The sequence below is a fragment of the Sphingomonas sp. CFBP 13728 genome, from assembly GCF_014841895.1.
In the GTDB taxonomy this organism is placed as follows: Bacteria; Pseudomonadota; Alphaproteobacteria; order Sphingomonadales; family Sphingomonadaceae; genus Sphingomonas.
In genome coordinates this window covers 173,015-229,946 of sequence record NZ_JACYUS010000001.1, presented here as the reverse complement: position 1 = coordinate 229,946, position 56,932 = coordinate 173,015, and the positions used below count along the sequence as shown (strand labels likewise).

The following is a 56,932-nucleotide window of genomic DNA, read 5'->3' as shown; positions in this document are numbered from 1 at the left end:
GTCGTGCGGGTCGGCATAGGCGCCGGCCTGTTCGGCGAGTTGCTCGGCGTAGATGCCCCAACCTTCGACGAACGCCGAGGCGTAGTCGATACGGAGCGAATGGGGCGGGGTGGCGCCTTCCAGACCAAGCTGGATCATGTGGCCGGGGAGCAATTCGTGCGCGACGACGCTGGGCAGCGTCCAGCGGGGGCGACGGCGGATGTCCTTCAGGTCGGCGACATAGGCGCCGGGGTGGGCTGGCGTCGGAACTTCGCGGTAGCCACCTCGGCCGGCAGCGATCTCTTGCGGGGACAGCGCGCGGGCGCTGGCGTTCAGACACCAGGGAGCGAGTGTACCGAATGCTGCCGGGATATGGGTTCGCGCCGTGGCGAGCATGCGGTTCATGTCGGTAATGGCTTCGGTCCGGCCCGCGTCGGTGTCCGGGTAAAGGAAGTGCTCGTCTCGCCAGAGTTCGGCGTAGCGTTCTGCGACCGTGCCGTTCGGCGCGCCGATTTGGTCGAACAGGTGCGTTGCGCGGGCGTGAAGGCGGTTCAGTTCGCTGAAGAGTCGGCGTTCGGCATAGGCCAGAGTCATGGTGCCGAGCGAGCGTTGGAGTTGCAGCGCGTACCAGTCCGCGCCGCCCCGGAACCGGCCGACGCCGGGGACGGAAGGGGCGGTGTCGCGCAGACTTTCGAGCGCGGCGATCTGTCGGTCGATCGCGGGGTTCGCAGGCGCGGATCGAAGCGCATCGACTGTGCGGTCGAGAGATAGGCGAGGAAGGATGATGCCGGCTTCGGCGTCGGCGAGGATCGCAGCGGTGTCCGCGTCGATCTTCGCTGGATCCGGACGCGGGGCCTTCCAGGCGCCGGTCGTCGGTGTGACGCGGTAAGGGCTGCGTCCGATGCGGCCGAAGGCGGACTGGGCGATAGCGGCGTCGATCTTGAGGCCGGCACGGGCGGTGGTCAGGTCTAGGCGGTCACCGGGTTGTAGGATGCTCGCGTCGAAGGAGGCTAGCACGCGGAGCGCTTCGTCTGGGTGGGTCGCGGCGGCGTCGTCGAGGGCTTGGCGTAGGGACGGGGTGGGTTGGGCACGCACGTTCGTAGCAAGGAAGGCTGATGCTCCCAGTCCAACGAGTACGCTTCTGCGGTCCGGAGTCATTCCCGATACCTACGTTCGCCCTGAGCGAAGTCGAAGGGTGTGCCCCAAGAAAAGGTGCTTCGACTTCGCTCAGCACGAACGGACTGGGGAGGGGGTGTAAGAATTACTGGTGTACGCGGGTTCATCATCGGAGCGGGACGCGGTTGTTGGCTTGGGTGATCTCCGGTTCGTCTCCGGCGAGCGCGACCTGCACGGTCAGCGTCGAGAGATCGACGCCGGATGGGATCGACAGCTTCACGATCACTGTCTTCGGCCGAAGATCGAGCGGGGCGGCTAGCGGGGAAATGCTCGCAGTGGCGACGATCCTCCCCGCCGCGTCGACCAGTTCCGCACGGCCGCCTTTCGCGTCCTTCGCACCGAGGCTGTGGACGGTGACCCTTACGCTCCGGCCGTTCACGACCACGTCGTCCGTGCCGATGCCAAGGTCGGCGCGCTCGTCGACCGGTGCGCCGGCCTCGATCAATGCGAAGTCGAACACCGTCGTCCCGGGTGCGAAGGAGACGTCGGTGCTTGCGCTGCGTTCGAGTGTCATGGCCCGCGCAGCCCCGATCGGCGCGAGCGTCTTGCCGCCGTCGGTGCTGCTCGAAGCCTGCATCGACCAGCGGCCTGCGGTGACGGTCCAGGTCGACATCGTCGCTTGCTGGGCGTGGTCGCTTGCGTTGTACGCGATCACGCGGAACTTCGTCGGCGTGGCGCCCGGCAGCAGGATTGCGACGCGCTCGGCCGCGCCCGGCTCGGCGAAGCGCCAGCTTACGGTATTGCCGGGCCAGCTCTGGTTGCGGCGGAGTGCGACGCCACCGAGGCGTTCGCGTTGCAGGATCTCGCTCGGCTGATCGACGCGGTCGCTCCACCAATGGCCCTCGGTGTACATGTCCATGTGCTGCGACTTGTCGGCGATGGCGTCGGCGTGGAGCGCTTCCAACAGCGTGGTGTCGCCCGTTGCGGCCCAGGCGGTGTAGCGGGCGAACGGGTCCTCAGACTTGCTAGCTGCCAGCTTGGCGCGCGCCGCGGCACCTTCGGGAAGCGCGTCGAACGCGTTCTCGTTGAACTCGGCCAGCGCGCCGGGACCGGCCTTCGCGAGCCGTGCCTTGATCGGTCGCAGGTATTTCTCGTCGCCGGTGTAGCGCCATGCTGCCCAACTCGCCTGCAACGACGTGGTGATGCCGCCGCCGTCGCCGGCGCGCTCGGCGTCGGTGCGCCAGTTGATCTCGTTGGGATAGCTCCAGCTGCCGTCCGGGCCCAGCTTGCCGTGCGCCATCCAGCCGTCGATCACGCCGGTGACGAGGCCGCGCGCGAGCGGGTTGGCATTGTAGAGGCCGACCAGCATCGGGCCGTGCATGACGGTGAAGGCATAGGGTTTCTGCCATTCCCACGCGCCTTCGCGGTACATTTTCCGCCCGCCATACCAGTTGCTGGCGAAGTGCATATGGCCGGCGGGGTTCCTGAGGATTACGGTTTGCAGAGCGCGCGTGTTATCCATCAGGCGCTCCACGGCCTTGGGTTCGCCCCAGTTGAGGTACAGCCGTTCGGCGTTGCTGTTCAGGCCCTCCTCGTACGCGTGCAGTTCGTCGGCTGTGATGTAGCCGAGCCCGTTCACGATCATACCGTTCTTGTAGACCGCGTCGGACAACGCCCGGAGCGAAGCGTTGATCTTGTCGGGCTCGACACCCATCAGCGCTAGGCCGGGCCATTGCTGCGTCAGGTCGGTATCGTCGGAAAGGCCGCCGCCGAAATCGCCATACGGAACCTGGCGTTCGTCGATCCACCACATGACGAACTGGCGGACTCGTTTCAGGTCCTCGAGTTGGCGGAAAGCCCATAGGGGGATGCCGGCGGGGGCGACAGGCTGGACGAAGTTTGGGAGGTTCTCAGGGCGATAATTGATGTCGGCCCAATAGGCGCGGGCGCGAGCCTTGTCGGGATCGACGCGGAGCAGGTCGGAGATGTCGGCGAAGAGGCGCTGGTAGAGGCCAGCGCGCTTCGACGCGGTGTGTTCCTCGACGAGAAAGCCCCAATTATCCTTCACCTGCGCCATGCGGTCGGCGACGTGTTCGGTGAGGGCGGCGGTGCGGGGTTTGAAGACGAGGCGGATCTTGGCACCGTTCAGCGCGGCGGCGTCGAAGTCGGGGGCGGCGCTGGCGATCGTCAAGTACAGGCTGTCGTTCGGCAGGATGCGGTCTCGCAGGTCGAGCCAGAGCGTGCGCGCTTCGTTCGGGCGGACCGAGACGGAGAGGTCGATCATGTCGCGGCCGGGCCAGATCGGGTCCTTAACACGAACGTTGAGCGCGATCAGGCCGGCGGCGTTGGGCTTGGCTGTCAGTGCGGGGATATCGATCGCGATGCCGTCGAGGCCGTCGTTGAGGTTCTGCCAGCCGTAGTCGAACGCGCGGGCAAGGGGGCGGTCGGGGAGTGCGTCGCCGAAGCTTGCCGGGATCAGGATGTGGACGATCGGGGCTGAGTCCGTGCGGCGGACGGGGGCGCCCGATGCGCCGCCTGTGCCTGCACCGACCGCGGCTTTGAGGCCGGCGGAGGGCATCGCGACGACGGTGCTGCGCTCGTCGGGGGCGAACCGGCCGGTGATGTAGGCGTTCAGGGGCGCGAGTGCTGCGAGGTTCGGCGATGCAGCCGCGTCGACGGTGTAGGAGAGCGTGAAGCTGCCGACGGGTTCCGCGCCCGCGCCGATGTCGTAGGCCCAGAGCTCCTGGATCGGCTGCTCCTGCATCGTGTTCGTAAAGCTGAGCACGCCGCCCGTGCGCAAGGCGAACTGGTCGACGCTGCGGACTACGCCTTGCGCGCGGGTGGCGATCTGGACGGGCTTTGTTCCGTCGCTCCAGTCTAGGCGGCCATATGCTGCGCCGCGGATCTCGACGCGATTGACGCGCTCGCCAGGGGGGATCGTCAGGTCATAGCGCTTGCCGCCTTCGACATAGGTGTTCCAGTCGGGCAGCTCGAAATAATCGTCGCGGCCAGGCAGGCGGGAGCGGTTGTAGACGCCGGGCCAGGTCGTCTCGGCGATCCCGTCGACGCCTTTCCACATCCATTGCTTCTGGTCCTTAGCGTCGGCGAACTCGACTTTTCGGACTCGGGTGACGGGGGTGTCGAGCACCGGTGGCGTGGACTTGTCCCAGCCGTAGCGGTGGAGCCATGCGGCGCGTCTGGCGGTCGGGTCGGTCGCGGAGGCGGGGGACGGTTCGCGTTTTTCCGCGAGCGATGCGACGTCGGTAGCGGCGAGCATGAGGTCATAGACGCGGATCTCGTCGAGGTCCGATCCGCGCATGAAATTGTAGCGGCTCTGCACTTGGTGCGGGGACATGACGCGGCCGGCTAGGCCGAACTGGTCGAGACCGCTGTCGAGGTCCGCCTTCTGGTCCTTCCGCGCGACCAGTTTGCCGTCGACGAAGAGTTGGACGCCGACGGTCTCGTCCCAAGCGAAGGCGATGTGTGACCATGCGTCAGCGGCTGGCGCTTGTGGGATCGTCCACGAGACGCGGATGCGCGAGAGGTTCGCGTCGGTCACGAAGGCGTCGAAACCGTGGCCGTTCCAGTCGACACGCAGGAATGCCATGTCCCAGCTCGAATGGTCGGCGAACCCGGTGCGAAAGATCACGAACGGGGCTTCGCCGACGGGTGTGCGGGCGCGCCAGAAGAAGGCGAGCGTGCCACGGTCCGCGCGAATGTTGCCGGGGGCTTTCCAGGCAACGTAGCCATCGTCCGCCCAGCGCGCTGCGCCGCCGATCGCACCGTCCGGGGTGATATCGACGCCGCTGCGGAAATTGGGGACGGGGTCGCCGGTGGCGTAGTCGGCGGTGAGGCTTTTGTCGGCGGAGGCGCGGAAGAGGAGGCCGGTCGCGTCCTGTGCGGCGGCGGGCGCGATACTGGCGACAGCCAGTGCGAGGACGGACGCCGTGGTGAAACGCTTCACTGCTCTCTCCTTAAGGCCAATCGGCATTGAGCGATTTGGCCAAGTGTTCGTCGTCCTAAACTTGTCCTCCCGCGAAGGCGGGGACCCAGTCTGGGCTCCCACCGTCGCGGGAGAACAAGGGCAGGCCTCAGTCCGCGTCCACTCTCGCCAACCTTGGCGACAGCAGATGAACGACGGTGATCGCGATCAGATACGTGCTGCCCGCGACTGCGAAGATCAGCGTGTAACTCCCCGTAGTCTGCAGGACATAGCCGGTGAACTTGGCCATCATCATGCCACCGATCGCGCCGACCGTCCCGCCGATCCCGACCACCGAACCGACCGCCCCCCGCGGGAACATATCCGACGGGATCGTGTAGAGGTTCGCCGAAAACGCCTGGTGCGCGGCCGTCGCCAGCCCGACGATCCCGACCGCGAGCCAGAGATTGTCGACATATTGCGCAAAGAAGATCGGCATCACCAGGAACGCGCACGCCAGCATCGTGATCTTCCGTGCGAAATTGGCGGAATAGCCACGCTTCATCAGTTTCGACGACGACCAGCCGCCCGCAACGCTGCCCACGTCGGAGAGGAGGTAGATCGCGACGAGCGGCGGTCCAAAGCTCTTGAGATCGAGATGATAGGTCTTGGCTAGGAAATCCGGCGTCCAGAACAGGAACAGCCACCAGATCGGGTCGATCAGGAATTTGCCCAGCGCGTACGCCCAGGTCTCGCGGTAACCGAGCAGCTTGAGCCAGCCGATCTTCTTCGCCGGGTCCGCCGGATCGCTCTCGATATGCGCAAGCTCGGCAGGCGAGAGCTTCGCCACTTCGCGCGGACGGCGATAGATCGCGATCCAGGCGACGAGCCAGATCAGGCTGATCGCGCCGGTGATGATGAACGCCATCCGCCAGCCGAATGCGATCGTGATGATCGGCACGATCAGCGGCGTGATCACCGCGCCGATGTTGGCGCCCGCGTTGAACACGCCGGTCGCAAACGCGCGCTCCTTGGCGGGGAACCATTCGGAGACGGCCTTGATGCCGGCTGGGAAATTGCCTGCCTCGCCGAGGCCGAGCACGACGCGTGCCGCCGAGAACTGGAACGCGTTGCCCGCAAACCCGCACAGCGTATGCCCGAGCGTCCAGATCACGAACGCCACCGAATAGCCGATCCGCGCTCCAAGCACGTCGACGATCCGGCCAAAACTCAGATAGCCGATCGCATAGGCCGCCTGAAACCAGAAGATCACGTCGGCATAAGTCGTCTCGTTCCAGCCGAGTTCGGCGGAAATCGTCGGCTTCAACACGCCGATCATCTGGCGATCGACATAGTTTATCGCAGTCGCGGCAAACAACAGGCTGCAGATCAGCCAGCGATACCGGCCGATATTGCCGCCGATGCCATTTACGTTCGTTTCATTTGCTCCGGCCCCATTCGCGCCTGCCGTGCCTTCCGGCATGTCCATCGTTGCCATTGGACTCTCTCCTAAAAGCAGCCTCTAGCGGGCCTTGATGGTGCAATGGACGGCGAACCGTCCGTCAAAGCGCGCCTCGACCCGGTCGCCTATCGCGACCGGATGGACGCCGGTAACGGCCCCGGTCGAGACCCACTGCCCGGATGACAACGCGATCCCACGCGCGGCCATGTGCTCGAGCAGATACCGAACCGCACCAAATGGCCCGTCGAGCATCGTCGCACTCGTCGCGGCCCCGATCAAGGCATCGTTGATCCAGAGCTCGACCGGCCAGCCGTTGATATCGCCATCGCGCCATCCCGCAGCATCCGCGCCGATCACTAGCCCGTTGTTGTTACCGAAATCGGACACCGTGACGGTAGGGCCAAGCGCGTTGATGCCGGGGAAGGGCGAACTGGCGATCTCGATCCCGACATGAACCGCGTCGACCATCGCGCGTGCCTCGGCCATCGTATAGTGCGTCTTGGCGGGATCAGGCGCGGTGCCGATCCGCAGCAGGAACTCAGCCTCCGCCGCGGCGAACCCGTCCGCAAACACCGGCATCGCCACGGGATCGCCCGCCGCTGGATCATCAGTTGGCGTGACGATCTGATCGGCGAAGATCGGGCCGGTGAGGCGGTCGACCCCGTCGAGTGGCGGGTTGATGCGCCCGACCTTCCACCCCGCGACGATGCCATCGGCCAGGAGAAGCGCGGCGTCCTGCACCGCATACCCCTCGCGCAACGTAGCAGGCACGGCGCCCGGAAATTCCGGAACGGCGGCGCCGCTACGCCGTGCATCGACGAAAGTACGGGCGATATGCCGGATATTGTCGGTCGTGTCGGGCTGTGCCGCCAAGAACCCCTCCTGTAATAGCGTTAATCTGCTTTGTCCCGAGCGTATGGGAAACCGGTGTCATTGACAAGCAGCCGTCCTTTTTATTGCAAGAACAGGGTTTGCCGACGGTGAGACTGGTCGATCCGATGTCTCGCGGCTATGCCGAGCCAATGCAGAAAACCGGCCAGCCTACGATCAACGACGTGGCGCGGATCGCCGGCGTCTCGAAGAAGACGGTGAGCCGGGTGATCAACCGATCGCCATTGCTCAACGACGATACGCGCAAGCGAGTCGAGGATGTCATCGGCGAGCTCGGCTATATTCCCAACCCGCAGGCACGCGCGCTGGCGCTCAGGCGTAATTTCCTGATCGGGCTGGTGCACGACAATCCCAATGCACAGACCGTGCTGAACGTGCAGCAGGGCATGCTCGAGGCACTTCACGGGACCGAATTCGAGATGGTCGTCCGTCCGCTCGATCGCGGCTCTGCGACGATGCTCGATGATCTGCGGCACTTCCTGGAGCGCCAAAGGCTGTTCGGGGTGCTGCTGATGCCGCCGGTGAGCGAGAACGACTCGGTGGCGGCGCTGTGCGACGTGATCGGCTGTCGCTACGTGCGGATGGGCTCGGCCGTGATCGACGACAACGATCACATGGTTGCGTCGAACGACCGGGAGGCGGTGCGGATCGCGACGGAGTATCTGATCGCACAAGGGCATCGCCGGATCGGCCTGGTCGCAGGCCCGCACGGCTTCCGGTCGGCACGCGAACGGCGTCTCGGGTTCGAGGACGCCTTGGCCGCAGCCGGGATCGCGCTGCCCCGCAGCATGATCGCGGATGGCAACTACACGTTCGAGTCGGGGCTGGCCGCCGCCGAACGCCTGCTCGACCTGATGCCACGGCCGACCGCGATCTTCTCGTCCAACGACGAGATGGCCGCGGGCATCATTCACGCCGCCCGCCAGCGTGGTCTGGATATCCCGCATGATCTGTCGATCGTCGGCTTCGACGATACGCCGATCGCCGCGCATGTCTGGCCACCCTTGACGACGGTGCGCTGGCCGATCGCCTCGATGGCACGGTCCGCCGCGTTGAAGCTGATCGCCGGTGTCGACGATGGTAACGATCTCGTCGAGGAGCCGTCCTTGTTCCTGTCGACGCTCATCCGACGTGGTTCGGTGGCACCGCCGGCGGAGCCCGACGCGGCATGATCGCACCGCCGCTTTGCGGTTGCGTCGAAAACTGACACCGGTTACCAGATGGTCGACAGGCCGCGCAAAAGCGGTTCGAACCTTGGGAAGTGGGAGAGTGGAATGGCCCGTGCGTTGAAACTGCATCCCGATCGCCTGCTTCCTGCCGACCCGGTGACGCGCGACATCGCGCGGGCGCTCTACGCCGAAGTCGCGGGGCTCCCGATCATCAGTCCGCATGGCCATACCGATCCGATCTGGTTCGCCGAGAATGCACACTGGACCGACGCGACGACGTTGCTACTGGCGCCCGACCATTATCTGTACCGGATGCTGTACAGCCAGGGCGTCGATCTGGATGCGCTGGCGATCCCGCGGATCGACGGCGTTCCGGCGACCGATCCGCGTGCGGCGTGGCGCGTGTTCGCCGATCACTACACGCTGTTTCGCGGTACGCCGTCGCGGCTGTGGCTGGATCACGTCTTTTCGGACGTGTTCGGGATCGATGTCGCACTGGAGCCATCGACCGCGGACTGGTATTTCGACCTGATCGGCGAGATGCTCGCGTCGGAGGCCTTCCGCCCCCGCGCGCTGTTCGATCGTTTCGGGATCGAGTTCCTGGCGACCACCGAAGGCGCGCATGACGACCTTGCCGCGCACAAGCGTATCCGCCAGTCGGGCTGGAACGGGCGCGTCGTCACCACCTATCGCCCCGACGGCGTGATCGACGTCGAGCATGAGGCGTTCAAGCCGGCGATGGCGCGCTTTGCCGAGCTGACCGGTGAAGACGTGTACGACTGGAAGGGCTATCTTTCCGCGCACCGCAAGCGCCGCGCCGATTTCCGTGCGGCGGGTGCCACCGCGACCGATCATGGCAACCCGACCGCCGCGACCGCGAACCTCTCCGCGGCCGAGGCCGAGGCACTGTTCGCCAAGGTGACGCGGGGCGCTTGGACGCCGGCCGACGCGGAGCTCTTCCGTGCGCAGATGCTGACCGAGATGGCGGCGATGTCGGTCGAGGATGGCATGGTGATGCAGATCCATCCGGGATCGTCGCGCAACCACAATGCGGGCCTCTTCGCGAGCCATGGCCGCGACAAGGGCGCCGATATCCCGATGCGGACCGATTACGTCCATGCGCTGAAGCCGCTGCTCGACCGGTTCGGAACCAGCACGCGGCTGTCGATCATCCTCTTCACGCTCGACGAAAGTTCCTACGCGCGCGAGCTGGCACCGCTGGCGGGGCATTATCCGTGCCTCAAGCTCGGGCCGTCCTGGTGGTTCCACGACAGTCCCGAGGGGATGCGCCGGTTCCGCGAGATGACGACCGAGACCGCGGGCTTCTACAACACCGTCGGCTTCAACGACGATACGCGCGCGTTTCTCTCGATCCCGGCGCGGCACGATGTCGCGCGGCGGATCGACTGCGGGTTCCTCGCACGGCTGGTGGCGGAACATCGTCTCGCCGACTGGGAAGCCGCGGATCTCGCACACGAGCTGACCAACGGACTCGTCCGCCGCGCCTACCGTATCGACGAACCCTTTTCCGTCGCAAAAGCGGCCTGACCGGAGCCTTTATGTACGATCGCACCTATTACGCCACGCACCCCGACATGATGGAGTGCGTCTCCAACGACGAACTGCGCGACCGCTATCTGATCCAGGATCTGTTCCGCGACGGCGAATGCGTGCTGAACTACACGCACGCCGAGCGCTTCGTGATCGGCGGCGTCGCCGTCGCGAGCGGATCGGTGAAGCTGCCCGACCAGGCCGAGCCGGCGTCGGCGGCAGGGCATCCGTTCCTGGAGCGTCGTGAGCTTGCGGTCGTCAACGTCGGCAAGGTCACCGGCACCGTCACGGTCGACGGCGAGACGTTCACGCTCGGCAACAAGGATTGCCTGTACGTGACAATGGGCGCCAAGGACGTGCAGTTCTCCGGCGACGGCGCGCGTTTTTATCTGGCGTCGTGCCCGGCGCACAAGGCGTTCACGACGCGGGTGATCTCGGTCGGCGATGCGACGACGCTGGAGCGCGGCAGCCTCGAGGAGTCGAACGAGCGGACGATCTACCAGATGGTCATCCCGGGCATCTGCGACAGCGCGCAGCTCGTCATGGGCCTTACCGTCCTGAAGCCCGGCTCGGTCTGGAACACGATGCCGCCGCACATCCATGAGCGTCGCAGCGAAATCTATTTCTACTTCGAACTCGACGATCTCGGGAAGGATCGCGTGTTCCACTACATGGGCGAAGGCGAGGCGACCCGTCACATCGTCATGGCGAACGAGGAAGCGGTGATCAGCCCGCCTTGGTCGATCCACATGGGTTCGGGGACGAAGGCTTACGCGTTCATCTGGGCGATGGCCGGCGAGAACCAGGATTATACCGACATGAATGTCCTGGATATCTGCCAGCTCGCGTAACTTCTGCTCCCCTCCCGTTAACGGGAGGGGTCGGGGGAGGGCGTGTCCACGAGCGTTGGTCCGCATTTCCCCTCCCCTAGCCCCTCCCGCAAGCGGGAGGGGAACGAGAGAGAAAGTATGACAAACCCCTTCGACCTGACTGGCAAGGTCGCCATCGTCACCGGCGCGAACACCGGCATCGGCCAAGCCATCGCCGTCGCGCTCGCGACCGCCGGCGCGGACGTCGCATGCGTCGGCCGCACGCCTGCCGAGGACACCGTCGCGCAGATCCGCGCGCTTGGGCGGAAAGCGGAGATCGTCTCGGCCGACCTCTCGACGATCGAACCCGTCCAGCGCGTCGTCGACGAGACGGTCGCCAAGCTTGGCAGGCTCGACATCTTGATCAACAACGCCGGTATCATCCGCCGCGCCGATGCGGTCGACTTCACCGAGGGGGACTGGGATGCGGTGATCGACACTAACCTCAAGTCGGTGTTCTTCCTCTGTCAGGCGGCGGGGCGGCACATGATCGCGCGCATCGAAAAGGAGGGGGGCTCCGGCAAGATCGTCAACATCGCGTCGATGCTGACCTTCCAGGGTGGCATCCGCGTGCCGAGCTACACCGCATCGAAGTCCGGGATCGGCGGGCTGACCAAGCTGCTCGCGAACGAATGGGCGGCCAAGGGCATCAACGTCAACGCGATCGCACCCGGCTACATCGCGACCAACAATACGGCGGCGCTGCAGGCCGACGAGGTGCGCAACAAGTCGATCATGGACCGGATTCCGGCTGGCGCTTGGGGCGACGCCTCCGATCTCGGCGGTGCGGCGGTGTTCCTGTCGTCGGCGGCGGCGAAGTATGTCCAGGGGCATATCCTGGCGGTCGACGGCGGCTGGCTGGCACGATAACCCTGCCCGTCGGGACGGCGATTTGAAATAGGGGCGACATGGCTAAATTCCTGGCATTCGGCGAGATCATGCTGCGGCTTTCCCCGCCGGGGCGCGAGCTGCTGTTGCAGACGCCAAAGCTCGACGTGTGGGTCGCAGGTGCGGAGGCCAATGTCGTCACGCAGCTCGCGCGGCTCGGCCACGACGTCGGCATGGCGACGATGGTGCCGGACAACGACCTGGGCCGTGCTGCCGTGACGACGTTGCGCGGGCACGGTGTCGACACGTCGACGATCACGCTGGGCGGCGACCGGATGGGGCTGTATTTCGTCACGTCGGGTGCCGGCTTGCGCGCGACCGAAGTCATCTACGATCGCGCCGGGTCGTCGTTCGCGGAGGCGGCATCGGGCGCCTGGGATTGGGACGCGTTGCTCGACGGCGTCGATCGGCTCCATCTGTCAGGGATCACGCCGGCACTCGGTCCCGTTCCCGCCGAGGCAGCACTGGCCGCCGTTCGCGCGGCGACGGAGCGCGGGATCGCCGTCTCGTTCGACGGTAACTGGCGTGGTAAATTATGGGAGCGGTGGGACTCGGATCCGCGTACGATCCTGACCCAACTCGTCGAGCATGCCGACCTGATGTTCGGCAACCACCGCGATATCGCGCTGCTGCTCGACCGGGATTTTTCCGGCGAGGCAGAAGATCGTCGGCGCGAGGCGACGGAGGCGGCATTCGCGGCGTTTCCGAGGCTACAGACGATCGCCTCGACCGCGCGGCATGTCGAGCATGTCGATCTCCACCGTCTGTCGGCGCGGATCGATACGCGCGACGCGCACGTCCAGACGGACGAGGTCGTGCTGGCCGGGATCGTCGACCGGATAGGCGGCGGCGATGCCTTCGCGGCCGGGGTGCTGCACGGCCTGCGTTCGGGCAAGGCCATCGAGGACACGGCACGCATCGGCCTCGCGCTCGCCGCGTTGAAGCACTCGCTGCCGGGCGACGCGAGCCTGTTCCGGCAGGCGGACATCGACGCCTATCTCGCGGGCGGGCTGGATGTCCGGCGCTGACGGCTGGACACGCCGCGGCACCCTCGGCGGCGCGGCGGCACTGATCCTGGCTGGGGGTGCGCGAGCTTCGGGCGTGCCGATAGTACACTCGCCTGCGGGTAATTTCGTCGGGCACGCGGACGGGCACGTCTTCGCCTTCAAGGGCATTCGCTATGGCCGTGCGGACCGGTTTCGGGCGCCTTTACCGGTATCGATGCCGGGCCAGAGGCGACCGGCGCAGGACTTCGGACCGGTGTGCCCGCAATCGGGACCATACACCCCGCAATCCGAGGACTGCCTGTTCCTGAACGTCTGGACCGCGGAACCAGACGCGCGCGCGAAAAAGCCGGTGATGGTCTATATTCACGGCGGCGCATATTCGAACGGGAGCGTCACCGATCCGCTGAACAATGGGCAGGCACTCGCAGCGCGCGGCGACTGCGTCGTCGTCACCGTCAACCACCGCCTGAACGCGCTCGGCTATCTGTATCTTGCGAGGCTTGATCCGCGGTTTCCCGATAGCGGCAATGCTGGACAACTCGATCTGATCCTCGCGCTGCAATGGGTGCGGGACAACATCGCGGCGTTCGGCGGGGATTCGTCGCGCGTGTTGGTCTTCGGTCAATCGGGCGGCGGTGCGAAGATCGCGTCGATGATGGGGATGCCCGCCGCAGCAGGCCTGTTCCACCGGGCCGCGACGATGAGCGGGCAGCAGGTCACTGCGTCGGGCCCGATGAACGCGACGGCGCGCGCACGAGCGTATCTGGCGAAGCTGGGCGTGACGGAACGCGATCTGTCGCCGCTGCTCGCGATGCCCATCGAGAAACTGGTCGAGGCGTTGGATGCGACCGATCCGATCATGGGAGGCGGCGTGTATTTCGGACCCGTGCTCGACATGAAATGGCTGACCCGGCACCCGTTCTGGCCCGATGCGAACCCGCTCGGAAACCGCATTCCGATGATGCTCGGCAACACGCATGATGAGACGCGCGCGTTCATCGGCCACGATTCGCCGAAGGTGAGGGGGCTCGACTGGGGCAATCTCGCGACACGCATGGCGCCCGAACTCAAGATCGACATCCTGCCCGGATGGGTGGTCGCGCAGTATCGCGAGCGCTATCCGACATGGGCGCCGATCGACGTCTTCTATGACGCCACCACCGCGGGGCGAAGCTGGCGCGGGCAGGTGATCGAGGCTGAAGCGCGTGCGCAGGCGGACGCCCCCTGCTGGGTCTATCAGGTCGATTTCGCCTCTCGGACGGATCCGCGTCGTGGCGCGTTCCACACAATGGATATCCCGCTGGTGTTCGGAACCCTGGGTGCCACGGGATCGCAGACCGGGACGGCAGCGGATGCGCGCGCGGCGTCCAAAGCGATGCAGGACGCGTTCGTCGCCTTCGCCACGACGGGGGACCCAAACCATCAGGGCACGCCAAATTGGCCACACTATGACCTGTCGAGCCGCGCGACGATGATCTTCGACGCACGCTCGCGGATCGAGAACGACCCGCGCGCATGGCAACGCGAACTCTTCGCGCGCGTACCCTATATCCAGCCTGGAACCTGACTCGTTACTTCGCAATCGGATAGGCGATGATCAGCACCAATGGTGCCTTGCCCGTCTGTTCGATGCCGACGGTTTCCCCGTCGAACAGATAGGCGGCGATACCCGCACGGACCGGCCGTCTTGCGCCGCCGGATGAGACGATACCCGTGCCGGAGAGGACGTAATACACCTCGTCATGCGCGATCTGGTGCAGGCCGATCGCACTCCGGGGGTGCAGTATCCGCTTGCGAAACTCCATCGTTCTGCCCGGTACCGCGTCGCTGATCCGGTAGGCCGTGCTGGAGCCAATCGCCCCGTGGGGCGGGGGTTCTCGCCGCATCGTCGTGGCTTCGTCGACGATCACCATTGGTCGCGACGTGGCGGCCTGCGCATACGCGCCGGCAGCCAGACCTAGCATCCCGAAAAGCGCCGATAGCATCGATCGCAGCATTCTCGCTTCTCCTGCATGGCACGATGCATTCCGCGGCATGTTGACACGCAACCGATCGTGCGACATTGTTCTGACACCGGTTACCTAAGCATGCAAGGAACCGGGGGGCGGACCAGCAACAACTGGCAGCACGGGAGAGGATAAGATGCACCCGTTCGAAGCAACGGGTCTTATTCCCCAAGAATTTCAGGGCGGTGGCCGAGCGGTGTCCAGCCGATCGCGCAACCGGTGTCATCGGCGTAGACCGAACGGGGAGTGAAGCAATGGACGTGCAAACAACGGCAGCGAATTTGCGGATGAATTGGCGCACAGGCATCTCGGCCAGCACCCTCGTCCTGGCGCTCGCCATGCCCGCAGCCGCCTTCGCGCAGGCGGCACAGATTCCAAACAGCGAGACGCCGGGAACGCCGGCACAGGTCGATCCATCGCCCGCGCAGACCGCCGTCGTGCCGCAGGGCCAACCGGTCGACCCCGCCGCAACGACGGCATCGCAGTCGGCGCCCGAGATCGTATCGCCCGATAGCGAGACCGCCGAGATCATCGTCACCGGCTTTCGCCGCTCGCTCGATGCGGCGCTGAACGTCAAGCGCCAGTCGGTATCGTCGGTCGACGCGATCGTCGCGGAGGATATTGCCAAGTTCCCCGATCAGAACCTCGCGGAATCGCTGCAGCGTATCCCTGGCATCTCGATCCAGCGCGATGCAGGCGAGGGACGCGCGATCACGGTCCGCGGTTTGGGCGCGCAATATACGCGGGTCCGCGTCAACGGCTTGGAGACGGTGGCGACGTCGACCGATGGCGCCAGTTCGAACCGCGATCGCGCGTTCGATTTTAACGTGTTTGCGTCCGAACTCTTCAATTCCATCGTCGTCCACAAGACTGCCGAAGCGTCGCTCGACGAAGGCTCGCTGGGCGCGGTGGTCGATCTCAACACCGGCAACCCGCTCGGCGGCAAGACCGGCTTCACGCTCGTCGGCTCCGCGCAGGCAAGCTACAACGATCTCAGCAAGAACTTCGGCCCGCGTCTCGCCGGCCTGCTTTCGTGGAAGTCCGCGGACGGCACGTTCGGCGTCGCGCTGTCGGGAGCGTACACCAAGACCAACAATTTCGAGCTCGGCAACAACAGCGTCCGCTGGGCGCAGGGCGTGTTCGATTCGGTGAACGGCACCCGCTGTTTCAGCCAGCCTAACCGCGGTGGCACCTACACGAACGCGGCCGGTTGCGATCAGGCCGCGCTCGCCTTCCACCCCCGCATCCCGCGCTACGGCTCGGTACGTCACGATCGCGAACGGCTCGGCCTGACCGGCAGCGTCCAATGGTCGCCGACCGACGCGACCAAGATCTCGATCGATGGACTCTATTCCCGCTTCAAGGAGACCCGCGAGGAGAAATGGGGCGAAGTGCTGCTCCGCTCGAACGAACGCTCGATCGACATCAGCAACTTCACGATCGACGGCAACAACAATCTGGTGAAGGCGACGCTCAACGACGCCTGGGTCCGCACCGAGCATTATTTGCGCAAATCGCAGACCGAATTCTATCAGCTGGGCGGCAGCTGGGATCAGGACGTGACCGACAAGTTCCGCTTCACGCTGCTCGGCGGCTTCTCGAAATCGGATGCGACGATCCCGGTCGAGACGACCTTCGTGTTCGACGATCGCGACGCGCAGGGGTATAGCTACGACTATACCGACATGAAGCGTCCGACGCTGACCTTCGGGACGAGCGTGACCGATCCGGCGAACTTCCAGCTTGCCGAAATCCGCGATCGGCCATCCGAAACGGTCAACACCTTCCGCACTGGGCAGCTTCGTACGGAATGGGACGTCGCCGAAGGGTTCCAGATCAAGACGGGCGCGATGTATCGTCGCTTCTCGTTCGATACCAAGGGCTTCTCGCGCGATGCCGTCGTCTGCCCTAACGCGGGCGGCAAGGATGTCGTGCTCGGCACGCTCACCTGCTCGCCCAACACGCTGTTCGGCCCGACCGCGATCTACGGCTTCCCCGCTGGTAACCTAGGCGAGATCTTCAACCTGGGCAAGGCCGGGCAACCGTCGGGAACGACCACCAGCTTCCTAGTGCCGAACATCGATGCATCGGCTGCCTATACGGGGCTGTACGGCCGCACGCCGACCGTGCTGGTCGGCGATACCCGCAGCGTGATCGAGGAAGTCACCGGCGGTTACATGCAGTTCGACGTCAAGGGCGACATCCTGGGCCTCAACTATGCGGCGAACGCCGGCATGCGCTATGCCCATACCAGCCAGAAATCGACCGGCATCTCGTCGTCGGTGGTCGGTGGCGTCACCGTCAACACGCCGGCGACGGTCGGACGCAGCTATGACGACTGGCTCCCGGCGATCAACGTCGCGTTCTTCCCGACCGACGATATCATCCTGCGCGGTGCGATCTCCAAGGTGCTGACGCGCCCGAGCCTGGGCAGCCTGACGCCGGGTGGATCGGTCGACGGCTTCAACTACCGCGTGACGTTCGGCAACCCGCAGCTCAAGCCGTTCCGCGCAACCGCGCTCGATCTCGCCGCCGAATGGTATTTCGCGCCGCAGTCGATCTTCTCGGTCGCGGTGTTCAAGAAGCTGATCGAGAGCTTCCCCGTCACGCAGCCCCGCAGCGGCACGTTCGCCTCGACCGGCCTCCCGCTCTCGGTGATCCCGGCAAGCTCACCGGCCGCGCTCAACCCCGAGGGCCAGGAATGGCAGATTAACGCGCCCATCAACGGCGTCGGTGCGTCGCTGAAGGGCATGGAAATCTCGCTCCAGTCGAGCTTCCGCTTCCTGCCTGGCTTCCTGAAGAACTTCGGCTTCCTGGCCAACGCGACGTTCATCAGTTCGGACGCGGATTATACGCAGGCCGGTCCGGCGACGACGGTGTCGCGGCCAACCTTCAACCCGACCACCGGGGCGGTACTGACACCGGGTGGCGTGCTGGGCGCGCTGCCCGCCACGACGCGCACCGCGACTCTCTACGGCCTGTCGAAGCGCGCCTATAACGGCACGCTCTATTATGAGGACAAGAAGTTCAGCGCGCGCGGATCGATCAGCTATCGCAGCCCGTACATCGACGGCAGTTCGGCCACCGGCAATTTGTTCGAAGGGTATAATTCGACGATCAACGTCGATGCGTCGCTGCGCTACAAGCTCACGCCGATGGTCGAGGTGTCGCTGGAGGGTACCAACCTCACCGACAATTATCGCAGCCGCTACAATGATCTCGATGCGAACCGGAACTACGAGAACAACCATTTCGGCCGCACGTTCCTGATGGGCGCACGCTTCAAGATGTAAGCGCGCGCCAGTCCAACTCCTCCTCCTCGGCTGCATTCGGTTCTGGAATGCAGCCGCTTTTTTTGCTGAATTCGCAGTCGGGCACCCACACTGACGGGAGAGGACTAGATCTCGTCCGGTGCAAAGCCGAGCGCCGCCGTCAACGCCGCGCGAGCTTTGATGCAGCGGTCCCACAGGTGCGGATCGCCGAGGTTTTCGATCGCGATCGCCTCTGGCCATTCGTGCGCGATGACATCCTCGATCCTGCCGCACGCAGCCTCGTCGAGCAGGAAGCGGGGATCGATTGCACCGAACGCCTCCTCATCGACCTGGACACGCAGCCTCAGGCACGCCGGGCCGCCGCCGTTCCGCATGGATTCGCGGACGTCGACGATCTCCAGCCGCTGGATCGGCCCGCCGCTGGCGATCAACTCGGCCAGCCACGTCCAGACGTCTGCATTCTCGTGCGCTTCGGCGGGAAGGACGAGCGTCATGCTGCCGTCCGGCATCGTGACGAGCTGCGAATTGAACAGATAAGTTCGGATCGCGGTGTCTAGGCTCACGCGATCTGTGGGCACCTCGACGATCGCAACGTCGGGCATCAACGCTTTCAGGGTCTCGTGAAACGCGGAAGGCTCGGCGAACGCCTGCTCGTGCGCGAACAGGACATGGCCGTTCGCCACTGCGACGACGTCGTTATGGAACGCCCCCGCAGCGATCGCGGCATCGCTCTGGCGCACCATCAGCGTGTGCGCAGGGCTCAGCCCGTGCCGACGCGCGACCGCCTCGCTGGCGGTGCGGTGCTGACGTGCAGGGAATCCGCCGGCCTGACCCTCGCCATAGACGAACATCTCCACCGCCGCGCCACCGGCAGGGGGCACCAGCCGCATGAAGTTCGCAGCACCCTCATCGCCGAACGCAGACGGTACCGGGGAATGGACGCGGAAGTGACGCGGGTCGGCGAAGGCGAGGCGGAGTTGCCGTTCGGTCTGTGCGGCTTCGCTCGCACGGTGCGGCATCGTCGACAGATTGGCCACCGAGATGTGACAGAGGCCATCGCGCGTATCGGACGACGGCGAGACCGTTCCCGCATTCGCCGTCCACATCGCCGACGCCGACATCGCGTTGGCGACCAGCGCCCGATCGGCGGTCCAGGCCGAAGCAAGGACCTCCGCATCGTCGCCGACGAACCCGAGTGCTCGAAGCCATCCGACATTGGGTCGGACGTGCGGCAGAAAGATGCCCTGGTTCAGCCCCATCGCCATCAGCCGCCGCATCTTCGCAACGCCTTGCAACGCGGCCAGCCTGGGCGCCGAAATGGCACCGGCGTTGGCGGACGATGCGCGGTTGCCGATCGAAAGGCCGGCGTAATTATGCGTGGGGCCGACGATACCGTCGAAATTGACCTCGATCACCGCATCTCTCCTTCGTTTCACCACCGAGTTGGCGTCAACGCAGTCGTGCCAAGATCGGATAGCCGCAATTCGCGACGACGTAAAAGGCGCCGGCGCGCTCGTGTCTCGAGCGGATTTGCTGATCCGAGATGCGTGAGATGGAGATCGAATTTTTTGGAACGGCCGCGCTCGCAGGCGCCGTGATCGTCCTTGTATCGCCCCGTAAGACGATGGTCGGGGAGACAGGATTCGAACCTGCGACCCCCTGGTCCCAAACCAGGTGCGCTACCAGCCTGCGCCACTCCCCGACGGCGTTGCGGTTAGGCGTACGCGCCGGGATGTGCAAGCGTCATAACGTCACGAGAATGAAATTGCTGGGGATGAAATCCGCTCGCGTCCGTGCGTGCCTGGCGTACGACGGTGCGAGGTTCCGATACGGACGCGTTTGTGGCACATCCTAGGTATGGGTGGGGCATCGACAGCAGCGACTTGGCTGCGCAACGGCGTATTCGGCATACTCGCAATGCTGTCCGGCAACGGATCGGCGATGGCGCAGGATGATCCGGGTTTTCAGTCTTACATGACAGTGCTGCGTCAGCAGGCGCTCGCCGAGGGCGTCAGCGTCCGGACGGCCGACGCGGTGTTTCCCGGCCTGACGCTGAACCCGCGCGTGATCGAACTCGATCGGGGGCAACCCGGAGCGACGAACACCAGCAGCGCAATCCCCGCGTTCGCGCCGTATCGCAGCCAGCATGTCGATGCGGCGCGGATAGCACGCGGCCGCCAGACCTATCTGGCGCAGCGCTCGCGGTTGCAGCGGATCGAACAGCAGACCGGCGTTCCCGAATCGATCATGGTCGCGATCTGGGGGCATGAAACGAATTACGGCAGCTATACCGGCGACTTCGATCTGCTCCGCTCGCTCGCCAGCCTTGCTTACGAGGGTCGGCGCCGGTCGCTATTTGCCGGCGAGTTCATCGCCGGGCTCAAGATGCTCGATCGCGGCGTCACCCGCTCGCAGTTGAAGGGCAGCTGGGCAGGGGCGACTGGCAATCCGCAGTTCCTGCCATCGATCTACCTCCGCCTTGCGCGCGACGGCGACGGCGATGGTCGCGCGGACATCTGGAACAGCCCGGCCGACACGCTGGCCTCGATCGGTAACTACTTTACGGACGCCGGCTGGCGCGCGGGCCAGCCCTGGGGCGTCGCGGTCAACGTGCCTGCGGGTCTCGACCGGTCGCAGGTCCGCAATCGGTTGGTGTCGCCGCGCTGCCCTCGTGTGTTCGAGCGACAGAGCGGCTGGCGGACGATCGCCGAATGGCGTGCGCTTGGCGTGACGCCGCAGGGCCGGAGCCTGCCCGCCGACAGCGTGATGGCGACGTTGCTCGAGCCGGACGGGCAGGGCGCTACCGCCTATCTGCTCACCAGCAACTACCGCGTGATCCTCGATTACAATTGTTCGAACTTTTATGCGCTCTCGGTCGGATTGCTGGCCGATGCGGTCGAGCGCTAGAGCCCTCTGCCTGGCGTTCGCGCTGGGAGCGTGCAGCAACGCACACGATAGCGTCGGTGCGACCTTCCCAGCGGGGGGCGGACTTTACGGCAGCTATCAGGATACCGGCCTCGCGAGTTGGTATGGCGAGGAATTGTTGGGTAACCGCACGGCATCGGGCGAGGCGTTCGATGCCGGCGCGATGACCGCCGCCCACCGAACCTTGCCACTCGGCTCGTTCGTCGAGGTGACGTCGGTCGAGACCGGACGGTCTATCCTGGTACGGATTAACGACCGCGGCCCCGGCCGGAAGGATCGGATGATCGATCTGTCGCGCGCCGCGGCGCATTTGCTCGGTACCGATCGACGGCAAGTTGCCGCGGTAAGGATCCGAGCGATCATACCGACCATGCAGGACGCGTCGCTGTTGCGTGCCGGGAAAGCTGCTTCGGCGCGTATGCCGGCATTCACGCAGGCCGCGAGTTTCGATGCACTGCCCGTGCGCAAGCCGCTGCCTCCGATCATCGCGGGACGGCGATACGTGTTGCAGGTCGCGACCTTCTCGAACGAAGACCGTGCAACCGCGTTGGCGAAGCGCCTCGATGCCGATGTCGTCGAACGCGGCGGCCTGTACCGTGTCCGCATCGGACCGTTCAAAGATGCGGCAAGCCTGCAACGCGCGCGTGACGCGGTCGCCGAGCGCGGCTATGGCGATGCCCAAGTCCTGCCTACGGATTGAGTTCCCTTTTGCTCACGGAATACCGCATGAAGAAGCTGATCGTCGCACCGCTCGTCGCCATCGCGCTGGCGCACCCGTCCATCGCCGCCGCGCCCCAATTCCAGACCGCCGCACCGATCGCCTATATGGAAGACCTGTCGTCGGGCGCAGTCCTGTTCGCGCGTGACGCCGACCGCCGCATGCCGCCGGCCTCGCTCGCCAAGATGATGACCGTCTATGTCGCGTTCGACATGGTCAAGAAGGGCGAACTGAAGCTCGACCAGATGATGCCGGTGCGCCCTGAGACCTGGGCTAAATGGCATGGCCCTTCCGCGGGTTCGACGATGTTCCTGTCCTCGGGTGAGAACGTCAGCGTCGCCAATCTGCTCTACGGGATCGTCACGCTGTCGGGCAACGACGCGTGCATCGTGCTGGCCGAGGGTATCTCCGGGTCGGAGCAGGCGTTCACTGAGCGGATGAACCGCAAGGCGGCCGAACTGGGGCTCAAGGACAGCCATTTCGGTACCGCGAACGGCTGGCCCGACAACGGCGTCACCTATGTCACCGCGCACGATCTCGCCAAGCTCGCCGCGGCGACGATCACCAACTATCCCGATCTCTACAAGCAATTCTATTCGAAGCGCGATTTCACCTGGGGCAAGACGATGGGCGGCAGCGCCATCACCCAGGCGAACCGCGACCCGATCCTCGGCCGCGTCGCTGGCGCCGATGGGCTTAAGACCGGCCACACCGAGGAAGCCGGTTACGGCTTCACCGGCTCCGCGATCCAGGACGGCCGCCGCCTCGTGATGGTCGTCGCCGGCCTGACGAGCGCCGGCCAGCGCGCGGAAGAGTCGGTTCGCTTCATGGAATGGGGCTTCCGTGCTTGGCAGTCGAAGCCGATCGTCGCGAAGGGCAAGAAGATCGAGACCGCCGCGGTTCAGCTCGGCGACGCATCGTCGGTCGGTCTCGTCGCCCCCAAGGCGCTGACGGTTACGCTGCCCGCCGGCACCTCGCCGACCATGACTGCCAAAGTGGTCTATGAAGGTCCGATCAAGGCGCCGATCAAGGCCGGTCAGCATATTGCCGATCTCGTCGTGACTACGTCCGACGGTCTCCAGCAGACGATGCCGCTGGTCGCCGAGAAGGATGTCGCGGTCGCAGGCTTCTTCGGTCGCGCATGGGCAGGACTGACCGGCTTCTTCGGCTGATGACCCCGGCGCCGACGGCGTTGCCGGCATGACGCCGATCATCGGCAACGCCGCCGCGCAGGCTGCCTTCATGGCGGCGATGCGCGGCGGTTCGCTGCATCACGCATGGCTGATCGCCGGACCGCAGGGCGTCGGCAAGGCGAGTTTCGCACGCGCCGCAGCGATGCGCATGCTGGCGGATGCGGCCGACCCGGATGGCGGCTCGACCGATCTTGCGGTTCCCCAGGGAAACAGGACGCGGTCGCTCATGGAGGCCGGGTCGCATCCCGACTTCCGCGTGCTGGCGCGCCTGCCGAAAGATCCCGAGAAGCCCGACCAGGATCTCGCCCGCAGCATCACGATCGCGCAGGTCCGCACGCTGCAACCTTTGTTCGCAACCACGCCGTCGATGAGCCCTCGTCGCGTGGTCGTGATCGATGCGATCGACGATCTGGAGCGGGGCGGGGCGAATGCGTTGCTCAAGAACCTCGAGGAACCGCCGGCCGGGACGATCTTCCTGCTCGTCAGTCATGCGCCGGGCCGGTTGCTCCCCACGATCCGCTCGCGCTGTCGTCTGCTACGGTTCGAGGCGCTCTCGGACGGCGAGGTCGCGACCGCGATCCGGACGTTGCAGCCGGACGCGGACGAGAGCGAGGTCGCGGCACTGGTTCGTGCCAGCGACGGCGCACCCGGTCGCGCGCTCCGCTATGCCGGGCTCGACATCGCCACGATCGACGATGCCATCGCCGCGATCGCGCAGGACGGCGACCGCGACAATGGACGCCGGCTAAAGCTGGCCAAGGCTCTGGGGCTCAAGGCCGCGCAACCCCGCTACGAGGCATTCCTCGATCGTGCCCCCGCGTTCATCGCCGACGCCGCACGGACCCGGTCGGGGCCAGCGCTGCGATCCGCGCTCGACGCGCACGCCGCGGCGCGCGAACTGGCGGGTGCCGCGATCGGTTTGTCGCTCGATGCGCAGGCGACGGTGTTCGAGATGGCCGGGATCGTCGCGACATTGCGCCATTGATCGGGCCGCACAGGCTTCACCTGATCGGGGCGATGCTCTAGGAGCGCGGCATGGCCGATCCTTTCTATATCACCACCGCGATCCACTATCCCAATGGCCGTCCGCATATCGGCCATGCGTACGAGATGATCGCCGCCGATGCGATCGCACGCTTCCAGCGCCAGGCCGGGCGTGACGTCCTGTTCCAGACCGGCACCGACGAACACGGTCTGAAGATGGTCCAGGCCGCGCGTGACCGCGATATGCCGGTGCGCGAACTGGCGAACGAAATGTCGTCGTATTTCCACGAGATGGCCGACCGTCTTGGCATCTCGTATGATCGTTTCATCCGCACCGTCGACGAGGATCACTACGCCGCGAGCGCCGCGATCTGGCAGGCGATGGCAGACGCAGGCGATCTGTATCTCGACCGCTACGAAGGCTGGTATTCGGTCCGCGACGAGGCATTCTACGACGAGTCAGAACTGACCGGGGAGGGCGACGATCGCCGCTCGCCGCAAGGCACGCCGGTCGAATGGACCGCGGAGGAGACCTGGTTCTTCCGCCTGTCGAAATATCAGCAGCCCTTGCTCGATCTCTTCGCCGCAAACCCCGATTTCATCCGCCCCGAAAGCCGCCGCAACGAGGTGATGCGCTTCGTCGAGGGTGGCCTGAAGGATCTGTCCGTCTCGCGGACCAGCTTCGATTGGGGCGTTCCGGTGCCGGGCAGCCCCGGCCACGTCATGTACGTCTGGGTCGATGCGCTTACCAATTACCTGACCGGGATCGGCTATCCCGACATGACCGGCGACAAGGCGAAATACTGGCCGGCGGATATTCATCTGATCGGCAAGGACATCGTCCGCTTCCACGCGGTCTATTGGCCCGCGTTCCTGCTGTCGGCGGGCGTCCCGCTGCCCAAGAGCGTGTTCGGCCACGGCTTCCTTCTCACCCGCGGCGAGAAGATGTCGAAGTCGGTCGGCAACGTCGTCGATCCGATGGCGCTTGCGGATGCCTTCGGCGTCGATGCGCTGCGGTATTTCTTCCTTCGCGACGTGAGCTTCGGCCAGGACGGCAGCTACTCGCCCGAGGCGATCGTGACGCGAGTCAACGCCGAGCTGGCGAACAGCTTCGGCAACCTAGCGCAGCGGACATTATCGTTCATCGCCAAAAACCTGGGCGGCGAGTTTCCCACGGCGGGTACGGTCCAGGATGCCGATGGGATACTGATCGAGGAGGTCGTCGTCGCCTGTGCCGGTTTCAAGTCCGCCTTCACGGATCTCGCGCTGTCGCAAGGTATCGAGGCGTGGATGCGCGGCGTGTTCGCGTGCAACCAGTATATCGACGCGCAGGCACCCTGGGCGCTGCGCAAGACCGATCCCGAGCGGATGAACGCGGTTCTCCGTACGCTGATCCGCGCGATCCGCATGCTCGCGATCGCGATCCTGCCGGTGGTTCCGGATTCCGCTGGGAAGGTGCTCGAGCAGATTGGCGCGACCGAGCGCGACCATGCCGCGATAGACGACGACGGCTGGTATGATCGTGTGGCTGCTTCCGATTTCCGGATCGCACCGCCAGCGCCCGTATTCCCGCGTCTCGAACTGCCTGCGGAGGCCTGATGCTCGCCGACAGCCATTGCCACCTGAACTACAAGGGCCTCGTCGAGGACCAGCAGGCGGTGCTCGCACGGGCTAGGGCGCGCGGCGTCACGGCGATGCTCAACATCTCGACGCGCGAGAGCGAATGGGACGATATCGTCGCCACCGCCGAGCGCGAGCCTGACGTCTGGGCAACGATCGGCATCCACCCGAACGAGGCTGACGTGTATCCCGACGTGGATGCCGCCAAGCTGATCGAGCGCGCACGGCATCCACGCGTGGTAGGGCTCGGCGAAAGCGGCCTTGACTATTTCCGCGACACATCGGACCGCGCCCGCCAGCAGGCGAGCTTCCGCGCGCACATTGCCGCGTCGCGAGAGACTGGCCTGCCGATCGTCGTCCACACCCGCGACGCCGAGGACGATACTGCGGCGATCATGGCCGAGGAGATGGGGAAGGGGGCCTATCCCGGCGTCATCCACTGCTTCACCGCGAGTGGAGCTTTCGCCGACAAGGCGCTGGATATGGGTCTTTATATCTCGATCTCGGGGATCGTGACGTTCAAGAACGCGCGGGACCTTCAGGAGACCGCCGCGCGCCTGCCGATCGAGCGACTGCTGATCGAGACCGACGCGCCGTTTCTCGCGCCGGTGCCGCATCGGGGCAAGACCGGCGAACCTGGGTTCGTGGCCGATACCGCGGCGTTTCTTGCCAACCTTCGCGACGAAAATGTCGAGGAACTGTCGCGCCGTACGGCCGAGAACTTCCACACGCTGTTCGGCAAGACGCGGGTGTCAGGGGCGGCGGCATGAAGATCACGATCCTCGGCTCCGGCACTTCCTCCGGCGTGCCGAGGATCGGCAACGACTGGGGCGAATGCGACCCGACCGAGCCACGCAACCGTCGCACCCGTGCGTCCGCAATCGTCGAACATGACGGCACGCGGATCCTGATCGATACCAGCCCCGACATGCGCGAGCAGTTGCTGGCGGTCGATATCAACCGGGTCGACGCGGTGATCTGGACGCACGATCACGCCGATCATTGCCACGGCATCGACGATCTCCGCCAACTTTTCCACGCAGCCGGAGAGCCCGTTCGCGGCTACGCCCGGCCGTTCACGCTGGCAGCGCTGGATGCGCGCTTCACCTATGCTTTTCACGGTCGCCCCGGCTATCCGCCGACGATCGCCGCCGAAGTTCTGCCTGATCGGTTGACGATCGGCGGGATCGATATCCGTGTTACCGATCAACCGCACGGTAGTATCCACGCCGCTGGCCTTAGGTTCGAAGCGGCTGGGATGTCGATCGGATACGCGACCGACTTCAACCTGATGACCGACGATATGGCCAGCCTGTATCAAGATCTGGACATCTGGGTAGTCGACGCGCTCCGCCGGCGACCGCATCCAACGCACATGGAACTGCCTGCCGTGCTTGCTTGGGTGGAGCGCCTGACGCCGAAGCGGACCGCGTTGATCCATATGGACAACACGATGGATTATGCGACGTTGCGTCATGAGCTGCCGGCCGGCGTCGAGCCTGGCTATGACGGGCTGATCCTGACCGCATGACCGGTGACCGCGCAGCCCAGTTCGCGCTGTATGCAGTCATGCTGATCCTGCCGCTGTCGGCCTTGGTCGCGCGCCGATTACCTTTGAAGCCGGTGCTAAAGATGGCTCTGGCCTGGATCGCGATCTTCGCCGTTGGCCTGCTGATCGCGAGCCAGCGGGATCGGCTGTCTGGCTTGAAGACCATGTTTTCCGATCAGCAGGTGAGCGGAACCGAAACCCGGATTCTCATGGCGGACGACGGGCATTTCTGGGCGGATGTCGATATCGACGGTGTCCGCCGCCGGATGCTGATCGATAGCGGCGCGACGACGACTGCCTTGTCGTCCGCTACGGCCAAGGCCGCCAGCCTAGATAGCGAGGAAAGCCCGTTTCCAGCGATCATCGAGACCGCCAACGGTACGGTATCGGCGCGCACCGCGACTGCAAAAAGCGTGACGATCGGCACTGTCACCGCAACCAACCTCGGCATCGTCACGTCGCCGGCGTTCGGCGAGACCGACGTGATCGGCATGAACTTCCTGTCGAGACTGGCGTCTTGGAGAGTCGAGAATGCCACACTCGTTCTTACGCCAAACAAGCAGTAGATTTTACATAATGTATATTATCGATCTAAAATTATCTTTTGGATCGCGTGCTATCAATCGGAGTTCCTGATGATCGAACGGCTCGTTTCCATCATGGCGCGACTGCGCCATCCGGTCGAAGGTTGCGAATGGGATCGCGTTCAAACCTGGTCGACCATCGCGCCCTACACGATCGAGGAAGCCTATGAGGTCGCGGACGCGGTCGCGCGCGATGACCCGGCGGACCTCAAGGACGAACTCGGCGACCTGTTGCTCCAGGTGGTATTCCACAGCCGTATCGCCGAGGAGTCCGGCGCGTTCACCTTGTCCGATGTCGCCGCCGCTATCAGCGACAAGATGGAGCGTCGTCACCCTCACATATTCGGCGATGCAACCTCCTCGCCAGGTTGGGAAACGATCAAGGCCGCCGAGCGCGCGGAGAAGTCCGATCACAGCGCTCTCGCCGGCGTGGCGATCGGCCTGCCCGCCCTGGCCCGTGCGGAAAAACTACAGAAGCGTGCCGCCCGTGTCGGGTTCGATTGGCCGGATGCGACTGGGCCTCTTGCCAAGATTGTCGAGGAAATAGAAGAGGTTCGCGAGGCCGGCTTAGACACGGTAGAAGAGGAAGTCGGCGATCTGCTGTTTGCCGTGACCAACTGGGCACGGCATCTAGGTGTCGATCCCGAAGCCGCGCTCAGGGCCGGCAACGCCAAGTTCGAAGCACGTTTCCGGGCAATCGAGGCCGATGGCGGCGACGCGTTCGCCGCCATGACACTCGATCAGAAGGAAGCGCTATGGCAAGCGGTCAAGCATCGCGGCGGCTGAATCGGTCGTAGTCGGTCTCGGACAGCCGGACATCGTACGTCGTATCGAGCTCGTCGCTGACGCTGCCCAGCACTTCGCCGTGCGCATGGAGCCACGCCGCCCCCGCTCCGTCGCTAGCCTCGATCGTGATGCTGTAGCGTCGGTGGGCGCCGGTGAGCTTCGCCGCCACCTGCTCGATGAGATGCTGGACCCCTTCCCCGCTCAGCGCGGAGATCGCCACGACGTCGTCACGATGCGCTGCCTGCCCGGCGATCTCGTCGTGCGTGTCGGCATCGAGAAGATCGAGCTTGTTCCATACTTCGAAGCGCGGCGTGTTTTCATCGACGCCGATCTCCGCGAGCACGGTCTCGACATCCACCCGTTGGGCTTCGGAATCAGGGTGTGCGATGTCGCGGATATGGACGAGCAGGTCGGCCGACACCACTTCCTCCAGCGTCGCCTTGAACGCCGCGACAAGCTGCGTCGGCAGGTCCGAGACGAACCCGACCGTATCCGAGAGGATCGCCTTGTCGATGCCGGGTAGCTGGATCTGCCGCAGCGTGGGATCGAGCGTCGCGAACAGCAGGTCCTCCGCCATGACATCGGCGCCGGTCAGCCGATTGAACAGCGTCGACTTGCCAGCATTGGTGTACCCTACCAGAGCAATGACCGGCCAGGGCGCGCGCTGACGGCGTTCGCGGTGCAGGCCACGCGTGCGACTGACCTGCTCCAGCTCGCGCTTGAGCCGGGCCATGCGGTCGCGGATCAGGCGACGATCCGCCTCGATCTGCGTCTCGCCTGGGCCACCGAGGAAGCCGAAGCCACCCCGCTGGCGCTCGAGATGCGTCCAACTGCGGACCAGACGCCCTGCCTGATAGTCGAGATGCGCGAGTTCGACCTGCAACCGACCTTCGGCGGTCGCTGCGCGCTCGCCGAAGATCTCGAGGATCAGTCCGGTCCGGTCGATGACCTTGGTTTCGAGCGCTTTTTCCAGATTGCGCTGCTGGATGGGGGTGAGGCTCGCGTCGAACACGACGAGCCCCGCCTCTTCCATGCGCACCTGCGTCGCGAGCAGTTCGACCTGGCCGCTCCCGATCAGCGTCGCCGGCTTGGCCTGCCGCACGCGATAGGCGATCCGTTCGACGACCTGAACACCGATGGCCGCAGCAAGACCTGCGGTCTCCTCCAGGCGAGCATCAACGTCACGCGTCGCGTCGCCCTGATCGGGAAGCACGACGATCGCTCGCGCGCCGCGTGTGAATTCGTCCCGATCGCGTTCGAACCCGCTACTCAATCGTCACCGTCCGCGTCATCTTCGTCATCCGTGTCGGTGGGCTCTTCGGCGAGGTTCAGCGGGCGGGCCGGCTGAATCGTCGAGACCGCGTGCTTGTAGACGAGCTGCGCCATGCCCTCGCGCTGGAGCAGCATGCAGAACAGGTCGAAGCCTGCGATCTGGCCCTGCAGCATGACACCGTTGATCAGGAACATCGTCACGCTGTCTTCGGATTTCCGCACGGCGTTGAGGAAGATATCCTGCAACAACGGGTGCTTCTTCTGGCTTTCTCCCACCGCGTCGACGATTGCCGACACGTCCATGGGGCCAGCTGGCATGATCGTCGAGATGGCATGCTTGTAGATCAGCTGCGACTGCCCATCGCGGCGGAGCAGAACGGAAAAATTATCGAACCATGTGACGATGCCCTGAAGCTTGACGCCTTTGACAAGGAACATGGTCACGGGCGTCTTGGAGCGCCGGAGTGCGTTCAGGAAAAGATCCTGGAGCGAGCCTGGTTTTTCGGCCAATGGGATAACCCTTTATTTTTGGCGGGACTTTGCCCGCGAGGCGCCGTTTCCCGGCGTCGGAGATGCCCCCGGTTACCGGGAGCGGTACTGATCTATGATCGCCGCCCTGTTATATCCAGAGGGCGGCAAAATTACGGCGTCTATTCTTCGCGCGTTTCGGTGATGCCAAGCAGCTTCAACTTTCGATGAAGCGCCGAACGCTCCATGCCGATGAAGCTGGCGGTCCGCGATATATTTCCCGAAAATCGCCGGATCTGGACCCGAAGATATTCACGCTCGAACGTCTCGCGCGCTTCACGCAGCGGTGATCCCATGATCGCAGTCGATCCGGCCGAACCGATATCGCCTTGATCGCCCATAACCTCGGCCGGCAACAGATCGAGATCGATCCTGCCGATCCGGTCTCCCGGCGCGAGAATGATCGTACGCTCGACGACGTTACGCAGCTGGCGAACATTTCCTGGCCAGTCGTAGGATTGTAACGCGACCATCGCATCGGGAGCGATTTCCGGCGTCGGCACGCGGCGCTCGGACGCGTAATGGGCAATGAAATGCTGGACCAGCGCGGGGATGTCCTCGCGACGATCGGAAAGCGGCGGGATCATCACCGGCACTACGTTAAGGCGGTAATAGAGGTCTTCGCGGAAGCGGCCTTCGGCAATTTCGACGACAAGATCGCGGGCGGTGGCGGAGACGACGCGGACGTCGACCTTCACGACCCGCGTACCACCCACGCGCGTGAAGCTCTGATCGGTCAGCGCGCGGAGGATACGCGCCTGTGTCGTGATCGGCATGTCGGCGATCTCGTCGAGAAACAGCGTGCCGCCATGCGCCTGTTCGAACAGACCCGGACGAACGAGATCGCCCGCCTCCTCGACGCCGAACAACTCCTCGTCGACACGCTCGGGCGTCATCCGGGCCGCGCTGACGATGATGAACGGCGCATCGGTCCGCAAGCTCCAGCCGTGGAGCAGACGCGCTGCGACCTCCTTGCCGACCCCTGCCCCACCCATGATAAGCACGCGGCTACCGGTCGCAGCGACCCGCTTGAGTGTCGCACGCACGCCGTTGATCGATCCCGAACTCCCAGTGAGATCGGTTTCGCGACCGACCGTAGCGCGGAGCGTCGCCACTTCGCGACGAAGTCGCTCGGTCTCGGTCGCGCGGGCGACCATGAGCAGCAGGCGCTCGGCTTCGAACGGCTTTTCGATGAAGTCGGACGCACCACGCCGGATCGCTGCGACGGCCGTATCCAGATTTCCGTGCCCGGAGATCACGAGCACCGGGATCGACGGATCGCGGCGCTTGATCTCATCGAGCAGTTCGAGCCCATCGAGGCGCGACCCCTGAAGCCATACGTCGAGCAGCACCAGCGACGGGCGACGCGCGGCAATCGCCTCCAGCGCGGAATCGCTGTCGCCAGCGTCGCGCGTGTCATAGCCTTCATCCTCCAGGACGCCGGCAACGAGTTCACGGATGTCACGTTCGTCGTCAACGACGAGAATATCGAGCGCCATTAATTCATGTCCGGTTGCGGGTCATCGTATGGAGTTGGCCCTCCCCAGCCAACTCGGGTGCCGATGCCCCTTGGTCGAGCGCGGCCAGCGCCTTGGCGTCGAAGATCATGGTGACGAGCGTGCCCCCACCGGGTCGATCGGAAAAGCCGATCGTTCCGCAATGCTCCTCAATGATCTTCTTGACGATGGCAAGCCCAAGGCCAGTGCCTCGTGCTCGCGTCGTCACATAGGGTTCGACGATCCGGTCTCGGTCGGCGGGAAGGCCGATACCCGTATCCGCGACCGCGATACTCACGGAGTTCCCTGCCTCGGTCAATGTCATCGTCACACTGCCACCGGGTTCGCCGCGTGTTTCAATGGCTTCGACGGCGTTCTTGACGATGTTCGTGAGCGCCTGACCGATCTGGCGGCGATCGCAAACGAGCGTCAGACCGGGATCGTCCTGGACAAGATGGAAACCGATACCCGGATGCGCGACCTCATGCAGGAACAGTGCCTGCCGCGCCGCATCGACCAGCGATTCCTCGCGGAACACGGGCTTGGGCATGCGCGCGAACGATGAAAATTCATCGACCATGCGACGAAGATCGCCAACCTGGCGGATGATCGTATCGGTCAATCGCGAGAACGTCCCGTCCTGCATCTCGGTCTTGGCGCCGTACCGCCGTTGCAGGCGTTCAGCGGCCAACTGGATCGGGGTCAGCGGATTCTTGATCTCATGCGCAATTCGGCGCGCGACATCGGACCAAGCCGCGCGACGCTGATCGAGCAACTGCTGCGTGATGTCGTCGAAGGTCAGGATCGGGCCGGTCGCGGGGCGCGCGATACGCACCGCGAGCGTACGGACGTCACCCGCCTGCCCTACCTCGACGATCGCCTCGCGGTCGCCGCTGTCGAGCATAGCATCGAGTTCGGGGGCAACGTCGACGAGCTTGCGGCCGACGAGGTTCCCACTGCCGACGCCGGTGCCGAGCAATCCCGATGCAGAGTCGTTGGTGATCGTGATGGTCCGATCCCGGCCCGTCGCGATGACGCCGGCGGACACGCCCGCCATCACGGCCTCGATTAGCGCGCGGCGGCTTTCGAGCTGACCGTTCGCGGTAACGAGTTCGGTGTTCTGCTCCTCGAGGCGGCCGGTCATCTGGTTGAACGCCCTGGCGAGCGTGCCGACCTCGTCCCGACTGCGTGGGTCGGGCACGCGCGCAGTAAGATCGCCGCCCTCGACCCGTCGGGCCGCGTCGACGAGTTCGCCAACCGGACGTACCAGGCGATCCGCCACCGCAAGTGCGATCCACACTGCGATGCCGACGATCAGCAACGAGATCAGCAGGAGCGCCGCGTTGAACGTCAATTGCAGTCGACGCGACCGCGCTAGCAGCGAGCGATAACTTTTCAGAACCTCGTTCGCGCGGACCGTCTGCCCGGACAGCAGCTTGGTGTCCTCGACACGCCCCGCGTACAGAAACAGTTCGTCGGACCCCGGCAGCATCGTGATGGTCTGGATACGCTCGCCGGTCACGGTAACGACCGCGGTCTTGCCCGCCCGCAACTCGGCGATCGCAGCAGGCGTCACCTGCCGGGCGAAGTCGATTTCGTACGGATTGACGATCGCGAAGGTCTGGATGTCGCCCTGCGGCGTAACCTTGAACAGCGCGCCTTCGGACAGGCTGCGGTAATAGACCTGCTGGAGGAAGAAACCGGAGAAGTCGGGGCCCTGGAGCGATTTCTCCTGCAGATAGCCGGACATGTCCGCGGCCATCGTCACGGTCGCTTCCTGCCACCGGTTCAGCTGTCGCGCGTACGAGGATTGCGCGAGCGCGGTGGCATTCTCCAGCATCCCGCGCGCCTGATCCGAATACCAGAACTGGACGCCGTACTGGAACAGCAACGACGCGAAGATCGTCACCAACAGCATCGGCACCGCAGCGACGATCGAGAAGAGCGCGACCAGCCGGACGTGCAGTCGGCCACCGCCACCGACCGGCGAGCGGGCCGCACGCCGCATCGCCACGCGTCGCCCAAGCAGCATCAGCAACGCGATACCGGGAACGAGATTGGCGACGAGCAGCAGCGCAACGAGCGGCGGTGCCAGCAGGCGCTGCGGCGCATCCGTGCCGGCGATGATGAAGTAGCTCGCCAACGCGGTGGCGATGGCGACCGCGAGCACCAGCAGCTCCACGGCGGGCGTCACCGCGAACCGGTGCGCGGGTCCGTCTTCATCCATAGGTAGCGCCGCGGAAGCGATCATCGTTGCTTCGGTACAACGTCAACCGTTGCCTTGAAACCACATAATTTTCGTTTCAGGCGCGGCCTGCGTCATTTGGGCGGCTGTCGGCGACTTCGATCCCGAGCGTGTCGAGACGCTTGCGCAGCGTATTGCGATTGATCCCCATCGCGCGTGCCGCACGAAGCTGATTCTGGCCGTGGCGCGCGAGCATCGTCTCGATCAGCGGACGCTCGACCTCGCCGATCACGCGGTCGTATAGCGTGCCGTCGTCGAGTGCGGCGGGGTTCTCGCGGGCGATCCGCTCGATCAGCGCGCGGACGGCGTGAGCTATATCGATGTCGGCGGCCTGGTCGATCGCTGCGGGCGTGCCGATCATCGTCCGGATCGCATCCGCGCCGATCACCTCGTCGCGCGAGAGAACGGCCAGCCGGCGCATCAGATTTTCGAGCTCGCGGACATTGCCCGGCCAGTCATGCGCGCCGAGTGCGGTGAGCGCGTCGCTGGCGAGTTGGCGCCGGGGAAGCCCCTGCGCTGCTGCATGATCGAGGAAATGCCGGGCGAGCAAGGCGATATCCTGGCGACGTTCGCGTAACGGCGGCAGGACGATCGGCACGACGTTGAGGCGATAGAACAGGTCTTCGCGGAACTGGCCGGTGGCGACCTGCGCCGCGAGATCGCGATTGGTCGCGGCGACGATGCGGACGTCGACGCGGATCGTACGCGCGCCACCGACACTGGTGAACTCGCCCGATTGCAGGACGCGGAGCAGCCGGGTCTGCGCCTCCATCGGCATATCGCCGATCTCGTCGAGGAACAACGTGCCGCCCGACGCCTGCTCGAACCGACCGGCGTTGCGCGCGGCCGCGCCGGTAAAGGCGCCGCGCTCATGCCCGAACAGTTCGGCCTCGATCAGTTCACGCGGGATCGCGGCCATGTTGATCGCGACGAACGGCGCCGCGCCGCGAGGGCCGAGATCGTGGATCGCGCGCGCGACGAGTTCCTTGCCGGTGCCCGATTCACCCGAGATGAGGATGGTCAGGTCGTTCGAAACGACGCGTGCGATGATCCGGTAGACGTCCTGCATCGCTGCCGAACGACCGATGAGCGGGAGCGCGCGGTCCGCGTCATGCAGATCGTCTTCGGACGCCATGCCGCCTCGCGCGAGCGCACCGGTCACCGCGCGGGCCAGCACGTCGAGGTCGAAGGGCTTTGGGAGATATTCGTACGCACCGACCTCGGCCGCTCGCACCGCGGTGGTCAGCGTATTCTGCGCGGACAGGACGATGATCGGCAGCAACGGGAAGCGCGCCGCGACGTTGCGGACGTGATCGATCCCGTCGCCGTCGGGCAGGATCACGTCTGTGACGATGACGTCGGGCAAGGCGATCGCGAGCGCGCGTTCGAGTTGGGCGAGGCTGTCGGCGACGGTGACCTCGTGCCCGGCTCGGCGCAACGCCTGTGCGACGACGGTACGGATTGCGGCGTCGTCGTCGACGACCAGCACCGCGCTCATGACGCGGCTCTCGGCAACAGCAGGCGGAGGACGGTCATTTCGGGATTTCCTTCGCGGGCGTATTGGACGATGCCGCCCATGTCTCGCGTGAGTTTGTCGACGAGCGCGAGACCGAGCCCCTGCCCCTCGTGACGGCCGGACACGAACGGATCGAACAGGTGGTCGGCGATGTCGGCAGGCGCGCCCGGACCGTTGTCGAAGATGCAGATCTCGATCGGCAGCGGCACGCGCGGCTTGCCCGGCGCGGCGCTGACGGTGATGCCGTGACGATAGGCGGTGGTCATCACCAGCCGCGGTTCGCGTTCGTTTCGAACGGCTTCGCGCGCGTTCTTCAGCAGGTTTATGACGATCTGGAGTAGCGCGTCGCGATTTATCTGCGCAGGCGGAAGTGACGGATCGAAGCGTTCTTCGATCGCGATGCCGCGCGCAAACCCGGCGAGCGCGAGCCGGCGCGCGTGACCGAGCAGCGGATAGATGTTCTCGCTGGCGAGCGGCAGAGGCCGCGTGTCGCTGAAGTCCTGCATGCGGTCGATCAGCGCGGCGATGCGATCAACCTCGGTCACGATCAGCGTGGTGAGTTCGCCAGCGCCGAGCAGTTGGGCGGCACCGCGGATGCCGGACAGCGGGTTCTTGATCTCGTGCGCCAGCATCGCGGCAGCCCCGACCGCAGCCCTTGCTCCTGCCGCCCGGTCCGCAGAGTGTCCCAGCCGCCGCGAGGTCGCCGCGGCGTGGAGCGTGATCGCCCGCCAGCCGGGATAGTCCGCAATCTGTGTTTCGGCGAAATCGACGCGGATCTTTACGCCGCGTGCGGTCGATATCTCGGTATCGTAGACTGCCAGGCCGTGTCCGTCGCGGTTACGCGGATCGTCGGGCGGCGGGATGATCGCATCGAGTGGTTGGCCGATCATCAGTCGCTCGGACAGGTTCAGCAATTGCTCGGCAAGTGCATTGGCATGCGCAACGCGGTGGCCTGGATCGACGACGACGACCGCAACCGGGAGTGCTGCGAACAGCTCCGCAAAGCCTGGCCGCCCCCGGGATTGCGTATCAGGCCGCTGCAAGTTCGCGCCAGGGAGCGTAGAACTCGGCCAGCATCGCCTTGACCTGCTTGGGATCGGGGACCTGGTTGACCTTGTTGCGGAATTCCGCCGAACCGGGCAGCCCCTTGGTGTACCAGCCGATATGTTTCCGCGCCATGTTGACGCCGGTCTCGATCCCGTAATGTTCGAGCATCGCCTCGTAATGTCCTGCGATCGCGTCATATTGCTCGGTGATCGACGGGTCTTCGATGCGACGGCCGGTGGCGAACCACTCCATCACCTGGCCGAGTACCCAGGGGCGGCCGTAGCTGCCCCGACCGATCATCAGGCCATCGGCGCCGGACTGGTCCATCGCGGCTTCGGCGTCCTCGATGGTGCAGATGTCGCCGTTGACGATCACCGGGACGGTGACCGCGTCCTTGACCTTGCGGACGAAGCCCCAGTCGGCGTTGCCCTTGTACATCTGGTTGCGCGTGCGGCCGTGGACGGTGATCAGCTTGATCCCGAGGTCTTCCGCGATGCGTGCGAGATCGGGCGCGTTCAGGCTGTCGTGGCACCAGCCCATCCGCATCTTGAGTGTCACCGGGACGTCGACCGCCTTGACCGTCGCCTCGATGATCGCGCTGGCGAGCTTGGTGTCGCGCATCAGCGCCGAGCCCGCGTCGCCGTTGACGACTTTGCGCACCGGGCAGCCCATGTTGATGTCGATGATAGCCGCGCCGCGATCCTGGCTGAGCTTGGCGGCCTCACCCATCTCGTAGGGGGTGCAGCCGATCAACTGCATCGACACCGGCTCCTCGAGCCGATCCCACGCCGCCTTCTGCAACGACTGGCGCGTCTCGCGGATCGCCGCCTGGCTCGCCACCATCTCGGTGACGTTGAGGCCCGAGCCATAGCGTCGCACCAGCGTGCGGAACGGCATGTCGGTGACGCCGGTCATCGGTGCGAGCACGACAGGGCTTTCGATCCGGACGGGACCGATCTGGATGGGGGCAAGGTTGCGCATGGATGTGCCTGAAAAAGAGGCATCCTCATACTCTACCCGGCCAATTCAGGCAAGGCTGGCGAGCGCACGAACGACGCGCTAGGTGGCAGGCATGGCATCAGCACAGCGTATCGTCGCGATCATCGTCGCCGCCGGAACTGGCGCGCGCGCGGGTGGATCGGTTCCCAAGCAATTCGCGCTGATCGCTGGGCGGCCGATGATCGCCTATTCCTACGAGGCGTTCGCAACGCATCCGGCTATCGCCGAGACGATCGTTGTCGTTGCCGACGGGCAGCAGGCCATGGCAATCGCAGCGCTGGGGGACGCGTCGATCGTGGTGGGCGGACTGACCCGGCGCGAGTCGGTCACCAACGGCCTCGCGGCGGTCGGTGATGCGACGCATGTGCTGATCCACGACGCCGCCCGCCCCTTCCTGTCGCACGCGGTCATCGTTTCGCTCGTCGCCGCGTTGAAGACCCGGGACGCGGCCATTCCGGTGCTGCCGGTGACCGATACGCTCGCGCGCGGCAGCGTCCTGCTCGGCGACATCGTCCCGCGCGCGGACCTCAACCGGGTGCAGACTCCCCAGGCGTTTGCGGTCGAGGCCCTGCGCGCCGCACATGCCGTCTGGCCGGCAGACGAAGAGGCGACCGACGACGCGCAGATGGTGCGACGGCTTGGCGTCGGCGTCGCGTTGGTGCAGGGCTCGGCGATGCTCGAGAAAGTCACGCACCCAGAAGATTTCGCGGCCGCCGAAGCGCGTGTCGCCTACGAAACCCGCACCGCGATGGGGTTCGACGTCCACCGTCTCGAAACCGGTGAGGAACTGTGGCTCGGCGGCGTCCTGATCCCGCACGACAAGGGTTTGTCGGGGCATAGCGACGCGGACGTCGCGCTCCACGCGCTGACCGATGCGCTGCTCGGGACGATCGCGGCGGGCGATATCGGCACGCATTTCCCGCCGAGCGACCCGCAGTGGAAGGGCGCCGACTCCGCGCAGTTCCTCCAGCATGCCGCCAAGCTGATCGCCGACAAGCGTGGCCGGATCGATTTCGTCGACCTGACGATCATGTGTGAGGCACCGAAGATCGGACCGCACCGAGCGGCGATGACCGCGCGGATCGCCGACCTGCTCGGGCTCACGCTCGACCGGGTCAGCGTCAAGGCGACCACGACCGAACGGCTCGGCTTCACCGGGCGCGGCGAAGGCATTGCTGCGCAGGCGGTCGCGACCATTCGGTTGCCCGGATCGCCGCTTTGAGGATCGCGGCCGCGCTTGCCGCGATCGCGCTTCTTGCCAGCCCGGCTGTCGCGCAACAGCGCTGCATCACCGGGCCCGAGGCCGAATCGCTGACGCTCGTCGCTATGCCCGACATCCTGCGCGAGACCGGACGCGTCTGTGCCGCACAGCTTCCCGCCAGAAGTCTCATCCGGTCGCAGTCGAGTGCGTTGATCGACCGGTATCAGGTCGAGTCCGACCGGGCTTGGCCCGCCGCCCGCGCGGCGATCGTCAAGCTCAGCGACCCCGCCGTGGATGCGATGCTCGATTCGGAGTTTGCGCGACCGTTGCTGACGACGTTGCTGGTGCCGCAGATCGTCGGGCGGATCGCGACGCGTGATTGCGGGACGATCGACCGGATGGTGACGCTGCTCCAGCCCTTGCCACCGCGCAACACCGCGGGCATCGTCGTCGAGACGTTGCGGTACCTCAAATCCCAGAAGTCGCGCAGCGGTGATATCGCCGCGGTGGCGATGCTGCTCTGCCCGGTGGAGACTCGCTGATGGATACGATCCTTCCCGCCGAACTCGTCGACGCCGCGCGCAAGGTGGTCGAGCAGAACCGCGCGATCGGCCGCAGGGTCGCGGTCGCTGAGAGCTGCACCGGCGGGCTCGTTGCCGCTGCACTGACCGAGATCCCAGGCTCGTCAGACGTGTTCGAGGTCGGCTTCGTCACCTATTCGAACGCCGCCAAGCTCGGCGTGCTGAAGATCAGTTCGGACGTGCTCGAAACGTTCGGCGCGGTCTCGATCGCAGTCGCGTGGAGCATGGCGCAGGCTGCGCTCAAGCAGTCGGGCGCCGACATCGCGGTGGCAATAACCGGCGTTGCAGGCCCCAGTGGCGGATCGCTCAAGAAGCCGGTCGGCACCGTCGTGTTCGGTCGCGCCGAGAAGGGACGCGACCCGTCCGATGTCCATGCCGATCGCAAGGACTTCGGCGATCTCGGCCGTGGTGGTATCCGGCTTCAGGCCGCGTTGTGCGCGCTCGAACTCTTGTTGCCGGACGCTTCGGCCCCGTAAAGCTCGGCGGCGCGGGTCTCGAAAGCGCCGATCATCTTGCGCAGTGCAGCGCCGAATACCTGCCCCGCGATCATCTCGAACATCCGGTTCTTGAACGCGAAGTCGACGGTGAAATCGACCGCACAACCCTGCGGCTCGGGACGGAAGTGCCATTCGTTGCGCAGATACTTCAGCGGGCCATCGACGTAATCGACGTTAAGTTCGCTCGGCCGGACCTTCTGCACGCGCGACGTGAACGTCTCGCGCAGGCCCTTGAAACCGACGATCATGTCGGCGAGCGTCTCCGTATCGCTGTTCGAGCGCACCCGCATCGCGCTGACCCAGGGCAGGAACTCGGCATAGCGACCGACATCGGCGACCAGGTCGAACATCTGCTCAGGCGTATAGGGCAAATGGCGCGTTTCCGAATGCTTCGGCATCAGATGCGCGCGACGCCCAGCTTTGCGTCCCGGTTCGCACGCAACCGTTCGAAGTCGTCACCCGCATGATAGCTCGACCGGGTCAGCGGCGACGATGCGACCAGCAGGAAGCCCTTCGCGCGGGCGATCGAGGCATAGGCATCGAACGCCTTCGGCGGCACGAACTCGGCGACCTTGGCATGGCGCGGTGTCGGCTGGAGATACTGGCCCATCGTCAGGAAATCGATGTCGGCGCAGCGCATGTCGTCCATCACCTGATGGATCTCGAGCCGCTCCTCGCCGAGCCCGAGCATCACGCCCGACTTGGTGAAGATCGACGGATCATGCTTCTTCACGCTCTCTAGCAGCCGCAGCGACGCGTAGTAGCGCGCACCTGGGCGGATCGTCGGGTAGAGCCGCGGCACCGTTTCGAGGTTATGGTTGTAGACGTCGGGACGCGCCTCGACGATCGACTCGATCGCGGCCTGCGCCTTGTTGCGGAAGTCCGGGGTCAGGATCTCGATCGTCGTCGTCGGGTTCGACGCGCGGATCGCCTGAATGACCTTCACGAACTGCGACGCGCCACCGTCCGGAAGATCGTCGCGATCGACCGAGGTGATGACGATATGATTGAGCCCCATCTGCGCGGCCGCATCGGCGACGTTCTGCGGCTCCATCCGATCGACCGCGCGCGGCATGCCGGTCTTGACGTTGCAGAACGCGCACGCCCGCGTGCAGGTGTCCCCGAGGATCATGACTGTCGCGTGCTTCTTCGACCAGCATTCGCCGATGTTCGGGCACGCTGCTTCTTCGCACACCGTGGTCAGACTTTTCGATCGCATCAGTTCGCGCGTCTTGGCGAAACCGGCGGAGGTCGGCGCCTTGACGCGGATCCAGTCGGGCTTGCGCGCGCGCGGTACGGCGATCGGGGTCATCTCGTTCATGAGCGCGAGATAGCGATCCCTGCTACCCGAGACAACATACATGCGGTTACGTGGGCGATATCATCGGTTTGTGCGGCGACAGTTTGCGGAGCAGACTTGCCGCATGTCGCGGTGGCGAGGCTCCGATTGTCCGGAACCCCACAGGCACGCGTGATTAGAGACCGAGAGCCTTTTTCGCGACTTTTACGACGGCCGGATCGATCGGCGGCGGCGTCATCGACACGCCGGCTTCGAGGCGGTCGGCGATCAGCGTCAGCGCTGCGATCCGGGCCGCCTTCTTGTCGTTGCCGTCGATAACGGTCCACGGCGCGGTCGCGGTATCGGTGCGGGCGAACATCTCGGCCATCGCCTCGAGATAGTCCTTCCGTCGCGACCGGTTGTGGAAATCATCGAGTCCGGTCTTCCAGTGCTTCCACGGATCGTCGAGCCGCGCCTTCAAACGCCGGTCCTGCTCCTTCTGCGTGGTGTGGATGAACAGCTTGATCAACGTCGTGCCGCTCTCGACCTGCTGTGCCTCGAACGCGTTGATCTCGTCGTAACCGTGGCGCCATTCGGTCTCGCTGGCGAACCCCTCGACACGCTCGACCAGCACGCGGCCGTACCAGCTGCGATCGAACACCGCGATGTTGCCGTTGGCGGGCAGACGGTTCCAGAAGCGCCAGAGGAAATGGTGCGCCTTCTCATCCGTGGTCGGCGCCGAGATCGGCCAGACCTTGTAGTTGCGCGGGTCCCATTCGGCCGACAGGCGCTGGATGATGCCGCCCTTCCCCGCCGCGTCCCATCCCTCAAACATCACGATCGCGCGCGTACCGCCGACGATGTGCGCGACTTGGATGTGTTCGAGACGCTTTTGCAGCGCGGCGAGGTCGTGCTTGTACTTGCCGTCGTATTCGTCGCCAGCTTCGTAATCGGCCAAGTGAATCGTCATGCATCACGCTCCGTCGCAAGGGTCGGGATCTGAACGTTCCAGGCGCCGCGACGACGCAGGACGAACCAATAATAGACGATCGACAGCAGGATCTGCGCGGCCGTCATGATCAGGCCGGGGCGCCCCTCCTCCAGATCGGACCAGCTCGTCCAGCAGACATAGCCGAGCGCGAGCAGCGTCACCACCGGAGCGATTGGGTAGAACGGCATTTGATAGGGTGCGTGGGCGGTCATGCCCGTACGCCTGCCCACCATCGCCGCGACGCAGATGCCCGCGTAGATCGCGACGAGGCCGGTGCCGCTAAGCACGAGCAGCAACTGGAGCGGCAGGAAGCACGCGACGATGCCGAACCCGCCGACCAGCAGCGTGCCGACCCAGGGGGAGCCGAACTTCGGGTGAACCTGTGTCATCCACCGGTCGAGCGGACGCCCCCAGCTCCCGTCGCGCGCGGTGCCGTAGAAGAAGCGCGCGCAGGCGAGGATGCAGGCGATCACCGCGTTGACGATCGCGACGACGACGCCGATCGAGATCCAGTTCGCCGTCGTGGTGCCGCTGCGGAGGGCGACGAGCAGGCCGAACGGGTCGTCGGCGGTAAGCGTAGCGTGGAGGTCCGGTGCACCGACGAGGACCGCTACGATCGGTATGCCTTCGAACAGCAGCGTCAACGCGAGCGACGCCATGATCGCACGCCCGATCAGCCGGGGGGCGTCGAGCATCTCCTCGCCGAAGTAGACCGCCGCGCCATAGCCGTTGAGCGCGAAGATCGCGATCGAGGTGGCGAGGCCGATCGAGGCGGCGGACGCGGGGACGAGAGTGGCGCCTTGCGGCATCAACGGGTGGAGCAGGAGGTCGCCGATCGGGCGGACGGTATCGGCGAACCCGAGCCAGACGACCGCGCCGACCGCCAGCATCTCGACCAGCAGGAAGAGGCCGGTGAGCCAGGCGTTGACGCGGATCTGAAGGATCGCGACGAGCGTCGATCCGGCAACCACGGCGATCGCGACGGGGATCTGCGGCAGTCCGGGGACCAAAGTGCCGAGCACCGCGCTGACGCCGAGACCTGCGACGGGCGGGAAGAGCAGGTTGTTGAAGACGTTGACGCCCAGCATGACGAACCCCGCCATCGGCCCGAGCGTATGCGCGACCGCAACGTACTCGCCACCTGCGACCGGCCAGGCGGAGGATAGCTCGGCGTAGACGAACGCGGTCGCGACGCAGACGAAACCGGCGATCAGCGTTGCCCAGACTGCCCCGGTGCCGGCAACCTGGAGCATTCCGGGGACGATGACGAACACCGACGATGCCGGAGTCGCGACGGAGAGGGTGAGGAACAGGACGCCCATGACGCCGAGGCTGCGGACGAGGCTTGGCGCCGGTGTCATCTGATCGTCGCGCATGCCAACCCCTTATCGTCCAGGGGTATTTGCATGGTTGAGGGGGTTGAGGAAGCAGTGGAGGAGATAACGTCTGTCTCTCGCCCCTACGGGGAGAGGGAGGGGCCCGGCCACGCTTGCGGGTGGGAGGGTGAGGGGCGGTTGGCGCGCACCAACCGCCCCTCACCCTCACGTCGCCAAGCGGCTCCTCCTTCCCTCTCCCCGTAGGGGCGAGGGACAGAGAGAAATTACCCTGCGTTCGGCGCGACCACCTTCGTCGCGTCCTTCGGACCATCGACCGTCAGGCGGATGTTGAGTTCCTTCAGCTGCTTGGCGCTGACCGGGCTCGGCGCGCCCATCATCAAATCCTCGGCCTTTTGGTTCATCGGGAACAGCACGACCTCGCGGATGTTCGGCTCGCCCGCGAGCAGCATCACCATCCGGTCGATCCCCGGTGCCGAGCCACCATGCGGCGGCGCGCCGACCTTGAACGCATTGATCATGCCGGCGAAGTTCGTGTCGACATCAGCCTGCGTGTAGCCGGCGATCTCGAATGCCTTGTACATGATCTCGGGACGATGGTTTCGGATCGCGCCCGACGACAGTTCGACACCGTTGCAGACGATATCGTACTGATACGCCAGGATATCGAGCGGATCCTTGGTCTCCAGCGCGTCCATCTCGCCCTGCGGCATCGAGAACGGGTTGTGGCTGAAATCGACCTTCTTCGCATCCTCGTCATATTCGAACATCGGGAAGTCGACGATCCAGCAGAACTCGAACCGGTTCTCGTCGATCAGGCCGAGGTCGGCACCGATCCGCGCACGCGCGGCGCCGGCCAGCTTCGAGGCGGGCAGTTCCTTGCCGGCGGCGAAGAAGATGCCGTCGTTGGGGCCGAGGCCCATCTCCGCGATCAGCTTCCGCGTCGCTTCCTCGCCATGGTTCTTGGCGATCGGGCCGCCGAGTTCACCGTTCTTCTGCGTGATGTAGCCGAGCCCGGCATGACCTTCGGCGCGTGCCCAGTCGTTCATGTCGGTAAAGAACTTGCGGCTCTTGTCGGCAGTGTTCGGCGCGGGGATCGCGCGGACCACGTCACCGCCGGCGACGATCCCGGCGAACAGGCCGAAGCCCGAATCGACGAAGTGATGGCCGACGTCGTGGATCAGGATCGGGTTGCGCAGGTCGGGCTTGTCGCTGCCGTATTTCAGCATCGATTCGCGGTAGGGGATGCGCTTGAACGGGAGCGCGGAGACCTGACGACCCCCCTTTGCTCCAGAATGGCCCTGCCAGTCGGCGAACTCCTCGAACACGCCGTGCAGGACGGGCTCGATCGCATTGAACACGTCGTCCTGCGTGACGAAGCTCATCTCGAAATCGAGCTGGTAGAACTCGCCCGGTGAACGATCGGCGCGTGCGTCCTCGTCGCGGAAGCACGGCGCGATCTGGAAATAACGGTCGAATCCCGCCACCATCAGCAGCTGCTTGAACATCTGCGGCGCCTGCGGGAGCGCGTAGAACTTGCCCGGATGGACGCGGCTTGGCACCAGGTAATCGCGCGCGCCTTCGGGCGACGATGCGGTCAGGATCGGCGTCTGGAATTCGGTGAAGCCCTGCCCGTTCATGCGGTTGCGGAGCGACGTGATCACCTGGCTGCGGAGCATGATGTTCGCGTGGAGACGCTCGCGACGCAGGTCGAGATAGCGATAGCGCAGGCGGATATCCTCGGGATACTCGGCCTCGCCGGCGACCGGCATCGGCAGTTCGCCAGCCATCGACTGAACGGTCGCGGCGGTCGCGCGGATTTCGATCCCGCCGGTTGGCAGATTGGGGTTCACGGCTTCCGGCGCCCGGGCCGTAACCTTGCCGGTGATCGTGACGACGCTCTCGCTCTTCAGGCCTTCGATGACCTTGAAGACCGGGCCCGACACGTCAGTGACGATCTGCGTGATGCCGTAGTGATCGCGCAGATCGATGAAGACGAGGTCGCCGTGATCGCGCTTCTTGTGGACCCAGCCGGAGACGCGGACCTCTTCGCCGACCTGTTCGGGGCGGAGGGCGGCGCAGTTGTGGGTGCGATAGGCGTGCATGATGGGTCTTCTCGGACGATAAACAGGTGGTCCGCGCTTCCCTTCCCTACCGGCCTTTGTCAACCCGGACGAGGCTCGCTATGGACAGGCGATGCATATCCACCCGCTTATCTCCGACAGTGCCACGCTCGCCAATTTGTGCGCCCGAATGGCCGACGCCGACTATGTGTGCGTCGACACCGAATTCATGCGCGAGAGCACCTATTACCCGGAGCTCTGCCTGATCCAGATCGCCGACGACAAGGAAGCCGCCGCGATCGATCCGATGGCGCCGGGCATCGACGTCAAGCCGCTGCTCGACCTGCTCGTCGAGAATCACGATGTGCTGAAGGTCGTCCATGCCGGCGGGCAGGACATCGAGATCGTCTACAACCTCACCGGCAAGACCCCCTTCCCGCTGTTCGACACGCAGGTCGCGGCGATGGCGCTCGGGCAAGGCGAGCAGATCGGCTATTCGAACTTGGTCGACAGCTGGCTCGGGATCGCGGTCGACAAGGGTGCTCGGTTCACCGATTGGGCGCGCCGGCCGCTCGACGCGCGACAGATCGAGTACGCGATCGGCGACGTCACGCATCTTTCGAAAATTTTCCCGAAGATGCTGGAGCGGTTGCGCAAGACCGGGCGCGGGGTGTGGCTCGATCAGGAGATGGAGCGGCTTGGCGATACCGCCAACTACGCGAACGATCCCGATCTAGCGTGGAAGCGGGTACGGATTTCCGGGCGCAAGCCTGATGTGCTGGGGCGGTTGAAGGCACTCGCGCGGTGGCGTGAGCTGGAGGCGCAGGCGAAGGATCTGCCGCGCGGCCGGATCGTCAAGGACGAGGCGCTGGGCGACATGGCGGGGCATCCGCCGAAGAAGCAGGCGGACTTGGCACGGGTGCGCGGGCTGTCGGCGACCTGGGCCGGCAACGACATCGGCGGCCGCTTGATGGCGGCGATCGAGGGCGCGCAACCGCTTGGCGACGACGAACTGCCGCCCCGCGACGATCGCAAACCGGGACTTGGCAAGGAAGGTTCGCTGGTCGCGGACCTGCTCAAGCTGTTGCTGAAGATCCGCTCGCGAGACATTGACGTCGCATCGAAATTGCTCGCCCGCACCGACGAACTCGAGGCTCTGGCGGCGGGTGTTCGGACCGGGCTGCCAATGCTTGAAGGCTGGCGGTTCGATCAGTTCGGCCGCGACGCGCTTGACCTGGTCGAGGGGCGGCTGGCGTTTGCGGTAATCGGCGGAAAGCTGAAGATGACGCGTACGGAGGATGCCGCATGAGGATCGTTCTGGTTGCAGCCCTGCTCGGTTCGGCCGCGTGTACGCCGGTAGAGATGCGCGGCGAGACGCCCGCCGCTTCGCCGGTCGCAGCCGCCTGCAATGCCGACTCGCTCGGCGATCTGGTCGGCAAGCGCGCGAGCGATGCTCGGGCCGACGTGATGCAGACCCGGTCGGGTGCACGCACGCTCCGCTGGATCGCGCCGAACACGGCCGTGACGATGGATTTCCGCGCCGATCGGCTGAATGTCTATGTCGATGCGAAGGGTCGGATCGAACGCTTCACCTGCGCCTGATAACTTAGCTCCTCCCCTGGAAGGGGTGGAGCTAAGCAATAGCGAGTAACGGTTTGCGACCTAACGCGGTCGCCAGGGCGGTATGGCGACGCTCTACCGCCTCGCCGTACAGTCCACGATCGTCCGAACGCAGTGTCAACGTTAGCGATCCGCCATCGTCCGCGAGTTGCGAGCGCTTCAATGGCCCGGCTAGGCCGCCGCTCATCCTCTGGCCTAGTCGCATCGCCATGCCCCAGGCCGTAGCGCTCTTCAGCGCGGGAGGCGTCGCCAGCCGCCCTACGGGGTCTGCCGCCGCCAAATCGCCGCCAAGGCTCGTGTATAGCGCCTGCGCCAGCATCCCGCGGCCCGCAGCGTCGATCGCGACCCAGTTGCCGTGTAGTGCGACCTCGACGCCGCGTTCTGCACGGAACTCGGGGTTCGCGCGCCAGCCGACGTCGGCGAGCAGACACGCCGTGTGGCGAATGCGGGCCATTGCGGGCGGCTCGGTGGTGAACAGCGGTGCGATCCAGCGGTCGAGGAGATCGCCGTGCTCCGGGAAGCGGCCGAGTAGGCGACCCTCTTCGCGTGCTGCGACGATCAGCGGATCGAGCGTTCGGTCTGCGGGCTTCAGGTCTTCGTAGAGAAGGCCTTCGCGCAGGCCATAGGCGGATACGATCGTCGTCCGGCTGCCGAGCTGGCGCATCAGTACGCCGAGCAATGCCGCGGCGTCCGCGAGCGTTGCCGTGCGGCCCGACGACAGCCCCGGAATCGCCTTAAGGCGCGGCTTGGAAAGCTGTGGGATGGTTCGGCTGAGGCGGGTGATCGTCGCCGCGGTCATTGAATATTGGTGGATGATCGGCAGCGGATAGTCCGACAGCTCCATGTCTAGCCGTGCCAACGCACGCCACGATCCGCCGACCAGATACAGCGGAAGCCCCTGCCCCTTCGCGGTCCAGCCGGCCTCGCGCACCAGACGCGCCACGTAGCGGGCGAGCACCTTGCCGCGCTTGGCCCGGATCGGGCCGATGCGGAGGACGCCGAGCGGGAACGAGACGCGGTCTTCGATTCTGCCGCGACGAACGCGGACGAGTTCGAGACTGCCGCCGCCGAGATCGCCGACGATGCCATCTGCTTCGGGGATGGCGGACAAGACACCGTAGCCAGCCGCGCTGGCTTCCTGTTCGCCTGACAGCGTCTCGACGGTCAGGCCAAGTTGTTCAGCCGCGGCTATGAGTTCGCCGCCATTCTTCGCATCGCGTACCGCCGCGGTCGCGACCGTGCGGAGCGTCGAGCATTCCATTTCCTTCGCCACCGCCGCGAACCGCGCCAGCGCGACGCGTGCCGTTTTCAGCGCGGACTTCTCGATCGCGCCGGTAGCAGCAAGCCCTCGCCCGAGCCCCGCCAACACCTTCTCGTTGAACCGGATCGCAGGGAGCCGCGGCGGCCCCTGATACACAACCAGCCGGATCGAGTTCGAGCCGATATCGATGATCCCGGTGCGCGGGTGATCGTCGGTCTCGGCCCTGGGCGGGGAATTGCCGAACAGGATGTTCGTGACGCTCATCGTTTTCGACGGAGCGATAGCGTCGGCACGGCATTGCTGGTCGCGAGCGAAGCGCCGCGGCCGGAGAGCGAAGGATTCGTCATGAAATACCGATGCAGGTTGAACGGGCGGTCGCCGGGATCGACGCGGCTATATTCGCCGTCGGGGCCTAGCTCCCAACTCTGCTCGTTGTCGATCAGGTTCGCGACCATGACCTGATCGAGGATCTGGTCGTGGACGGTCGGGTTGAGGATCGGCAGCATATATTCGACGCGGCGGTCGAAGTTGCGCGGCATCCAGTCGGCCGACGAGATGAACAGCTTGGCACCGTCGTTGGGGAGCGCCTTGCCGTTGCCGAACGCCCAGATCCGGCTGTGCTCCAGAAAGCGCCCGATGACCGACTTCACCCGGATCGTCTCGGACAACCCAGGTACGCCGGGTCGCAGGCAGCAGATGCCGCGGATGATGAGGTCGATCTCGACCCCCGCCCCGCTCGCCTCGTACAGCTTTTCGATCACCGCGGGGTCGACCAGCGAGTTCATCTTGGCCCAGACGCCGGCGGGCTTGCCGGCGCGCGCGTTGGCGATTTCGACGTCGATCAGGTTCATCAAGTTCTGGCGGAGATCGCGCGGGCTAAGGCTGACGCGCGCCATGTCGGTCGGTTCGACATACCCGGTGATGTAGTTGAACATCTGCGCCGCATCGCGTCCGACCGCGGCGTCGGCGGTGAAGAAGCTGAGGTCGGTGTAGATCTTGGCCGTTACCGGGTGATAATTGCCCGTGCCGAAGTGGCAGTAGGTGCGGAACGCCTGGCCTTCGCGGCGGACGACCAGCGAGACCTTCGCGTGCGTCTTCCAGTCGATGAAGCCGTAGACGACCTGCACGCCCGCACGCTCCAGTGCGGAGGCCCAGACCATGTTCTGCTCCTCGTCGAAGCGTGCCTTCAGTTCGACGACCGCGGTGACCGACTTGCCGGCCTCGGCGGCGGTGATCAGCGCGTTGATGACCGCGGGCTGCTTGCCGGCGCGGTAGAGCGTTTGCTTGATCGCGACGACGTCGGGGTCGTTCGCCGCCTGTTTCAGGAAGGCGAGCACCACCTCGAACGTCTCGTACGGGTGGTGGACGACGATGTCCTTCGCCTTGATCGCCGCAAAGCAATCGCCGCCGAATTCGCGGATCCGCTCCGGGAAGCGTGGCGTGAAGGGCGGGAACTTCAGGTCCGGGCGGTCCTCGTCAACGAGGCCGTCAAGATCGACGATGCCGAGGAGATTACCGCTCTCGGTGATGATCGCGTCCGCACCGCCCAGCTCGTCCTTGAGGACCGCGGCGAGGACGTCGGGGATACCGGTTTCGAGTTCCAGACGGATCACGCGGCCACGGCGGCGGCGCTTGATCGCGTTGGCGAAGTAGCGGACGAGGTCCTCGGCTTCCTCCTCGATCTCCATGTCGCTGTCGCGCAGCACGCGGAAGCTGGCGGCGGCGAGGACTTCGTATCCAGGAAACAGGACCGGCGCGAACCGCTTCAGGATCGACTCGATCGAGATGTAGCGTGCGGGCTCGCCAGGCAGGCGGACGAAACGCGTCATCGTGTGTGGGAGCATGACCAGTTCGCGAACCGGCTCGTTGTCCGAGCGGCGAACGAGGTCGAAGATCACCGACAGGCCGCGGTTGGGGATGAACGGGAACGGATGCGCGGGGTCGAGAGCCTGCGGGGTCAGGATCGGGAAGATCTGATCGCGGAAATGCGTTTCGAGCCACTCGTCGGCCTCGCCTTCGACGGCCTCACGTCGCAGGACGAACAGCCCCGCCTCGTCGAGCAGCACGCGCAGGTCGCCCCATACCGCCTGCTGGCTGGCCATAAGTTCGTCGGCCTCGCGGACGATCGCGGTCAACTGCTGGCCGGCGGTCAGCCCATCAGCCGATCGCCGATCGACATCCTGCGTCTGCTGTCCCTTCAGACCGGCGACGCGGACCATGAAGAATTCGTCGAGGTTCGACCCCGAGATCGACAGGAAGCGGAGCCGCTCGAGCAGGGGATGCGCAGGGTTGCACGCCTCCTCCAACACACGCCGGTTGAACGCCAGCCAGGACAGCTCGCGGTTGAAAAACCGGTCGTTCGGCTCTGCGCCGATGGGATCGTCGTCGTCTTCCGATTGGCGGACGATATGGGCTGGACGGTTCATCGGGCCTCTTGGGGGCTTATGGTGGCGTGAAGAGCGGAAGGTCGAGAGCGAGTTGAGGCCGGAGGATCAGCCCGGCCTCCGTGAGTGTGGTTCGTGCAAGAGGAATGGACAAGCGCTTGCGACGTTCCATCGCCTCCTGATCCAGCGCATCGACGGTTCGCGTTACGGTAATATGACTGCGCTCGATTCGGGTCGCGAGCCAGTCGATCAGATCGGGGCGGGCATCGAGGCTGCGGCGCTCGAACAGATGCGCGAGCAACAGCCGCATGAGTTCGTCGTCGGGCGCGCCAATCGCCGCGATCGGGCTGGCGGCGAGGCGCGAACGAAGATCGGGGAGTTTCACCTTCCATTCGGGCGGGGCGGCGTCGGCGACGATCAGCAGCGGCCTGTGCTCCTCCTGCGCGCGGTTCCAGGCGTGGAACAGTTGCGCCTCGGGCACGCGCTCGGCATCGTCGATGATCGTGCCCCCGCTCTTCGCTGCGAAGATCCGCGCAAGCAGGCTGCGGCCCGATTTGCGCGGGCCGGTCAGGATGGCAGTCATGACGGGCCAGGTGGCCGTATGCTCCAGCGTGTGGACCGCCCGCGAGTTGGAGGGGGTAACCAGGAAGGCATCGTCGCGAGGGTCCGCCGGCCACCCGAGTGGCAGCGCAATTTGAGTCATCTTGGTCGCGCTCACCCTGTCGTCGCATTGTCCGCGGGCAAGTCCGGCGGAAGAAGTTGGGCGACCCGGCGAATGCGGATCGTCTGGCCGGAGCCGAATACCTGATAGCCGCGGGCTTCCAGCGCGGTCTTCAGCGCCGCGGGGTCGCCGTCGTACGCGACGCGCATCAGTGACACGCCACCAAGCGCGAGGCTGGTGGTGGCCGCCGAGCGGACGCCGGGGATCGCGCGGAGTGCGGCTTCGGTCGAAGAGACGTTTGCTGCGGCCGGGGTATCGAACTGGACGATGACCGAGATGCCCTCGCCGCCTGTCAGCACCGCGATGTTGGCATCGGCGGTCTCGTCGGTCGGCAGGTCGTCTATCGTTGCGGCTTCGGGCGGCGGTGGTGGCGAGAGGCTGTAGTCGACGCGGAGCGAACCGTTGCGGCGGGCCTGCTGGTACAGATCGTCGATCCGCTTCACGCCGGTGTCGAGCAATTGCGCGATGCCGTCAGGCGTACCGACTCGCAGCGTGAAGCTGCCGATCAGGTCGTTGTCGGGGCCATGGCGCGCTTCGAACACGCCGATCACCGGGCCGCCGGGCCACTGGCGATACAGTTTCACGACCGGGGTGAGCACATCGCTCGCGCCATATTGGTCGAGGATCGTCCGCCACCAGCCGCGGCCGGGGCGCTGCGTCTGGCCGACGTTGAGCAGCAGCGCGTCGGGCCCTGAGCCGGACGGGCGGACATAGTCGATGCTGCTGTTACCGGTGCGATAGCGCGCCCACGCCTGCTGCCACTGCGTGCTCTGCTCGAATGCCTGGCCGACGCCACCCGAATATTGGACGGGGATGACGAGCATCGGCTGCGAGCGATCGGAATACGTCGAAATGCCGAGGATCGATCCGGCGCGGCTACGATCGAACAGCACGCCTAGCTTGGCGATGTAGCGCTGCGGGCCGATCTGTTCGTTCTCGACGACGATCCCGGAGACCAGCGAATCGAGCGTGCCGTCGGAAACGAGGCCGCCTCCACCGCCAAGTCGGTTCGACAATTGCACCCAGGCTTTGCGCTGTGCGAGCCGCCAGCCGCTGTAGCGCGCGGCGTCGGCGGTCTTGCCAGCGACATCGACGGTGACGCCGCCCACCTCGTAGGCGCTGCCGCTGTCGACCGGCGCTGCGCCTCGGCTGCCGCCTTCGATCTGCGCGAGCACGGCTCCGCCGCCAAGCAGCAGGGCGGCGCCAGCAAGCGCGATGGGAAGGGTACGGATACGCATCAAGCGGGCCTTTTGGCGAAGCAGACGTGGAAATCCAAGCGCGATGTGGCTAGCAGCACCGATCATGACCGATACGCCAGACTCCGCCGCTCCCGCTTCGGGCCCTTACACCTACGCTCAGGCGGGCGTTTCGATCGCCGCGGGCAATGCGCTGGTGCGGGCGATCGCTCCGCTCGCGCGCTCGACGCGGCGTCCGGGCGCGGATGCCGATCTCGGCGGGTTCGGCGGGATGTTCGACCTCAAGGCGGCAGGGTTCGTCGATCCGTTGCTGGTCGCGGCGAACGACGGCGTGGGCACCAAGCTGAAGCTGGCGATCGAGTGGGATCGGCATGAGGGCGTCGGCGTCGACCTCGTCGCGATGTGCGTCAACGACCTGATCGTCCAGGGTGCCGAGCCGCTGTTTTTCTTGGATTATTATGCCAGCGGGAAGCTCGACGCCGCGGTCGCGGAGCGCGTCGTCGCGTCGATCGCGGAAGGGTGCAAAACCGCTGGCTGCGCTCTGATCGGGGGCGAGACCGCCGAGATGCCGGGCATGTATGCGGACGGCGATTATGACCTCGCCGGCTTCTGCGTGGGTGCGGTCGAGCGGACCAAGGTACTCACCGGGCGCGAGATCGCCGCGGGAGACGTGATGCTCGGGCTCGCGTCGTCGGGCGTGCATTCGAACGGGTTTTCGCTAGTTCGGCGCCTTGCCGCCGATCGGGGGTGGAAGCTCGATCGGCCGGCCTTGTTCGACCAGGACCGGTTGCTGATCGATCATCTGATGGCGCCGACTCGCATCTACGTCGCCAGCCTGCTGCCGTTGCTGCGCGAGCGGCGGATCACGGGCCTGGCGCATATCACCGGTGGTGGCCTGCTCGAGAACATCCCGCGCGTGCTGCCCGACGGCGTGCATGCGGTGGTCGATGCGGATGCGTGGGAGCAGTCGCGGTTGATGGCGTTCCTGCAGGCTCAGGGCGCGATCGAGCCGGAGGAGATGGCACGGACGTTCAACTGCGGGATCGGCATGGTCGTGATCGTCAGCGCCGACGAGGCCGAGGCGGTGACCGCGGCGCTGGAGGCGGCGGACGAGACGGTGTTCACGATCGGGCGGATCGAGAATGGCGCGCACGGTTGTACGGTGCGTGGGTCGGCTGGCACGTGGAGCGCACGCGAGGACTGGACCGCAACGCATGGCTGACAAGACGCGCGTCGGCGTGCTGATCTCCGGACGCGGATCGAACATGATGGCTCTGGTCGGCGCGTCGCGCGCGGCGGAGTGTCCGTACGAGATCGCGCTGGTCGCTTCGGACAAGCCGGACGCGGCCGGGCTCGAATGGGCTCGGTCGGAAGGAGTGGCGACGTTCGCACTCTCGCCCAAGGGTCTGGGGAAGCCGGCCTATGAGGCCGCTATCGATGCGGCGTTGCGCGGGGCGGGTGTCGAGGTCGTTGCCCTCGCCGGCTACATGCGGCTCCTGTCGGACGGGTTCGTTGCGGCGTGGCGGGACCGGATCGTCAATATCCATCCGTCGCTGCTGCCCAAGTACAAGGGGCTCGATACGCATGCTCGCGCGATCGCGGCGGGCGATGCGGTCGGCGGGTGTTCGGTGCATGTCGTGACCGAGGAACTCGATGGCGGCGTGGTGCTGGGCCAGGCCGAGGTGCCGATCCTTGCTGGCGATGATGCGGATGCGCTTGCCGATCGCGTGCTGGCGGCCGAACATGCTTTGTACCCCAAGACCTTGGCGGAGTTCGTGACGCGATGACCGATCTGTCCCCCCTCGACCGCGTTCGTGCGGCGGCTTTGGCGCTGCCCGAAACCGAGGAGAAGGTTTCACACGGCCAGCCGACCTTCTTCGTGGCCGACAGGCAGTTCGCGCAGTTCCGGGCGGATCATCAAGGCGATGGACTGACCATGGTGTGTGTGAAGACTAGCGGTACCGATGAGCAGGCGACACTGATCGAGGCAAACCCGGCAGTGTATTCGCGGCCGGCGTATCTTGGCGCGACTGGTTGGGTCGGGATGAATGTTGCCGGCGATCCGGACTGGGCGCTGGTCGAGGACAGGATCGCGCGGAGTTGGGAACTCGCCGCCCCTGCCCGTTTGCTGGAGGCTGGTGGGCGATGAGCACCGAGACTCCGACCGAACGGCGCGAGGCTGCGGCGACGCGGCGGCGCTGGGTGACGCTGGCCGAGGTCGTGGCGGTTGCGGGCGTGCTGATCGCGGCGCTGACGCTGTGGACCAACTGGTCGGATCACCGTGCGAACGAGGCCGAAAAGATCGCGGCGCAGTCGAGTGCGGCGCGCGAGCGGACGAAGATCGATCTGTCGGCGATCGTGCAGGATGGCGGCAACACGCTGTTGCTGAAGGATGCGCGGCATGACCTGCAGGACGTGACGATTACCTTCCCCCGCGCGCTGGGCATTTCGCCGCAGCGGCCGCCGGCGGAACCGGTCATCGACAAATCGTGGTTCTCTAAACCGCTTCTGAAGCTGACCGATGGCGGCGCGGACAACCGAGCAGGCCGGTTGCCGGTTCTGGTTAGCGTCCAATATTTCGATGGCGACACGACCCGGTCGGCGAGCGGAATTTATGACGTGATCTGGAAGACCGAGGCCGGCTTGCCCTTGATGGGTCGGTCACTGAAACTCGAGGGCTTGCGCGTTCGCCAGCGCGGCGGTGATCAGGCGAAGCTTGATGCGATCTGGGCGAAAGAGAAGCCGGCGACGTGATTAAACGGCACCACCCCGGCGGAGGCGGGGTCCAATTGGGGAACGTTGCTAACGGAGGGTAGCGTTCCGTTACTGCGACCTTTCCAATTGGGCCCCGGCCTTCACCGGGGTGGTAGTGGTGCTGCGCAGATCAGGACTTTCGCCGGGGAGACTCAGACCGCCCTGGCGTAGACCGGATCGTCGTGGAGGGTGGTGCCGACCGTGAACTGGCGCGCACCGATGACCTCGAAGCCTTGGCGTTCGTAGAAAACTCGGGCGCGGGTGTTTTGGTCCCATACGCCTAGGAGAACTCGGGTTCGGCCAGCCGCGGCGGCGTCTTCGAGGGCGCGGGCCATCAGGGCAGCGCCCAGGCCTGAGCCTTGGGCCTGCTTCATGAGATAGATGCGGCGGAGTTCGATGTCCGCAGGGCCGGGTTCGATCGGGAAGTCCGGCGCGGTCAGCACCGTGTAGCCGATCGGTGCGTGACCGGGCTCGTGTTCGGCCAGCGTCACGATCGTTGCGGGATCGGCGAGCCACGTCTCGAACGTGGCGATGCTGTTCTTGGCCGTGCAGTGGGCGACGATATCCGCCCCGGTCAGCACGGTCGCATAAGTATCGAGAAACGTGGCGGATGCGACGAGCGACAGCGCGGGCGCGTCGTCCGGCCCGGCCCGTCGCAACCGCCAGGTCATCAGCCGACGATTTCTTCGGGCTTGAAGAAGTACGCGATCTCGATCTCGGCGTTCTCATCCGAGTCCGAACCGTGTACCGAGTTCGCTTCGATCGACTCGGCGAGTTCCTTGCGGATCGTGCCGGCATCGGCGTTGGCGGGGTTGGTGGCGCCCATGATGTCGCGGTTGCGCTGCATCGCGTTCTCGCCTTCGAGAACCTGGACGACGACCGGGCCCGAAATCATGAACGAGACGAGCTCACCGAAGAACGGACGCTCCTTGTGGACCGCGTAGAAGCCCTCGGCCTGCTCGCGGGTCATCTGGATGCGCTTCGAAGCGACGACGCGCAGGCCGGCTTCCTCGAGCATCTTGGTGACCGCACCGGTCAGGTTGCGGCGGGTTGCGTCGGGCTTGATGATCGAAAAGGTACGGTTCGCGGCCATGATGGTCACGGGCTCCTGTGTTGACGGTAGTTGGATGCGCGGCGCTTAGGCGGGGGACGCGTTTAAAGCAACCTATGCAGCCTGTTCCCAGCGGCCGGAGTCGTTCTGCTTCCAGTAGCGGCGTTCGGTGCCGTCGCGGTCGGCGAGCGCTTTCCAGGCGAGGCGGGCTTCGCGGATCGCTTCGTCGTCGAAGATGTGGAAGGCTCGGTCAAAGGTTAGGATAAGGTCACGCCAACGTCCGTCTACCACCGCGACATTGCGGGCGGCGTTTGCGGGAGCGGCTTCCTGGATATTTTGAGTAATTAGAATGGGTTGAGCGGTATCGTCGGTGCTGCCGGCCTGGGCGTGGGGGAGGAAGCTCTC

50 protein-coding genes and 1 tRNA gene (2 of these 51 cut by a window edge) are annotated in these 56,932 nt (G+C 65.4%); 25 read left to right on the top strand and 26 right to left on the bottom strand.

Annotation, left to right across the window (positions count from 1 at the left end; genetic code table 11):
* The 4 genes from IFT67_RS00990 to IFT67_RS00975 all read right to left on the bottom strand — a co-directional run.
* Positions 1 to 996 carry the 5' portion of a DUF885 family protein gene (locus tag IFT67_RS00990; protein WP_192144699.1) on the bottom strand. It extends 315 nt beyond the left edge of the window, so 996 of the gene's 1,311 nt are visible here — the first part of the coding sequence; its start codon is at positions 994 to 996; the stop codon falls past the left edge of the window.
* A gap of 265 nt (positions 997 to 1,261) precedes the next feature.
* Entirely contained in the window at positions 1,262 to 5,086 is a 3,825-nt protein-coding gene (locus IFT67_RS00985) for a LamG-like jellyroll fold domain-containing protein (protein WP_192144698.1), read from the bottom strand.
* A gap of 100 nt (positions 5,087 to 5,186) precedes the next feature.
* Positions 5,187 to 6,515: an MFS transporter gene (locus IFT67_RS00980; RefSeq protein WP_192144697.1), complete on the bottom strand. Its 1,329-nt coding sequence runs from the start codon at positions 6,513 to 6,515 to the stop codon at positions 5,187 to 5,189.
* Between the two features lie 24 nt (positions 6,516 to 6,539).
* Positions 6,540 to 7,352: a 2-keto-4-pentenoate hydratase gene (locus tag IFT67_RS00975; RefSeq protein WP_192144696.1), complete on the bottom strand. Its 813-nt coding sequence runs from the start codon at positions 7,350 to 7,352 to the stop codon at positions 6,540 to 6,542.
* A gap of 149 nt (positions 7,353 to 7,501) precedes the next feature.
* Between IFT67_RS00975 and IFT67_RS00970 the strand changes: the two genes are divergently transcribed.
* From IFT67_RS00970 to IFT67_RS00945, 6 genes are all read left to right on the top strand, one after another.
* Positions 7,502 to 8,542 (top strand): LacI family DNA-binding transcriptional regulator, encoded by a 1,041-nt coding sequence (locus IFT67_RS00970; RefSeq protein ID WP_192144695.1) that lies wholly within the window; start codon positions 7,502 to 7,504, stop codon positions 8,540 to 8,542.
* Between the two features lie 102 nt (positions 8,543 to 8,644).
* Complete coding sequence (uxaC, locus tag IFT67_RS00965; RefSeq protein ID WP_192144694.1) at positions 8,645 to 10,087, top strand: glucuronate isomerase; 1,443 nt, start codon at positions 8,645 to 8,647, stop codon at positions 10,085 to 10,087.
* 11 nt (positions 10,088 to 10,098) lie between these two features.
* The gene (gene kduI, locus IFT67_RS00960) at positions 10,099 to 10,941 is read left to right on the top strand and encodes a 5-dehydro-4-deoxy-D-glucuronate isomerase (RefSeq protein ID WP_192144693.1); all 843 of its coding nucleotides are present in this window, start codon (positions 10,099 to 10,101) and stop codon (positions 10,939 to 10,941) included.
* Positions 10,942 to 11,058: 117 nt separating this feature from the next.
* Positions 11,059 to 11,829, top strand: coding sequence for a 2-dehydro-3-deoxy-D-gluconate 5-dehydrogenase KduD (gene kduD, locus IFT67_RS00955; RefSeq protein WP_192144692.1), 771 nt, complete (start codon positions 11,059 to 11,061; stop codon positions 11,827 to 11,829).
* A gap of 38 nt (positions 11,830 to 11,867) precedes the next feature.
* Positions 11,868 to 12,875: a sugar kinase gene (locus tag IFT67_RS00950; protein ID WP_192144691.1), complete on the top strand. Its 1,008-nt coding sequence runs from the start codon at positions 11,868 to 11,870 to the stop codon at positions 12,873 to 12,875.
* Positions 12,862 to 14,421 carry a carboxylesterase/lipase family protein gene (locus tag IFT67_RS00945; protein WP_192144690.1) on the top strand — a complete coding sequence of 520 codons (1,560 nt, stop codon included), beginning with the start codon at positions 12,862 to 12,864 and terminating at the stop codon, positions 14,419 to 14,421. Before IFT67_RS00950 ends, IFT67_RS00945 begins: the two co-directional genes overlap by 14 nt.
* A gap of 4 nt (positions 14,422 to 14,425) precedes the next feature.
* On the opposite strand, the gene IFT67_RS00940 is transcribed toward IFT67_RS00945, so the two are convergent.
* Positions 14,426 to 14,818: a cupin domain-containing protein gene (locus IFT67_RS00940; protein WP_192146302.1), complete on the bottom strand. Its 393-nt coding sequence runs from the start codon at positions 14,816 to 14,818 to the stop codon at positions 14,426 to 14,428.
* A 329-nt stretch (positions 14,819 to 15,147) separates the two neighbouring features.
* On the opposite strand from IFT67_RS00940, the gene IFT67_RS00935 reads away from it, so the two are divergent.
* Positions 15,148 to 18,153, top strand: coding sequence for a TonB-dependent receptor (locus IFT67_RS00935; protein WP_192144689.1), 3,006 nt, complete (start codon positions 15,148 to 15,150; stop codon positions 18,151 to 18,153).
* A gap of 104 nt (positions 18,154 to 18,257) precedes the next feature.
* On the opposite strand, the gene IFT67_RS00930 is transcribed toward IFT67_RS00935, so the two are convergent.
* Positions 18,258 to 19,547: an N-succinylarginine dihydrolase gene (locus IFT67_RS00930; RefSeq protein WP_192144688.1), complete on the bottom strand. Its 1,290-nt coding sequence runs from the start codon at positions 19,545 to 19,547 to the stop codon at positions 18,258 to 18,260.
* Positions 19,548 to 19,757: 210 nt separating this feature from the next.
* Positions 19,758 to 19,834 (bottom strand) — tRNA-Pro (locus IFT67_RS00925).
* A gap of 215 nt (positions 19,835 to 20,049) precedes the next feature.
* Between IFT67_RS00925 and IFT67_RS00920 the strand changes: the two genes are divergently transcribed.
* From IFT67_RS00920 to mazG, 9 genes are all read left to right on the top strand, one after another.
* Positions 20,050 to 21,039, top strand: coding sequence for a lytic murein transglycosylase (locus IFT67_RS00920; RefSeq protein WP_244647116.1), 990 nt, complete (start codon positions 20,050 to 20,052; stop codon positions 21,037 to 21,039).
* Positions 21,023 to 21,757: an SPOR domain-containing protein gene (locus IFT67_RS00915; RefSeq protein WP_192144687.1), complete on the top strand. Its 735-nt coding sequence runs from the start codon at positions 21,023 to 21,025 to the stop codon at positions 21,755 to 21,757. The genes IFT67_RS00920 and IFT67_RS00915 overlap by 17 nt, the downstream gene beginning before the upstream one ends.
* A 26-nt stretch (positions 21,758 to 21,783) precedes the next feature.
* Positions 21,784 to 22,947, top strand: coding sequence for a D-alanyl-D-alanine carboxypeptidase family protein (locus IFT67_RS00910; RefSeq protein WP_192144686.1), 1,164 nt, complete (start codon positions 21,784 to 21,786; stop codon positions 22,945 to 22,947).
* A gap of 28 nt (positions 22,948 to 22,975) precedes the next feature.
* A complete protein-coding gene (locus IFT67_RS00905; RefSeq protein WP_192144685.1) occupies positions 22,976 to 23,953 on the top strand; it encodes a DNA polymerase III delta subunit-related protein in 978 nt (325 codons plus the stop codon).
* A gap of 50 nt (positions 23,954 to 24,003) precedes the next feature.
* The gene (gene metG, locus IFT67_RS00900; protein WP_192144684.1) at positions 24,004 to 25,551 is read left to right on the top strand and encodes a methionine--tRNA ligase; all 1,548 of its coding nucleotides are present in this window, start codon (positions 24,004 to 24,006) and stop codon (positions 25,549 to 25,551) included.
* Positions 25,551 to 26,342, top strand: coding sequence for a TatD family hydrolase (locus IFT67_RS00895; protein WP_192144683.1), 792 nt, complete (start codon positions 25,551 to 25,553; stop codon positions 26,340 to 26,342). The genes metG and IFT67_RS00895 overlap by 1 nt, the downstream gene beginning before the upstream one ends.
* Positions 26,339 to 27,103, top strand: a complete 765-nt coding sequence (locus IFT67_RS00890) for an MBL fold metallo-hydrolase (RefSeq protein WP_192144682.1) — start codon at positions 26,339 to 26,341, stop codon at positions 27,101 to 27,103. The genes IFT67_RS00895 and IFT67_RS00890 overlap by 4 nt, the downstream gene beginning before the upstream one ends.
* Positions 27,100 to 27,687 (top strand): retropepsin-like aspartic protease family protein, encoded by a 588-nt coding sequence (locus IFT67_RS00885; RefSeq protein WP_192144681.1) that lies wholly within the window; start codon positions 27,100 to 27,102, stop codon positions 27,685 to 27,687. Before IFT67_RS00890 ends, IFT67_RS00885 begins: the two co-directional genes overlap by 4 nt.
* A gap of 69 nt (positions 27,688 to 27,756) precedes the next feature.
* Positions 27,757 to 28,491: a nucleoside triphosphate pyrophosphohydrolase gene (gene mazG / locus IFT67_RS00880; protein WP_192144680.1), complete on the top strand. Its 735-nt coding sequence runs from the start codon at positions 27,757 to 27,759 to the stop codon at positions 28,489 to 28,491.
* On the opposite strand, the gene hflX is transcribed toward mazG, so the two are convergent.
* The 7 genes from hflX to dusB all read right to left on the bottom strand — a co-directional run bounded on the left by hflX (position 28,472) and on the right by dusB (position 37,576).
* Positions 28,472 to 29,764 carry a GTPase HflX gene (hflX, locus tag IFT67_RS00875; protein ID WP_192144679.1) on the bottom strand — a complete coding sequence of 431 codons (1,293 nt, stop codon included), beginning with the start codon at positions 29,762 to 29,764 and terminating at the stop codon, positions 28,472 to 28,474. The genes mazG and hflX overlap by 20 nt on opposite strands.
* A complete protein-coding gene (gene hfq / locus IFT67_RS00870; RefSeq protein WP_056048913.1) occupies positions 29,761 to 30,273 on the bottom strand; it encodes an RNA chaperone Hfq in 513 nt (170 codons plus the stop codon). Before hfq ends, hflX begins: the two co-directional genes overlap by 4 nt.
* 140 nt (positions 30,274 to 30,413) lie before the next feature.
* Positions 30,414 to 31,790 (bottom strand): nitrogen assimilation response regulator NtrX, encoded by a 1,377-nt coding sequence (ntrX, locus tag IFT67_RS00865; RefSeq protein ID WP_192144678.1) that lies wholly within the window; start codon positions 31,788 to 31,790, stop codon positions 30,414 to 30,416.
* 4 nt (positions 31,791 to 31,794) lie between these two features.
* Positions 31,795 to 34,014, bottom strand: coding sequence for a sensor histidine kinase (locus tag IFT67_RS00860; protein WP_244647115.1), 2,220 nt, complete (start codon positions 34,012 to 34,014; stop codon positions 31,795 to 31,797).
* 76 nt (positions 34,015 to 34,090) lie between these two features.
* A complete protein-coding gene (gene ntrC, locus IFT67_RS00855; RefSeq protein WP_192144676.1) occupies positions 34,091 to 35,530 on the bottom strand; it encodes a nitrogen regulation protein NR(I) in 1,440 nt (479 codons plus the stop codon).
* Positions 35,527 to 36,591 (bottom strand): two-component system sensor histidine kinase NtrB, encoded by a 1,065-nt coding sequence (locus IFT67_RS00850; protein WP_192144675.1) that lies wholly within the window; start codon positions 36,589 to 36,591, stop codon positions 35,527 to 35,529. Before IFT67_RS00850 ends, ntrC begins: the two co-directional genes overlap by 4 nt.
* A complete protein-coding gene (gene dusB, locus IFT67_RS00845; RefSeq protein WP_056058746.1) occupies positions 36,578 to 37,576 on the bottom strand; it encodes a tRNA dihydrouridine synthase DusB in 999 nt (332 codons plus the stop codon). Before dusB ends, IFT67_RS00850 begins: the two co-directional genes overlap by 14 nt.
* Positions 37,577 to 37,667: 91 nt before the next feature.
* Here dusB and IFT67_RS00840 point away from each other — a divergent pair, with 91 nt between their 5' ends.
* Genes IFT67_RS00840 through IFT67_RS00830 form a run of 3 tightly spaced genes read left to right on the top strand, consistent with a single transcriptional unit; the run spans position 37,668 to position 39,852 of the window.
* The gene (locus IFT67_RS00840) at positions 37,668 to 38,816 is read left to right on the top strand and encodes a bifunctional 2-C-methyl-D-erythritol 4-phosphate cytidylyltransferase/2-C-methyl-D-erythritol 2,4-cyclodiphosphate synthase (protein ID WP_192144674.1); all 1,149 of its coding nucleotides are present in this window, start codon (positions 37,668 to 37,670) and stop codon (positions 38,814 to 38,816) included.
* The gene (locus IFT67_RS00835; RefSeq protein WP_192144673.1) at positions 38,813 to 39,337 is read left to right on the top strand and encodes a hypothetical protein; all 525 of its coding nucleotides are present in this window, start codon (positions 38,813 to 38,815) and stop codon (positions 39,335 to 39,337) included. Before IFT67_RS00840 ends, IFT67_RS00835 begins: the two co-directional genes overlap by 4 nt.
* Positions 39,337 to 39,852: a CinA family protein gene (locus IFT67_RS00830; RefSeq protein ID WP_192144672.1), complete on the top strand. Its 516-nt coding sequence runs from the start codon at positions 39,337 to 39,339 to the stop codon at positions 39,850 to 39,852. Before IFT67_RS00835 ends, IFT67_RS00830 begins: the two co-directional genes overlap by 1 nt.
* Here IFT67_RS00830 and IFT67_RS00825 read toward each other — a convergent pair.
* The 5 genes from IFT67_RS00825 to aspS all read right to left on the bottom strand — a co-directional run bounded on the left by IFT67_RS00825 (position 39,798) and on the right by aspS (position 45,582).
* Positions 39,798 to 40,271, bottom strand: a complete 474-nt coding sequence (locus IFT67_RS00825; RefSeq protein WP_192144671.1) for a type II toxin-antitoxin system RatA family toxin — start codon at positions 40,269 to 40,271, stop codon at positions 39,798 to 39,800. The genes IFT67_RS00830 and IFT67_RS00825 overlap by 55 nt on opposite strands.
* Complete coding sequence (gene lipA, locus IFT67_RS00820; protein WP_192144670.1) at positions 40,271 to 41,194, bottom strand: lipoyl synthase; 924 nt, start codon at positions 41,192 to 41,194, stop codon at positions 40,271 to 40,273. Before lipA ends, IFT67_RS00825 begins: the two co-directional genes overlap by 1 nt.
* Before the next feature lie 154 nt (positions 41,195 to 41,348).
* Positions 41,349 to 42,122 (bottom strand): polyphosphate kinase 2 family protein, encoded by a 774-nt coding sequence (locus IFT67_RS00815; protein ID WP_192144669.1) that lies wholly within the window; start codon positions 42,120 to 42,122, stop codon positions 41,349 to 41,351.
* Entirely contained in the window at positions 42,119 to 43,519 is a 1,401-nt protein-coding gene (locus tag IFT67_RS00810; protein ID WP_244647114.1) for an APC family permease, read from the bottom strand. Before IFT67_RS00810 ends, IFT67_RS00815 begins: the two co-directional genes overlap by 4 nt.
* 224 nt (positions 43,520 to 43,743) lie before the next feature.
* Positions 43,744 to 45,582, bottom strand: coding sequence for an aspartate--tRNA ligase (gene aspS, locus IFT67_RS00805; RefSeq protein WP_192144668.1), 1,839 nt, complete (start codon positions 45,580 to 45,582; stop codon positions 43,744 to 43,746).
* Between the two features lie 91 nt (positions 45,583 to 45,673).
* Here aspS and rnd point away from each other — a divergent pair, with 91 nt between their 5' ends.
* A complete protein-coding gene (gene rnd, locus IFT67_RS00800) occupies positions 45,674 to 46,849 on the top strand; it encodes a ribonuclease D (protein WP_192144667.1) in 1,176 nt (391 codons plus the stop codon).
* Positions 46,846 to 47,142: an I78 family peptidase inhibitor gene (locus IFT67_RS00795; protein WP_093397492.1), complete on the top strand. Its 297-nt coding sequence runs from the start codon at positions 46,846 to 46,848 to the stop codon at positions 47,140 to 47,142. Before rnd ends, IFT67_RS00795 begins: the two co-directional genes overlap by 4 nt.
* A gap of 31 nt (positions 47,143 to 47,173) precedes the next feature.
* On the opposite strand, the gene IFT67_RS00790 is transcribed toward IFT67_RS00795, so the two are convergent.
* The 4 genes from IFT67_RS00790 to IFT67_RS00775 are packed head-to-tail and all read right to left on the bottom strand — an operon-like array spanning position 47,174 to position 52,764.
* The gene (locus IFT67_RS00790; RefSeq protein ID WP_192144666.1) at positions 47,174 to 48,685 is read right to left on the bottom strand and encodes a Ppx/GppA family phosphatase; all 1,512 of its coding nucleotides are present in this window, start codon (positions 48,683 to 48,685) and stop codon (positions 47,174 to 47,176) included.
* Positions 48,682 to 50,847 (bottom strand): RNA degradosome polyphosphate kinase, encoded by a 2,166-nt coding sequence (locus tag IFT67_RS00785; RefSeq protein WP_056481892.1) that lies wholly within the window; start codon positions 50,845 to 50,847, stop codon positions 48,682 to 48,684. The genes IFT67_RS00790 and IFT67_RS00785 overlap by 4 nt, the downstream gene beginning before the upstream one ends.
* 16 nt (positions 50,848 to 50,863) lie before the next feature.
* Entirely contained in the window at positions 50,864 to 51,508 is a 645-nt protein-coding gene (locus tag IFT67_RS00780) for an HdaA/DnaA family protein (protein WP_056050416.1), read from the bottom strand.
* Positions 51,509 to 51,519: 11 nt separating this feature from the next.
* Complete coding sequence (locus tag IFT67_RS00775; protein ID WP_192144665.1) at positions 51,520 to 52,764, bottom strand: heavy-metal-associated domain-containing protein; 1,245 nt, start codon at positions 52,762 to 52,764, stop codon at positions 51,520 to 51,522.
* A gap of 64 nt (positions 52,765 to 52,828) precedes the next feature.
* Between IFT67_RS00775 and purM the strand changes: the two genes are divergently transcribed.
* The 4 genes from purM to IFT67_RS00755 are packed head-to-tail and all read left to right on the top strand — an operon-like array spanning position 52,829 to position 55,476.
* The gene (purM, locus tag IFT67_RS00770) at positions 52,829 to 53,944 is read left to right on the top strand and encodes a phosphoribosylformylglycinamidine cyclo-ligase (RefSeq protein ID WP_192144664.1); all 1,116 of its coding nucleotides are present in this window, start codon (positions 52,829 to 52,831) and stop codon (positions 53,942 to 53,944) included.
* Complete coding sequence (gene purN, locus IFT67_RS00765) at positions 53,937 to 54,509, top strand: phosphoribosylglycinamide formyltransferase (protein ID WP_133031173.1); 573 nt, start codon at positions 53,937 to 53,939, stop codon at positions 54,507 to 54,509. The genes purM and purN overlap by 8 nt, the downstream gene beginning before the upstream one ends.
* Positions 54,506 to 54,871, top strand: coding sequence for an MmcQ/YjbR family DNA-binding protein (locus tag IFT67_RS00760; RefSeq protein WP_192144663.1), 366 nt, complete (start codon positions 54,506 to 54,508; stop codon positions 54,869 to 54,871). The genes purN and IFT67_RS00760 overlap by 4 nt, the downstream gene beginning before the upstream one ends.
* Positions 54,868 to 55,476, top strand: coding sequence for a hypothetical protein (locus IFT67_RS00755; protein WP_192144662.1), 609 nt, complete (start codon positions 54,868 to 54,870; stop codon positions 55,474 to 55,476). Before IFT67_RS00760 ends, IFT67_RS00755 begins: the two co-directional genes overlap by 4 nt.
* Before the next feature lie 152 nt (positions 55,477 to 55,628).
* Here the strand turns inward: IFT67_RS00755 and IFT67_RS00750 are convergent, their stop codons facing one another.
* The 3 genes from IFT67_RS00750 to IFT67_RS00740 form a co-directional block, all read right to left on the bottom strand.
* A complete protein-coding gene (locus IFT67_RS00750) occupies positions 55,629 to 56,147 on the bottom strand; it encodes a GNAT family N-acetyltransferase (RefSeq protein ID WP_192144661.1) in 519 nt (172 codons plus the stop codon).
* Positions 56,147 to 56,569, bottom strand: coding sequence for a nucleoside-diphosphate kinase (ndk, locus tag IFT67_RS00745; RefSeq protein ID WP_056058698.1), 423 nt, complete (start codon positions 56,567 to 56,569; stop codon positions 56,147 to 56,149). Before ndk ends, IFT67_RS00750 begins: the two co-directional genes overlap by 1 nt.
* A 72-nt stretch (positions 56,570 to 56,641) precedes the next feature.
* Positions 56,642 to 56,932 carry the 3' portion of a DNA polymerase III subunit chi gene (locus tag IFT67_RS00740; protein ID WP_192144660.1) on the bottom strand. It continues 156 nt past the right edge of the window, so only the last 291 of its 447 coding nucleotides appear in the window; its start codon lies off the right edge, out of view — the gene reads right to left on this strand; it ends in the stop codon at positions 56,642 to 56,644.

What these genes read in the sequence shown, in the direction of transcription:
- lipA (WP_192144670.1), bottom strand. Translation starts at nt 41,194, where the DNA reads ATGAACGAGATGACCCCGATCGCCGTACCGCGCGCGCGCAAGCCCGAC.
- IFT67_RS00890 (WP_192144682.1), top strand. Translation starts at nt 26,339, where the DNA reads ATGAAGATCACGATCCTCGGCTCCGGCACTTCCTCCGGCGTGCCGAGG.
- IFT67_RS00775 (WP_192144665.1), bottom strand. Translation starts at nt 52,764, where the DNA reads ATGCGTATCCGTACCCTTCCCATCGCGCTTGCTGGCGCCGCCCTGCTG.
- IFT67_RS00935 (WP_192144689.1), top strand. Translation starts at nt 15,148, where the DNA reads ATGAATTGGCGCACAGGCATCTCGGCCAGCACCCTCGTCCTGGCGCTC.
- IFT67_RS00760 (WP_192144663.1), top strand. Translation starts at nt 54,506, where the DNA reads ATGACCGATCTGTCCCCCCTCGACCGCGTTCGTGCGGCGGCTTTGGCG.
- IFT67_RS00795 (WP_093397492.1), top strand. Translation starts at nt 46,846, where the DNA reads ATGAGGATCGTTCTGGTTGCAGCCCTGCTCGGTTCGGCCGCGTGTACG.
- IFT67_RS00755 (WP_192144662.1), top strand. Translation starts at nt 54,868, where the DNA reads ATGAGCACCGAGACTCCGACCGAACGGCGCGAGGCTGCGGCGACGCGG.
- IFT67_RS00785 (WP_056481892.1), bottom strand. Translation starts at nt 50,847, where the DNA reads ATGAACCGTCCAGCCCATATCGTCCGCCAATCGGAAGACGACGACGAT.
- IFT67_RS00970 (WP_192144695.1), top strand. Translation starts at nt 7,502, where the DNA reads ATGCAGAAAACCGGCCAGCCTACGATCAACGACGTGGCGCGGATCGCC.
- dusB (WP_056058746.1), bottom strand. Translation starts at nt 37,576, where the DNA reads ATGCGCAACCTTGCCCCCATCCAGATCGGTCCCGTCCGGATCGAAAGC.
- IFT67_RS00980 (WP_192144697.1), bottom strand. Translation starts at nt 6,515, where the DNA reads ATGGCAACGATGGACATGCCGGAAGGCACGGCAGGCGCGAATGGGGCC.
- IFT67_RS00790 (WP_192144666.1), bottom strand. Translation starts at nt 48,685, where the DNA reads ATGAGCGTCACGAACATCCTGTTCGGCAATTCCCCGCCCAGGGCCGAG.
- IFT67_RS00885 (WP_192144681.1), top strand. Translation starts at nt 27,100, where the DNA reads ATGACCGGTGACCGCGCAGCCCAGTTCGCGCTGTATGCAGTCATGCTG.
- ntrX (WP_192144678.1), bottom strand. Translation starts at nt 31,790, where the DNA reads ATGGCGCTCGATATTCTCGTCGTTGACGACGAACGTGACATCCGTGAA.
- IFT67_RS00915 (WP_192144687.1), top strand. Translation starts at nt 21,023, where the DNA reads ATGCGGTCGAGCGCTAGAGCCCTCTGCCTGGCGTTCGCGCTGGGAGCG.
- mazG (WP_192144680.1), top strand. Translation starts at nt 27,757, where the DNA reads ATGATCGAACGGCTCGTTTCCATCATGGCGCGACTGCGCCATCCGGTC.
- ntrC (WP_192144676.1), bottom strand. Translation starts at nt 35,530, where the DNA reads ATGAGCGCGGTGCTGGTCGTCGACGACGACGCCGCAATCCGTACCGTC.
- kduI (WP_192144693.1), top strand. Translation starts at nt 10,099, where the DNA reads ATGTACGATCGCACCTATTACGCCACGCACCCCGACATGATGGAGTGC.
- IFT67_RS00750 (WP_192144661.1), bottom strand. Translation starts at nt 56,147, where the DNA reads ATGACCTGGCGGTTGCGACGGGCCGGGCCGGACGACGCGCCCGCGCTG.
- IFT67_RS00825 (WP_192144671.1), bottom strand. Translation starts at nt 40,271, where the DNA reads ATGCCGAAGCATTCGGAAACGCGCCATTTGCCCTATACGCCTGAGCAG.
- aspS (WP_192144668.1), bottom strand. Translation starts at nt 45,582, where the DNA reads ATGCACGCCTATCGCACCCACAACTGCGCCGCCCTCCGCCCCGAACAG.
- IFT67_RS00950 (WP_192144691.1), top strand. Translation starts at nt 11,868, where the DNA reads ATGGCTAAATTCCTGGCATTCGGCGAGATCATGCTGCGGCTTTCCCCG.
- IFT67_RS00860 (WP_244647115.1), bottom strand. Translation starts at nt 34,014, where the DNA reads ATGGATGAAGACGGACCCGCGCACCGGTTCGCGGTGACGCCCGCCGTG.
- IFT67_RS00810 (WP_244647114.1), bottom strand. Translation starts at nt 43,519, where the DNA reads ATGCGCGACGATCAGATGACACCGGCGCCAAGCCTCGTCCGCAGCCTC.
- rnd (WP_192144667.1), top strand. Translation starts at nt 45,674, where the DNA reads ATGCATATCCACCCGCTTATCTCCGACAGTGCCACGCTCGCCAATTTG.
- IFT67_RS00910 (WP_192144686.1), top strand. Translation starts at nt 21,784, where the DNA reads ATGAAGAAGCTGATCGTCGCACCGCTCGTCGCCATCGCGCTGGCGCAC.
- IFT67_RS00905 (WP_192144685.1), top strand. Translation starts at nt 22,976, where the DNA reads ATGACGCCGATCATCGGCAACGCCGCCGCGCAGGCTGCCTTCATGGCG.
- IFT67_RS00780 (WP_056050416.1), bottom strand. Translation starts at nt 51,508, where the DNA reads ATGACTCAAATTGCGCTGCCACTCGGGTGGCCGGCGGACCCTCGCGAC.
- IFT67_RS00945 (WP_192144690.1), top strand. Translation starts at nt 12,862, where the DNA reads ATGTCCGGCGCTGACGGCTGGACACGCCGCGGCACCCTCGGCGGCGCG.
- IFT67_RS00985 (WP_192144698.1), bottom strand. Translation starts at nt 5,086, where the DNA reads ATGCCGATTGGCCTTAAGGAGAGAGCAGTGAAGCGTTTCACCACGGCG.
- IFT67_RS00940 (WP_192146302.1), bottom strand. Translation starts at nt 14,818, where the DNA reads ATGCTAGGTCTGGCTGCCGGCGCGTATGCGCAGGCCGCCACGTCGCGA.
- IFT67_RS00815 (WP_192144669.1), bottom strand. Translation starts at nt 42,122, where the DNA reads ATGACGATTCACTTGGCCGATTACGAAGCTGGCGACGAATACGACGGC.
- kduD (WP_192144692.1), top strand. Translation starts at nt 11,059, where the DNA reads ATGACAAACCCCTTCGACCTGACTGGCAAGGTCGCCATCGTCACCGGC.
- ndk (WP_056058698.1), bottom strand. Translation starts at nt 56,569, where the DNA reads ATGGCCGCGAACCGTACCTTTTCGATCATCAAGCCCGACGCAACCCGC.
- uxaC (WP_192144694.1), top strand. Translation starts at nt 8,645, where the DNA reads ATGGCCCGTGCGTTGAAACTGCATCCCGATCGCCTGCTTCCTGCCGAC.
- purM (WP_192144664.1), top strand. Translation starts at nt 52,829, where the DNA reads ATGACCGATACGCCAGACTCCGCCGCTCCCGCTTCGGGCCCTTACACC.
- IFT67_RS00920 (WP_244647116.1), top strand. Translation starts at nt 20,050, where the DNA reads ATGCTGTCCGGCAACGGATCGGCGATGGCGCAGGATGATCCGGGTTTT.
- IFT67_RS00840 (WP_192144674.1), top strand. Translation starts at nt 37,668, where the DNA reads ATGGCATCAGCACAGCGTATCGTCGCGATCATCGTCGCCGCCGGAACT.
- IFT67_RS00895 (WP_192144683.1), top strand. Translation starts at nt 25,551, where the DNA reads ATGCTCGCCGACAGCCATTGCCACCTGAACTACAAGGGCCTCGTCGAG.
- metG (WP_192144684.1), top strand. Translation starts at nt 24,004, where the DNA reads ATGGCCGATCCTTTCTATATCACCACCGCGATCCACTATCCCAATGGC.
- IFT67_RS00830 (WP_192144672.1), top strand. Translation starts at nt 39,337, where the DNA reads ATGGATACGATCCTTCCCGCCGAACTCGTCGACGCCGCGCGCAAGGTG.
- purN (WP_133031173.1), top strand. Translation starts at nt 53,937, where the DNA reads ATGGCTGACAAGACGCGCGTCGGCGTGCTGATCTCCGGACGCGGATCG.